Below are 57671 nucleotides of genomic sequence, written 5' to 3'. Positions count from 1 at the left end.
AGGTGCAACAGTTTGGATGGCGCAATATATTCCTTCATAATTTTGTGATTTAATTTACCTTTGTGCTATGGCAGAAACGCAGAAGAATAATCCTTTACACGGGATCACCCTTGAGAAAATTGTAACTGATTTGCAGGTTCACTACGGTTGGGAAAAACTTGGTGCCTTAATCAGGATTGATTGTTTCACCAATAACCAAAGTATTAAATCGAGCTTAAATTTCCTGCGAAGAATGCCCTGGGCACGTAAAAAAGTAGAAGATCTGTTTTTGGATACCTTTCATAAGTAGCAGTTACCGCTCAAATTCTTTTTCTAACCCTTGCCTTAAATCGAACAATAACCATTGTTTATTTTTCACCTCAGCTTGTTTAGTTTTGAGTAATTGAAGGAAATCTTTCACGCCAATTTCTTCATTTCCATTGCCATGAATCAGTACAATACTGCCTGCATTCGGCTGCTGCCCTTTGGCAAGCCAGGCATCGCTGCCAATAGGAATTAAGCCGTAAGCGATTATTTTATCCACAATACTTTTATCTGATACCAATCCTGGAAATCTAAAAAATACAGATGGGATTAAGCCATTTTTCAGCATCAGCTTTTCATTTTCTAAAACTTCCATATCCATGTTTGTTCCAGGGGCTAATAAAAAGTTTTCTGCTAATGGCAATGAATTTACCTCATGATTATAAGAATGGTTTACCCAGGTGATCGTTAACGCTTTCTTATCAATCAGGCTCTTTAGCCAGTTCAAATCATCCTGATGTTTTAGCATCCACTTTCCAGAAACGGAAACTGCTAAAGGAGTAGGCTGCTCTGTTTTATTAAATTCATCAAAAACAGACTGAAAAATAATCCGGTCTAAACTTTTATGCGACGGACATAAATCGATGGTTAGCGTGATGCCCTTTTCTCTGGGGATGGCATGATCAATACCGGCATTTTGTAACTGCAGATCTCTCGCTGCTGCTGTTTCCAAAGATTTAATATAAGGACTGTTTTTGAAAATGGCCAAAACATTCGGCCATTCTAAACTATTGATGGAGTAATGGCTGGCCAGATCGACTTTTGTATCTAACGTTGTTGGATCTACCAATAGGAAATACTTTTGCTTATCATTCGTAAAACTTCTAATCGCGATTAGTTTCAATATACCGTTAGATGCGCTGTAAAAGTTAGTTTTATAATGCCCGATGTTGTTAAATGGCTGCGCATAATTATTTGAATACAATAAGAGCAAAGCAAAGAAAACAAAGTGTGAAAATCTTGTTGCAGTCATCATTCCTTATTTGAAATCTTTCTAATTTAATTCAAAAATTTTATCTTTACCAATAGGCAATGAACAAAGAAAAGGTAAAATTATGGTTTAAGCGTGTAGGCCTGTTCGGGTTTTTATTCTTTTTAATAAAAGGATTAATCTGGCTTGTTGTCTTCTACTTTATCGGGAAGAATGTTACTTAAATGTGAATAACATATTTGCCAGAAAGTTCCATACAAATACGATTACAATAGCAAAAAATTTCGCTGCGTAGAAGTTAGTTCCATTTTTCCGCTGATGAAAAAGGTAGATGATGAAGGTATTTAAGCCCAATCCAATTAAGCTTACTATCAGAAACTTACCAAATTCTGTTCCCCAGTGCATATTGGTACTTTGAAAAGTCCAGGCACGGTTTATTAAATAGTTATTGGTTACCGCAAGGGAAAAGCCGATGGCGTTGGCAACATATTTATTAACCTTTATTTTTTCTTTAAACAGCCAGGTTGCTCCAAAATCTATTGCCATTCCGAGTAGGCCTGTTAATCCAAATTTTATGATGCGGAAAAATACGTCCATACTAATGCAATTTAACGAGATAGAAGTGTTCTAAAACCTGAGGGCGCGTTTTCGCATTTAAAAATTTACCGGTTAATTTAGTGGTGTGGAAGTATTCGAAAGATTTTAATACTTCAGCTTTGTATTCACTTTTTAACCTAGGAAGTTCAGCTTCTGGTACATAGATTATCAGATTTTGTTGATCTTTAATTCTATCTAAATCTTCATAATTATGTAGGTACTTCACTTCGCCTGGCGCATAAAAATCAAAAGAAAAAGCATCAATATAATTCAAAACAGCAGGTGTTGCAGCGGGATGATTTTTCTTAAGCCATTCACCTGCAATGCCTCCGGACTGGTATTTTAATATAGCCGGATAGAAGAATATAAAAAGGAAAAGCATTAAGCCTACCGATACAAATACACTTCTTGCAATAATGGTTTCGAGCCTGATTCCTTTGAATAAGATAAAAGAACCCCCTAAAACGACCGAGAGCATTCCAATTATGAGGTAAGGATAATCAAATCCGTAGACAATACTTAAGGCAGAAAGCAGTATAAAAACCAGGATAGCTAACGCGTTTTGCACCTTGAAGAAAATGTTAAGACTTTTACCTTCCAGCTTTTTCAAATAGAGTGCTGTAATAATCGAAAATTGTGGAAAGATGATTAGGATGTAATGTGGTAACTGAAATTTTGAAAGTGAAAATATCAAAAAAGTAACCGCGGCACTCGCCCAAATCATAATGCTTTCCGGTGCCAGGTCAATTCTGTTTTTTTTCTTAAAAAGATTGATCGCTGCGGTGTAAAATAAAATCGACCAGGGTAAAAAAGCCCAAAGCGTGGTGTGCAGGAAAAAAGAAAGATCACCTTTACCTTTAATTGGGCCATTATTAAAAAAGCGACCAAACTGGCTATCCCAAAAAAAGAATTTTAAACCCGAAACACCTGTTCTGTTGAATACAATTTTCTCAGGATGTAAATCAAATTGTGTGTAAAGCGAATAAAGTTCTGGCGTAATAAATACGAAGATTAATACGATTGCTATCCACCATTTAGGTTGCCATAATTGTTTATATTGTTTAGTGAATAACCAGTAGATGATGAAACCTGCGAATACCGGAATTAGTACAAAAATACCTTTAATTAAAATGGCGCAAGCTGCAAAAAATGATCCGGCAATAAGGTGCCAGAAAGAACCCTGGTGTGCTTTATAGTAATGATAAATGGAGGCAAGGGTGAAGGTGGTGATATAAATTTCTGCCCTGACATCAAAAGTTGAGGTAATGATGTGGAGCGCGCTTAAAAAAATAACAGAAGAGATTAAAGCAGTTTTCTCATCATAGATAGCGCTCGCAAGTTTGTAGAGGTACCAGGCACCCAGCAAGCCAAAAAGGAAAGATGGCAATTTATAGGCAAAAGCAGTAATCCCAAACATTTTAAAAGATGCTGCGGTAATCCAAAAAGTTAAATGTGGTTTGTCTAACCAGTCTGCACCCCGCCCGTAAAGGTTAAACCAATCCTGGAAGAGAATAATGTTTTTCGACATGGATGCATACAATGCGCCATCAGGTTCCATTACGCTCCCAAATAATGCAGGGATACTCGCCAGCGCAAGTAAAACGATCAGGAGTTTATATAGTGTTGTGTCCTTTAAATTCATCTTGATTCGAACAAATATGAGCAAAAAAAAGTCAAATTTCTTCAACGTTTCCGATTAACAAAGGCAAAGCCTTATCTTTGAGGCATGACAAAGTTATCGGTTAACATCAATAAAATTGCTACACTTCGCAACAGTCGCGGAGGTAATAATCCTGATTTAGTTAAGGTTGCATTAGATTGTGAACGCTTCGGTGCGCAGGGGATTACGGTTCATCCGCGGCCGGATGAGCGTCATATCAGGTACCAGGATGTGTACGACTTAAAGGCCGCAATTGCAACAGAATTTAATATCGAAGGCAATTGCCGTGAGGATAAATTTGTCGATCTGGTACTTGCGAACAAACCAGCTCAGGTTACTTTAGTACCAGATGCTGAAGGTCAGATCACGTCTAACCATGGTTGGGATACCATTAAAAACAGAGACTATTTAAAAGAGATGGTTGGTGTTTTTCAAAAAGAAGGCATCAGGGTTTCGGTTTTCGTAGATCCTGTTGTGGAGATGGTAGAAGGCGCTGTAGAAACGGGTACAGATAGAATTGAGTTATATACCGAAGCTTATGCGCATAATTATTATGCCGATCGTGAAAAGGCGATTGTTAATTATATTGCTGCAGCACATCATGCGAATAAATTAGGCTTAGGGATTAATGCGGGGCATGATTTAGATTTGCATAACCTTCATTACTTTGCCCAAAGTATCCCAGGCTTATTAGAAGTTTCCATCGGTCATGCCTTAATTAGCGATGCGCTTTATTTAGGGTTGGAAACCACCATTCAAAAATATTTACAGCAACTGGCTTAGAAACGTATCTCTTGATACTTGATTCTAAATACTTGATACAATCGAATGTTAAAAGGAATTCTCCTTGTCTTTTTTGGTGCCTGTAGTTTTGGCATCTTATCTACTTTTGTCAAGCTTGCCTATCACGAAGGTTATACTTTAGGTGATGTAACTGGTGCGCAGGCGTTTTTCGGCGCTGTTATTTTATGGGCACTATTTTTCTTCCAAAGTCGAACGTCAGCTTACAAGGCAAAAGAAATTAAAATTGTAACACCATGGTGGAAAATGGTGCTTGCCGGAACTTGTACTGGCTTTGTCAGCGTTTTTTACTATCAATGTGTAAAACTGGTTCCAAATTCTGTTGCGATTATTTTGCTGATGCAATTTATCTGGATGAGTATTTTACTTGAGTTTTTGATTTTTAAAAAGAGACCTTCAGGAATACAATTTGCGGCAATTTTATTGGTTTTAGGAGGAACAGTATTAGCCAGTGGAATGGTGGAAACCAGTATTTCAGCATTAAACCTCACTGGAATTGGTTTTGGCCTATTGGCGGCATTGTGTTATGCAGGCTTTTTGATGCTCAGTGGCCGAATTGGAACCGAATACCCGGCATTGAAAAAAAGTGCCCTGATGATTACGGGAGCCTGTATCTTAATTTTTATACTTTTCCCTCCTGCATTTCTGTTTAATGGCGCTTTAGGTGGGAGTTTATTAAAATGGGGTTTGATTATTGCTGTTTTCGGTACGGTAATACCTCCGCTGTTTTATGCTGAAGGTGTACCGAAAATCGGGACGGCCTTAAGCTCTATTTTGAGTGCTGCAGAACTACCGGTGGCAGTAATGATGGCAGGTTTTATATTGCAGGAACAGGTGTCTTTTTTAAGATGGGTAGGCGTTGCCATTATTCTGTCAGCAATGGTGTTGCCAAATTTGAAGTATTTGAAACGGACGAGGTAAGTTTTTAACCGCAAAGTTCGCGGAGTTTAAAACGCAAAGAACGGTAAGGTTGGGGTAAAAAGCTTGGTTCAAATTAACCACCAAGCACACAATGAAATCGCGCAGCACACACCTAGATTTGGGTAATATATAGATTTGGGCTCTTGGCTTCCTTTGCGATACACTTTGTGTCTTTGATGTTATGAACTTTGATATTTAACCACAAAGAATTGGAAGTTAAACGCAAAGGGCACAAAGTTGGGAGGCTAAAAATAATTATTAACTACCGTGGAAACATAAATGCATTCACAGACAAACTAGGCTTAGCTTAGACTTTACATTTATCCTTTGCTTCCTTTGCGAAATACTTTTGCGTCCTTTGCGGTTGCACCTTCCTTAATTTCTTCCTATACGAAACACTTTGCTTCCTTTGCGGTTAAACTAAAATTAAATACCTTTAAAAAAGCATAAAGCAATCAACATGAAAAAAATTACCATTTATATTTTGTCCGTTCTTATAATCGGCTTTGCCGGATGTAAAACCAAAGTCACCATTAATCAAGATGAAGCTGGCGAAGTTATTACGGATTATTTAAAAGCCAATCCGGAATATAAAACCATCCGATTCAAGTTTGGTGAAATTAAATTTAACAGTACAAGCGAAATGTTTGAGCTTGGGAAATATAAATCTTTAGCAAATAAAGGACTGGTTACCTTGAATTTAAAAGAGGCGAAAAAGAAATTTCTTTCTAAAGACAGTAGCTTTGTTTATCAAATTAATTTAACAGATAAAGCTAGTCCGTTGGTATTAAAACAAGATGCAGACCGGGCAACAGTTAAAGCTTTAACTTATGTTTTAGCCGACGAAAAACCAGTTAATTTTCAACAAGTAAATTCCAGTACGGCGAAGGTGACCGTTTCTCTGAAAATGATAACAACTGATTTTGGGCCTTTTGATAAAGAGGCCAGTAAAAACAGCAACTTCATTACAAAAACCTACAAATTGAAGCTGGACAAACAAGAAGGCTGGCGGGTACAGAAATAATATTGGCGTAACAGAAAGATTGACTGAATACGGTTAATCTTTCTTTTTTGAAAACCAGGTTTTAAACTGTTTAAATAGGTCAGTTTTTTTGGGTTTTGCCTTGCCATCATGAGTTAACGAATTGTCGTAATGATTTTGCAATTCAATAGCAAAGTTTTTCTCATCCTCATTGCCTGAATTTAACTCATCAATAAATCGAATGGCGTTATGGTTTAATGTGCTGTTAAACGAAACAGCAAAGTATTCGCTTCGCTGAACTGGCTTTTTATTCTGATTAATTTCCTTTGAACCGTTTTCTGAAAAATAATCGATGTGATGAATGACTGGGTTCAGTTTTTTCAGGCGTTTGGTACCTTTACGTTCATTTCGCCAGGGGTGTTCTTTCTTGTAAAGCTGCTTCAGCAGGAAATCTTTTTTCCAAAGGGTAACCTGGTGCGACATTAAAAAATCTGAAGCCTTGTTATCTATGGTGGCAATATTAAAACCCTCAATAACATTTTCAGTTGCAATTGTTTTGTAAACGGCTGAACTGTGAAGCTTAATTTGCTGGCAGTTATTCTCTATTGCAAAATCGAATAACTGATTAAAAAATGCTGCATTTACCGGTTTGCTTAACCACATATCCTCCTGAAAATAGAGTACATATTCTTCCTCCATACCATTTAATAAGGTAACCAACCGGTCTGCCCATTCACCTTTGCCCGATTTAATATTTTGAAAGCCATTCACTTTTGCATCTTTAACCTCTGTGGCAAAATAATAGCTGCATGGAATCTTAAAATTCCAGTTTTTAGAGAAAAAGTGGTCGAAGCCTCTATAAAGAAATTCATATCGGTCGCAGGCGTGAACTAATAAAGCAACGGTATTCTGGTTTTTCGGCATCAAGCGGTAATTGAAGTAATTTTCAAAGCTACTAAAATTGAATATGTTTAAGAACTGCGATTTCTCCGGTTATTAAAGTGCAAAAAAGAGGTTTGTTTACTCCCCTGGATATAGTAAAAATATAGTTAAACAAAATATTTCATAGGTTAACTTCCGGCTGATCGCGGTATAATTTTGAAAGTGATAAAAAATTAGCTTATCCTACTAAAAACCTAGATTTTATCTATTGTTTAGCTACGAAAATATGACGATTGGGAGTGCTTTTCATGCTTAAAATAGGTGCCTTTTTGTTACCTTTGCGGGAAATTTATTATTCATACCGCATGAGCTTAAATATCCATTACAAGGAAGATTTTCAAAATCGTCATATCGCACCCAATGAGGCAGATACAGCCGAAATGTTGGAAGTTGTTGGCGTAAATTCAATTGATGAGCTGATTGAACAAACAGTTCCGGCAACGATTCGGTTAAAACAACCGCTCAACTTGCCTGCAGCAAAGTCAGAAACTGAATATCTTGGTGCTTTAAAACAAACTTCATTGTTAAATAAAGTCTTCAAAAGCTTTATCGGTCAAGGTTATTATGATACCATTACGCCAGGGGTAATTTTGCGTAATGTGTTCGAAAATCCGGGATGGTATACGCAATACACGCCCTACCAGGCAGAGATTGCGCAGGGTCGTTTACAGGCATTATTGAACTTCCAAACCATGGTAATTGATTTAACCGGAATGGAAATTGCCAATGCATCACTTTTAGATGAAGGTACTGCAGCGGCTGAAGCCATGTTTATGCAGTACAGCACGCGTAAAAATCAGGCGGCTAAAAAGTTCTTCGTTTCCGAATTGCTTTTTGCACAAACCATTGATATTTTAAAAACGCGTGCCAATCCATATGGTATAGAATTGGTTATTGGCAGTCACCTGGATTTTACTGCTACGGAAGATTTCTTCGGTGCAATCGTTCAATATCCGGCAGGTAATGGTGAAGTTTTCGACTATAAAAATTTTGCTTCAGAATTACACAATCAAAATATTAAATTAACAGTTGCTGCTGATATTTTAAGTTTAACCTTATTAACGCCTCCGGGCGAATGGGGAGCTGATATTGTTGTAGGAACTACACAACGTTTTGGTATTCCGATGGGTTTTGGTGGCCCGCATGCAGCTTTTTTTGCAACTAAAGAAGAATACAAACGTTCAATCCCGGGCCGGATCATTGGTGTAACCATTGATAGCCATGGCGATTATGCTTTACGCATGGCTTTGCAAACCCGCGAGCAACACATCCGTAGAGATAAAGCAACGTCAAACATCTGTACCGCTCAGGCATTATTGGCTATTATGGCTGGTTTTTATGCAGCATATCATGGGCCAAAAGGATTAAAAGCCATTGCAGAACGTACACATGGTTTGGCAATCAGCTTAGCATCAACGTTGAAAGGTTTAGGCTTTGAGCAATTAAACTCAGCTTATTTCGATACGATTCGTTTCGACTTGGGCGATTTAAAAGGTGGTATCCAATCGGGTTGTATTGATAACGAAATCAATTTAAACTACGTTGGTAATGTAGCCACGATTTCTATCGACGAAACAACCACTTTTGCTGATGTAGCTTTAATTGCTAAAATCTTCGCGAAAGTTAAAGCAATTGCTGCTGATGAAGTTGAAGTGGTTGAAAACGTAGAAACGGTTATTCCATCAGCTTTACAACGTACTTCGGATTATTTAGCACACCCGATTTTTAATTCGCATCACTCAGAACATGAAATGTTGCGTTATATTAAATCATTAGAAGCAAAAGATTTATCGCTTTGCCACTCAATGATTGCTTTGGGAAGTTGCACCATGAAATTAAATGCAACAGCAGAAATGATTCCGGTAACCTGGTCTCACTTCGGTCGCGTTCACCCATTTGCACCAGCTGATCAGGTATTGGGGTATTACTCGGTTTTCAATGAACTGGATAAATGGTTGAGTGAAATTACTGGATTTGCAGCAATGAGTTTACAGCCAAATGCTGGTGCTCAGGGCGAATATGCTGGTTTAATGGTCATCCGTGCTTACCATCATGATAGAGGAGATTTCCACCGTAATGTGGCATTGATTCCTGCTTCTGCCCATGGTACAAACCCTGCTTCTGCGGCAATGGCCGATATGAAAATTGTGGTAGTTAAGTCTTTAGAAAATGGAAACATTGATGTGGAAGATTTAAAGGCAAAAGCAGAATTGCATAAAGACAATCTATCTTGTTTGATGGTTACTTACCCATCAACCCATGGTGTATTCGAAGAAAGCATTATCGAAATTTGTGAAACTGTTCACGCTAACGGCGGACAGGTTTATATGGATGGTGCGAACATGAATGCGCAGGTTGGGTTAACAAGCCCGGCAAATATTGGCGCCGATGTTTGTCACCTAAACTTACACAAAACCTTTTGTATTCCTCACGGTGGTGGTGGTCCTGGTATGGGCCCAATTGGTGTGGCGAAACATTTGGTTCCATATCTTCCTGGTCACGCAGTGGTTGATATTGATAAAGGAAAATCTATTTCTGCAGTTTCATCTGCGCCCTGGGGTTCAGCATCAATCTTAATTATTTCTCACGCTTATATTGCCATGATGGGGGCTGAGGGTTTAACCAACGCTACTAAATATGCAATCTTAAACGCGAATTATATGAAAGCTCGTTTAGAGCAACACTATCCGGTACTTTATTCAGGTGCTCAGGGTCGTTGCGCACACGAGATGATTTTAGATTGTCGTTCATTCAAGGCTTTTGGAATTGAAGTGGTAGACATTGCGAAACGTTTAATGGATTATGGTTTCCACGCACCAACAGTTTCATTCCCCGTTGCAGGTACCTTAATGGTTGAGCCTACAGAATCTGAACCTAAACATGAGTTAGATCGTTTCTGTGATGCGTTAATCGCGATTAAAAAAGAAATCAATCAGGTAGAAAATTTAACTTTCGATAAAGTTGATAACCCACTGAAAAATGCACCTCATACCGTTGCTGTAATTACAGCTAATGATTGGGAGCATGCCTACAGCCGTCAGACTGCTGCATTTCCGCTACCTTATGTGTTAGCGCGCAAGTTCTGGCCATCAGTTGGACGAGTGAATGATAGCCATGGCGACCGCTCTTTAATTTGTGCTTGTCCGCCGGTTGAAAGTTATTTAGAAGAAATAGTACCTTAATAAGGTAGAGGGTAGAAAGGTAGAAGGTGAAAGGTTTGCCTTTTCACCGCCTTACCTTAAGCCTTAGTTCGTGGGTTAGCAAACCAATAATCTGCAAGTTTTTGTGAATTCATTCATCAGGCTTGCAGATTTTTTGTTAGTCATCATATTAAGGTATGAATATTGGCATCATTTATATTCATTAGATGACTATCAATTAAGCTCATTTAAACTCCCCGAAATGCCATAAAATTCCTGAAGGATCATGAAGGAAACATTCGCTTCCCCAATCTTCTTTACGGACAGGACTCAGCCTCACGTTTTCATATTGGTCAGGCAGGTTCAATGCCAGTAATTCCATATAAAACTGGTTAATATCTTCAACTTCCATAAAAATCATGGTATTGTCTATCCAATCCTTAACATAAGCCTTTTGTAAATAAAAAGCCAGGTTACCCATAGTAAAAACTGACATTTGATCGCCTAAGGTAACTTCTTCAAAACCTAAATCCCGATAGAAATTTCTTGATGTTTCAAAATTTTTGGAGCCAATAAACGGACGGATTGATTTTACTTTTTGGTTCATAGTATTAATTTTTTAAATAAGTAAATTCGTTTATGACCAGTAGGAAAGTCATTTATTTCTCCAATCTGCTCATATCCATTTTTAAGGTAAAATCCTTCAGCTTGAAAATCGAATGTATCAAGTATAGAAATGGTTGCTCCTTTTTCAATGGCAAGATTTTCTACATGTTTTAAAAGTTTTGTGCCCATTCCAGTTTTGCGATAATCTTCTTTAACCCAAAGTACTTTTATTTCAAGTCCATTCCAACAACCAATCCCAGATAATATTCCTCCAATTTCAACATCATTATCATCTTTTACTATAAAATCTAGTGCTGTCCACGCATTGCTTAAAGCAGCAACTTAACTTAGGGTTGTATTCATTTATTCCATTAATTATCTTTTTTGCATCTTCTTGTTTACAATGTTCTATATTAAATTTATTAGTCATTTTAATTTTTTGGAAATGGTTATTCAAATATATTGAAATCTTTAATTGTTTGGCGTTTTGGTTTTTAGCAAACTGAGAATAGTAGCAACAGCTTTTGTTATTTAAACGGGATTGGAATGATATACTTTTTTGTTGCAATACTTCGAAAGGCTTAGCATGAAAATTGCAAAAAAAAGATTTAATGTAAAGCCCGACTAACCTAGATCTTGATTGCTGACATTGCTTTCCAAAATATCAATTTCTCATAAAAAAGTAAACTAATTAAACCTTTTGTATAATATCACAGTCCATAGAATGATTTTAAATAAATCCCTTATTTTTGAAAAAGTTAACATAGGTTAATTATAATGGATGATCCTTTATAATATCTTTGTATCACAATTAAAAAAAACCAAACATGAAATTAAAAATCTCTTCAATCTTTTTATTAGTGGCAGTTGTATCATTGTCAGCTTTCAAAAGCCCGGTTAAACCAGTAGCTTATACTGTTGATGCGGCAAAATCTACCATCACCTGGATTGGTAAAAAAGTAACAGGTTCTCACAACGGAACAATCGGCTTACAATCAGGTACTTTAAATGTTGATGGTAAAAAAGTAACTGGTGGAACATTCACTATCGATATGAACTCTATTAAAGATGCAGATGGTAGCGCGAAATTAGAAGGTCACTTAAAAGCAGATGATTTCTTCGGAACAGCTAAATTCCCAACTTCAACTTTCGTAATTACTAAAGTTGCAGGTTCTGGTGCTGCGTTAACGGTTACAGGTAACTTAACTATTAAAGGCATTACTAAACCAGTAACTTTTCCAGCTACTGTTGCCGTAAATGCTGATGGTACTGTTTCTGCATTAGCAGGAAAAATTACTGTAGACAGAACTAAATATGATATCCGTTACGGTTCAAAATCATTCTTCGATAGCATTGGCGACAAAGCGATTGATGATAACTTTGAAATCGGTGTTAAATTAGTAGCTAAAAAATAATTTCCCTTGTCTTGGAAAAATAAAAAGGTCTCGATGCAAATCGGGACCTTTATTGTTTAATTATTTTTTTACCACCATCCAGGGATCTAAGTTATATATAAGCCTAGGTTCTTTAAGGGTGTAAATATTTGTCTTGGTCTTTAAGCTTTGGGCTTTACCTTTAGCCTATAAGCTTAAAAATTATCTAATCTTAAAGCCGCCCTCAATTTCCTCAACAAAACCTGTAGCCTGGTCTTTACTGTGATAGAATAAACATTCCCAGTTTTCTGCAGCGGCTCTTTTTCCAAATTCTTTGCGGAGTTCCATCGCTTTGCGGCCATCGAAATCATATTTCGCAATAAAATTCTTGATCAGTTCTGCAGGCTCTGGTAAAACATCACCTCCAAAAAAGACTTTTTCATTTCCTTCTGTTAGTAGAAAAACCTGGTGATATGGACAATGTGCACCTGTCAGTTCATAGGTTATACTTTCATCTAAATTACCATCACCCTCCACAAATTTTAGCTGTGCATTGCGTTGAACAATATCAAAAATATCGGTGTGGTAAGAACTGGAAGTGCTGCTAAACGCAGTTTCCCACTCCCCACGATTCATTACATATTCTGCATCAGGGAAACTGAGTTCATATTTTCCATCAGCATGTTTATGAACCATTCCACCAGCGTGGTCGTAATGTAAATGCGACATTAAGACCTTTGTTACATCCGTAGGATCAAAACCCGCATTGCGGATGTTTTTATGTAAAATCAATTCTCCCTGGTCATCGCTGAAGCCCAAACCTGTATCAAAAAGGATTAGATCGTTTTTCAACTCAACCAAAAAAGGCTGAACATTGATAAAGAGAGATGCTGGTCTGTCTTTGAAATTATGGATAGCAGAATCGAAAGGAATAAATTTTTTCGTTGCATCAACCGAATAGGTTCCTTCGAATAGGGTGTGAACTTGCAAGGTAATGGAGATTTAAATTAAAAAAGTATATTTACTGTTCGGAAACAAATATAATGGAAAAAAGATGGGTGCCGACATCAATTTGTAATGATGACACGGTAAAGAAAATAGCGGAACAACTTAATATAGACAGATCATTAGCTCAAATTTTAGTACAAAGAAACATTTGCGACTTCGATCAGGCCAAATACTTTTTCAGACCAGAACTGGCTCATTTACACGATCCTTTTTTGATGAAAGACATGGATAAAGCTATTCATAGAATAGAAAAAGCATTATCTGAACATGAAAAAATTCTCATTTATGGCGATTATGATGTAGATGGAACAACTTCTGTAGCACTTGCCTACAGTTTTTTCTCGCAGCTAACCAAAAATATAGAATATTATATTCCCGATCGCTATCTGGAGGGTTATGGGATTTCTACGGCAGGGATTGATTATGCAAACGACAACGGGTTTTCACTTATTATTGCATTAGATTGTGGCATTAAATCTTTAGATAAAGTCGATTATGCGAACAGTTTTGGAATTGATTTTATCATTTGCGATCACCATTTACCTGGTGATGAAATTCCGAAAGCAGTTGCGGTTTTAGATCCAAAGCGATTGGATTGTGAATATCCTTTTAAGGAATTGGCAGGTTGCGGAATTGGCTTTAAGCTGGCGCAAGCCTATGCACAAAAACACGCCATGCCGAGCGAAACCTATCTCCAGTATCTGGACTTAGTAATGGTAAGTATCGCTGCCGATATTGTGCCTGTTGTTGGCGAGAACAGAATTTTGGCTTATTATGGTTTAAAAAAACTCAATACAAACCCTTGCGAGGGCTTAAGAGCATTAATGGAGGTTTCTGGAAAAACAGAGAACTACACCATTACAGATGTCGTATTTACGTTAGGCCCCAGGATTAATGCTGCGGGTAGAATAGACCATGCGAAACATGCAGTTGCCATGTTGCTTTGCCAGGTAGACAGCAATTCTTTAGAGCAAAGCGAATCGATCAATCTTAAAAATACAGAGCGTAAAACATACGATCAGGATATTACCCGCGAGGCTTTGGCTTTAATCGGCGATAGCGATATTCTGATTAACCGTAAAACTACTGTGGTTTTTAATGAAAACTGGCATAAAGGCGTAATCGGGATTGTAGCATCAAGGTTAACTGAGAAATATTATCGCCCAACAATTGTGCTGACCAAATCTAACGGACAGGTAGCGGGCTCATGCCGTTCTGTTGTTGGGTTCGATTTGTATGAGGCCTTAAGCGGATGTGCCCACCTTCTGGATCAATACGGAGGGCATAAATTTGCCGCTGGTTTAACCATGCAGGAACATAATGTGGAAGCTTTGGCTGATAAGTTTGAAGAAATTGTTTCGGCCTCCATTACCGAAGAATTGCTGACACCAATGATTAAGATTGATGCAGAGATTGAATTGGCGCAAATTGATGGTAAATTCTTTCGGGTTCTATCGCAAATGGGTCCTTTCGGACCTGAAAATTTGTCTCCGGTATTTTTGTCAAATAAGGTTTATTTAGACCGGGCACCAATGGCAGTTGGTGCAAATCATTTAAAAATTAATATAAAGCAACAAAATTCGCCTACTTTTGAATGCATCGCCTTTGGCTTGGGAGAATTTCAAAATCTTTTACAACCAAAGGTGCCATTTTCTGTTTGTTATACAATTGAAGAAAATGTGTGGCGGGAGAAACGCAGACTACAATTAAATATTAAAGGAATAAAAGTTAATTAATTAAATAGAATCGTCATGCTGAATTTGATTCAGCAACTTAATTTAGAAAGATCCTGAAATAAATTCAGGAGGACGAGCGATCGAAATATGATATTAAGAGCCGAAAATCTGGTTAAAAAATATAAACAGCGAACCGTTGTTAACGATGTATCCTTTAGCGTAAGCCAGGGTGAAATTGTAGGCTTGCTTGGCCCGAATGGCGCTGGTAAAACTACTTCATTTTACATGATTGTTGGTTTAATTAAGCCAAACGAGGGGCGTATTTTTTTAGAAGACGAAGACATTACGCAAGATGCGATGTACCGTAGGGCACAAAAGGGGATTGGTTACCTGGCACAGGAAGCATCGGTATTTAGGAAGCTTACCGTAGAAGATAATATTTTGGCTATTTTAGAAATGAGCAGCCTAACCAAAGAGGAACAAAAAGATAAGCTGGAAGAATTGATTAACGAATTCAGCTTACATAAAGTTCGTAAAAACCGCGGCGATTTATTATCTGGAGGGGAGCGGAGAAGGACTGAAATTGCCCGTGCACTAGCAGCAAACCCTAATTTTATTCTTTTAGATGAGCCGTTTGCAGGGGTGGATCCAATTGCAGTAGAAGAAATTCAAAGTATTGTAGCAAAACTAAAACATAAAAATATTGGTATTCTAATTACCGATCACAATGTTCAGGAAACCCTTTCCATTACAGATAGAGCATATCTGCTTTTCGAAGGAAAAATTCTCGAACAAGGTGTTCCGGAGGTGTTAGCAGAAAATGAAATGGTTCGGAAAGTTTATCTGGGTTCAAACTTTGTATTGAAGCGCAAAAAATTTGATATTTAATTACAGAGCATGGCGATTGTAAATTCGATTTTTACCTGGCTGATGAAAAAGCGGATTCATCAGATCGAGCTTTTTATGAAATATCCCCATGATGTGCAGCAGGAATGGTTTCATAATTTAATTGATAGTGCGGAAAATACCGAGTGGGGTAAAATGTATGATTATAAATCTATCCTTACGCCTCAGCAATACCAGGAACGCGTTCCTATTCAGAATTACGATACCCTTAAGCCTTACATAGAAAGAATGTTGGCCGGCGAACAAAACATCTTATGGCCGTCAGACATTAAATGGTTTGCCAAATCATCAGGAACCACAAGTGATAGAAGTAAATTTATTCCGGTTTCAAAAGAATCTTTAGAAGAATGCCATTTCAAAGGCGGCAAAGATATGCTCTCCATTTATTGCAATAACCGTCCGGATAACCAAATGTTTACCGGAAAAGGATTGGTCTTGGGCGGAAGCCATCAGGTAAATCAACTCAATGAAGATTGTTTTTATGGTGATTTATCAGCTGTGCTGATTAAGAATTTACCAATCTGGGCTGAATTTTACCGTACGCCCGATATGTCTATCGCTTTGATGGATAATTACGAAGTGAAAATGGATCGGATGGCAGAAGCCACCATTCAGGAAAATGTAACCAGCATTTCAGGAGTACCAACCTGGACTATTGTACTGGCTAAAAAAGTACTTGAAATTACAGGGAAAAGTAACTTATTAGAGGTTTGGCCAAATCTGGAAGTCTACATTCATGGTGCGGTGAATTTCGCCCCATACCGCGAACAATTTAAACAGCTCATCCCCTCATCTGAGATGTATTATCTGGAAACTTATAATGCATCCGAGGGCTTTTTTGGCATTCAGGACCAGGATAATTCTGAAGAAATGCTACTGATGCTGGATTATGGTATCTTCTATGAATTTATTCCAATGGAAAATATTGGAGAAGAAAATCCGGCAGCCTTGTTGCTGGGCGAGGTAGAACTGAATAAGAACTACGCCATTGTAATCTCTACAAACGGAGGTTTGTGGCGCTATATGATTGGCGATACCATCCAGTTTACTTCGCTTTCACCTTATCGGATAAAAATAACCGGCCGTACCAAACACTTTATTAATGCATTTGGCGAGGAAGTGATTATTGATAACGCAGAGCAGGCTTTGAAAAAGGCTTGTCAGAAGACTGGTGCAGAAATTAAAGATTATACTGCTGGTCCGATTTATTTTGCTGGCGAAAAAGCCGGTGGACATGAATGGATCATTGAGTTTGATAAACAACCACAGGACTTTGAACAGTTTGTGGATGTAATGGATCAAACCCTAAGGGAGATAAACTCAGATTACGACGCCAAGCGCTTTAAAGATATGGCCTTGTGCAGGCCCAAAGTACATAATGCGCCGGCAAATACATTTTACAATTGGTTAAAAGCGAAAGATAAATTAGGCGGACAACACAAAGTGCCGCGTTTGGCTAACGAACGAAAATATGTTGATGATATTTTGGAAATGATGAAAGTTTCTGTATAATATTTATTGATTATATTTGTATTTAGTTGAAATTAATGAAGTATGGAAGCTACCGGAAGATTGACAAATATCCAATCAGAACTATTGAAAGTATTTCAATATAATTTGCCGGATACTCAATTGAGAGATATTAAGGAAATGTTGGCAAAATATTTTGCTGAATCTGCATCTAATGAAATGGATAAACTGTGGGATGAACAGAATTTAGATGAACAAACTATTGAATCTTGGAAAAATGATCATCTAAGGCAAAAATAGTATCAATGAAAGTGATACCAGATATTAATGCACTGCTTGTTTCAATTCCGAGAAAATCTAATCAAATAGATTTTCCAAGAATACAGATTTTAACAATCGACGAATTTCTAGCGATAGTTAAATAATTAACCAGTTTTTAAAAGAAAATAAATTGAAAAGAACAATCAATTATTTCCAAATCGCCTGGCTATTATTCTTTACGTATTTTTTTCTCCTCATGCTGCAGATCACGCTTCGTTATCTTCCAGTTGGAAGCGAAGTGGCTTTCCTGCAGATTAAACAAACAGAAGTATTAAAAAACAGTGCTTACCTGCCCATTTTTTATATTCATGTGTACAGTGCAATATTCGTTCTGCTCGCCGGGTTTACGCAGTTTAATCCTAAAATTTTAACACAATACCCATCACTGCATCGAGCGGCTGGCTATCTGTATGCAGGTTTTGTATTGTTGTTCGCAGCACCATCCGGCATCTATATTGGGTGGTTTGCCAATGGTGGTTTAATCGCCAAAACTTCGTTCATTATATTAGGCATGCTATGGTTTTGGTTTACCATAAATGCTATCAAACTAATCATTGAAAGAAAGATTAAAGCGCATAAAAATATGATGTACCGAAGCTTTGCACTTGCAACTTCGGCCATAACATTAAGGCTTTGGAAAGTTATTTTAGTATATTTATTTCATCCAGCCCCTATGGATGTTTACCAGGTGATTGCATGGTTAGGCTGGATTCCCAATTTATTAATCGCCGAATGGCTGATCAGAAAAAAAATTATATAATGAAAAAAATCTTAATGCTCTCTATTATCGCTATCTCAATGATGGCCTGTAAAGACACTAAAAAGCCTGCAAAGGTGAGTCCGGCGAAGACTGCTATTCCCCAACAGGAAATTCACAAAGAACTTTATGGTTTTTGGGTTGGTAATTTTGGAACAACGGAGGAACTGGAATACCAGGATGATATGTCAGACGCAATAAAAAAGCTGAACATCAATATCAAAAAAATTACCAGAGATACGGTAATTGCCCAAAGCGTAGTTTCTGGAAATAGTCGCCCGCTGTTGGGTAAAATTTCTGAAGATGGTGGTACAATTACCTTTATTTTACAAGAGCCGGGGACAGATAAATACGACGGGAAATTTGAAATTACATTAGTAGGCGATACCCTGATTGGAAAATGGAACGCCTATAAAACCGCACTTGAATGGCCGGAAAAGAAATTTAAATTACTAAAAAGAGCATTTGTTTATAACGCAAACCTGATGTTGCCAAGTGAAATAGTATACATAGACTGGAGCGAACATAAAATGGTGAAAACCTTGGATACTTTGGAGGATGGTACAATAGATTCTCTGGATGCCAACACTTTTTACCGAAGTGCCTCTGAAAATATTTTTAAAGTAAATGCTTCCAATACCCTACTTAAAGAAGATGACCTAAAGAATTTGAAAAAACTTGATTTACAAATCATTAAAAATACCATTTTTGCAAGACATGGCTATGCCTTTAAAAAGCAGGTATTTAGAAATTTTTTCGACCCTGTGGAGTGGTATGTGCCTGTTAAAAATAATGTAGATAACGATTTAACTACCATTGAAAACAAAAATGTGAAGTTATTAGATCGCTTTACTAAATATGCCGAGGATAATTATGACACTTTTGGCCGTTAATTTGTGAGGCATTTAGCATGAAGTTGAACAGACAGAAAATATTGGATTTTTTCAGAAAATCTGAGAATAGGGCAACCGTAATACTGAACGATAAATCAAAAGCCAATAAAACCATTAAAGATGCTTTAGGTAAAGCAATTACCAATAAGGGAGCATTAGATGGCGTTTGGGCAAAGATGGTGCTGTTATTTGGGGTGGCAAAAGACTATGTGAACGGTGATTATACTGAAATTCCAAAGAAATCTATTGTAGCCATTTTGGGTGGGTTAATTTATTTTTTGTCGCCCATTGATATCGTTCCTGATTTTGTACCATTTCTAGGATTTATTGATGATATTTTTGTACTTAATCTGGTTTACAAACAAGTAATCAACGATTTGGAAAAATATAAGGAATGGAAAGATAGTCAGTTACAAATTATGAATATTGATGGTAGCACAGTCTAGTTTTTTTGATTGGCTGAACCATCACTTGTTTACCTGCCCTTTTAAGGCTCATTTTGGTATTGATTGCCCCGGATGTGGATTCCAGCGATCGGTCATTGCTTTATTAAAAGGAAATTTTTTGGAATCGCTGAAGTTATATCCGGCAACAATTCCATTTTTATTTGTTATCATTTTTATGCTGGTGCACCTTAGGTACGATTTTAAATTCGGTGCACAGATTATAAAAATTACTGTTGCAACTATTGCAGTAATTATCTTAATCAATTACATTTATAAAATATATACTCACCAACTTATCATCTAAATTATGTCAGAAGAACAGGAAAACCCTCAGGAAAACCAACCAATTAATTTAAATAAAAGTGAAACACCAGCAGGAAATACTGGAAACACTGGTTTTGCAACGCCACCTCCATTTCAACAAGCTCCACCGTTTGGGCAGTTTGGAGGTGGAATGGGACATCAAAATTTACCCAACGCCACGGCGGCATTGGTTTTAGGCATTATAGCAATTCCCGCCTGCTGTTTTTACGGCATATTTGGTTTAATTTTCGGAATTATCGCGTGGATTTTGGGTGCTGGGGATATGAAGAAATATGAGCTAAACCCTACTTTTTACACAGAATCTTCCTATAAAAATGCCAAAGCGGGGAAAATTTGTGGAATGATTGCAACTATTCTGAGCCTGGTATTTATCGTTTTGGTAATTCTGGTAATTATGGGCGCAATTACTCATCCGGCTGCTTACGACGAGTTTTTTAAAGGAATACATTAACAGGTTGCTAATTTTACCTAAAAAATATAAATCGGATGACACATGCCATCCGATTTTCTTATTTTTGTATTATTCAAATTGTAAATAAAAACTAACGATAATGTATCCAGAATATTTAGTAGAACCAATGCGTAAGGAATTAACTAACGTAGGTTTTGAAGAATTAAAAAGTGCAGAAGATGTAGATCAGGCTATCAAAGGCGAAGGAACTGTATTGGTTGTTGTAAACTCGGTATGTGGTTGCGCAGCGGCAAACGCTCGTCCGGCAGCAAGAGCAGCAGCCGTGCATGAAAAACACCCAAATAAATTGGTAACTGTTTTTGCAGGTATGGAGAAAGAAGCTGTAGATAAAGCAAGAAGCTATATGATGCCTTTCCCTCCATCATCACCAGCAATGGCTCTTTTCAAAGATGGCAAATTGGTTCACATGATCGAACGTCATCAAATTGAAGGCAGACCAGCGCAAATGATTGCTGATAACCTGATTGGTGCTTTCGAGCAATATTGCTAGTTTGGAAGAACGATAAAAGAACAAAGAGTAAGGATTAAAGACATGGCGTCTATAATCTTTGCTCTTTATTTTGGCCTAGATTTAGCGTTTTGTTCTTTGCTCCTTGCTCCTTCATCTTTGTTCCTTGCTCCTTCATCTTTGCTCCTTAAAAGTCTTTATTGAGCAATTTCTCCAGTTCTCCGAACGATACGTTCATCCGCACCCGGCCTTGTTTGGCATAAGATATTTCACCTGTTTCTTCCGAAATAATCACGGCAACAGCATCTGTAGTTTCAGAAACACCGATACCAGCACGATGTCTTAACCCAAACTGCGAAGGCAACTGGTCATTATCTGTTAAGGGTAAAATACAACTGGCACTTTTAATTTTATTCTCTGAAATCACTACGGCGCCATCATGCAACGGACTGTTTTTTTGAAAAATACTTTCCAGTAATCTTTTCGAGATCTTGGCATCTACCAGTTCACAACTGTTTGCAAAAAACTGCTCATCATAAAACTTAACAAAAACGATTAATGCACCTGTTCTGGTTTTTTTCATCGTTTTACAAGCATCTATAATTGGTTTTATCCTAGTCAGGTTATTGCGTTCAATCTCCTTTCTTCCAAAGAGATAGCCCCACCAGGCTTTGTTTTTTTGTAAAAATGCATTCTTCCCGATCATGAGTAGAAACCTTCTTATTTCCGGGTGGAAGATCACAATTAAGGCAATGATTCCAACACTCATAAATTTCTCTATGATGGTGGTAAGCAGTTCCATGTGCAGCCCTTTTACAACCCAATAAAACACAGTGATAATGAACATACCCACCAGCAGGTTCACAGCAAGGGTATTACGGATCAGGGTATAAACGTAATAGATCAACAGCGCAACCAGTACAATGTCTACCACATCTGTTACAGATATTTTAAGAAAATCGAAATCAAATCCTTTCATTTAAGGCAATTTATGAAAATAAGTTTAAAGTCTTTAACTGATCATCATCCAGGTGAGATAATTAACCGTTCAGCCTTTTCAATAATTCAATACATTCAACGGCTTCTTTTACATCGTGAACCCGCAAAATGCCAGCACCTTTTTGCAGGGCAACGGTATTTAAAACTGTTGTACCGTTTAACGCGTTATCTGCAGTAGTATTTAGTGCTTTATAAATCATTCCTTTACGAGAGAAACCAACAAGAATCGGGAGCTTAAATATCTTAAAAGCATCAAGCTGATTCAGTAATTTGTAATTATGTTCCATGGTTTTACCAAAGCCAAATCCAGGGTCAATAATAAGATCATGAACATGAAGTGCTTTCAACTCAGCTACTTTTTTTGCAAGATAATCGATCACTTCGAGCGTTACATTTTCATATGAAGGATTTTTATGCATGTTTTGCGGAGTTCCCTGCATATGCATCAACATATAGGGAACCTGCAAACTGGCAACGGTTTCAAACATACGTTCGTCCATATCTCCAGCCGAAATATCGTTAATGATATGGGCTCCGGCAAGTATGGCATCTTTTGCAACGCCTGCCCGGAAGGTATCAACCGAGATTACAGTTTCAGGAAATTCTTTCATAATGCTTTCTATCACCGGAATTAAGCGATCAGCTTCCTCATTTTCTGAAATATTACTAGCACCGGGCCGGGAAGAATAGCCGCCAATATCAATAAAAGCTGCGCCATCATTTAAATAAGCTTCGGTTTTAGTCAGGGCTTCATCTACAGATTTTGTTCTGCTTTTACTGTAAAAAGAATCGGGCGTAATGTTTAAGATAGCCATCACTTTTGGCGAACTTAAATCGAGAAGTCTTCCCTTGATATTTATACTTTGTTTGGGTTCAAAAAAGTTTTTTTCTGCCATGTTAAGCCCTTTCGGGATTTGAGTTTCACTATAAAAATGTATCTTTAGCTTTTGTTTTTTCACGACAAAAATACACTAAAACTTAATTAATATTGGCTTTGATACCAACAAATACCGCTGTAGAATTTGATGAAGTGATTGCAGTTTGCAGATCATTGTTTCTTAAAAAAACGAAAGATTATGGAACTGCATGGCGTATTTTAAGGCCAAGTTCAATCACCGATCAGATTTTTATTAAGGCGCAACGAATCCGCACATTGGAAGAGAAAAAGGTAAGTATGGTTGGTGAGGGAATTGTTTCAGAATACATTGGTATCATCAACTATTGCGCAATTGCAATGATCCAGTTGGAGTTGAACGAAACCGATCCACAAGAAATGCCATTTGAACAGGTTGCAAATTTGTTTGAAGAAAAAATAACGGAGACCAAAGATTTAATGTTCGCTAAAAACCATGATTATGGAGAGGCCTGGAGAGATATGCGGGTAAGTTCTTTAACTGATCTGATATTAATGAAAGTTTTTCGGGTGAAACAAATTGAGGATAATGACGGACAGACTTTAGCTTCTGAAGGAGTGAAAGCTAATTATCAGGACATGCTTAATTACGCCGTTTTCGCTTTGATTAAGTTAGGTATTAAGTAATTTAAGTCGATCTAAATAATCTCGCTTTGCTTAAAACCAATACATTTAAATAAATTAATACTGATGAGAAATATACTCTTAAGCTTTTCCCGATTTTTTGTAGGCGCATTATTTATCTTTTCAGGATTAATCAAGGCAAATGATCCGCTTGGATTTGGGTATAAGCTGCAAGAATATTTCGAAGTATTTCACCTGAATTTCCTGAGTCCGGCAGCAACGGGCATAGCCATTTTGCTCTGTACATTGGAAATTGTATTGGGTGCCCTGTTAATCTTAGGCTTTTGGAGTAAGAAAGTAGCCTGGGGTTTATTGCTGTTAATTATTTTCTTCACGTTATTAACATTTATTTCAGCTGCATTTAAAGTGGTAACCAGTTGTGGCTGCTTTGGCGACGCCATCCCGTTAACACCTTGGCAATCATTCAGTAAAGATTTGATTTTACTGGTGTTGATTTTGATTATCTTCCTCAATAAAAATGCAATTGAACCTTTATTTAAAAAGACATCCAGTCAGCGGAATATCGCGCTTGCGGTAATTTTAGTGTCGCTGGGATTTGGTTTGTACACTTACAATGTATTGCCAGTGATTGATTTTCTACCCTATAAAGTGGGCGCTCATATTCCATCGTTAATGGTGATTCCTCCCGGAGAAAAACCAGATGAGTTTGAGATCATGTATCACCTGAAGAACAAGAAAACGAAGGAAGAAAAGGATATGAGTGATAAGGATTACCTTAAAACTGAAATCTGGAAAGATAATAACTGGGAAATTATTGGCGAACCCGTTAAGCGTTTAGTTAAGAAAGGCTACGAACCAAAAATCAAAGACCTGGTCATTAGCGATGCATCAGGTACAGATTACACTAAGGAAATTATTGAGAACCCTTACTACAGCCTTGTTTTTGTGGCTTACGACTTAAAAAACACCAACGAAAGTGCCATTGGAAAGCTAAATGCCATTGCCATTAATGCTACTCAGCAGTTTAATATTCGTACCGTGCTGTTAACATCGAATGCGGCACAGGATGCAGAAGTTTTCGTGAAAAAGAATAACCTGTTTTCAGAAGTATTTTATGCTGACGCTGTTCCGCTAAAAAGTATGGTTCGGGCAAACCCAGGGGTTTTATTATTGAAAAACGGCGTTATCGTAAACAAATGGCACAACCATAATGTGCCAACTTTCGATCAGCTGAGCCGAAAATATTTTGACGTACAATGATTGGATACGCCCTGAAAAAACTGCTTTATGGCTTCCTCGTAATGGGGGGCGTTGTGCTGGTTGTTTTCTTGCTTTTCAATATCCTGCCTGGCGATCCGGCGAGGATGACAATGGGGCAGCGTGCCGATATACAATCTTTAGAAGCGGTTAGGAAAGAATTTGGACTGGATAAATCGAAACCTGTTCAGTTTCTGCTGTATATTAATGATCTTTCACCAGTTAGTGTGCTTGATAATGATAGCACCTCGAGGGCAAAATACCACTTTGTTAAATTAATTGGTTTTGATAAAAAAGCTTTGGCGTTAAAGTGGCCTTATTTACGAAGTTCCTATCAGACAAAGAGAGATGTTACGGCCATACTTTCAGAAACAGTTCCGAATACTTTTATTCTGGCACTAACAGCCATGATTTTTGCAACTGTGATTGGTGTTTTTCTTGGCGTACTTTCTGCAGTTTATAGAGACACCTGGATAGATAAATCTGCAAATGCCTTCGCTATTCTTGGTATTTCGGCACCTTCGTTTTTTGCCGGGATTATCATTGCCTGGATTTTTGGCTTTATGCTCAGCGATTATACCGGCTTAAAAATGAGTGGGAGTTTATATTCCTATGATCCTTTTAGCAGTGAAATTTTAACCTTAAGAAATTTATGGTTACCCATGATCACATTAGGCCTAAGGCCACTGGCGATTATTGTTCAACTCACCAGAAGTGCAATGCTGGATGTTCTGGCGCAAGATTATATCCGTACGGCTAAAGCAAAAGGCTTAAGCAGAAACGCCATCATCTATAAACATGCATTGAAAAACGCAATGAACCCGGTGATTACCGCAATTTCTGGTTGGTTTGCATCCTTACTTGCAGGTTCATTTTTTGTAGAATATATCTTCGGTTATAACGGCCTGGGCAGAACAACCGTTACTGCGCTCGAAATGTCTGATTTCCCTGTGGTAATGGGCGCTATATTATTTATTGCCTTCGTTTTTGTGGTGATTAATATATTGGTTGATATCCTATATGCCTATGTTGATCCGAGAGTAAAATTAAATTAATCCCTTAAAAAAGAAAATATACGATTGATATGAATACTGAAATTTCGCATTCCCCATTAGCAGATTTAAGTGTTGGAGTAATCTTCCTGATCGGTTATATGGGATGCGGGAAAAGTACTAAAGCAAAGCAATTGGCTCACCGTTTAGATTGTCCCGTTATCGATTTGGATTCAGAAATTGTAAATAAATCTGGAAAAACAATAGCAGAGTTTTTTACTGCATTTGGCGAAAGTGGTTTTCGTGATTATGAACGGGAGATGTTGAAAACCTTCCATTATCCGGAAAAGTGTGTCGTGGCTACTGGTGGCGGATTACCATGTTTTTTCGATAATATGGAGTGGATGAATGCCAATGGTACAACCGTTTACCTGCAGATGGAGCCTGCGCAACTGGTATCCAGGTTACAAAACAGGCAAAAGCGGCCTTTGATTAAGGACTTAGATGACGTACAGTTGCTAAACTTCATTAACGAAAAGCTGGATGAGCGGAATCCTTTTTACACCCAGGCCAAAGTGATTGTAAATGCCTTTGATCTGGATGTTGAAACACTTGAGAAAGCTATAGCTGAAGCAGTTTAAGATGGCAGATTATCATCAATAATTTTAGCCGAAAGAAGTGCCAGCGGAATTCCTCCTCCCGGATGTACGCTTCCTCCACAAAAATAAAGACCATCAATTTTTTTACTGAAGTTTGGATGCCTTAAGAAAGCCGCAAACCTGTTATTTGAACTGTTTCCGTAAAGTGACCCCTGGTAAGATCCGGTTTTACTTTCAATACTTCTCGGATCAAGAATTTGCTCACAGATAATCTCCTTCTCTATATTCCTGTTCAAAATCCGGCTAATTTTTTTAATAATATTAGCCCTGGCTTCTTTGATTAATAAGTCCCAGTTTTGACCGTTGTTGGCAGGGACATTAATCATCACAAACCAGTTTTCACTGTCATTTGGCGATTCTCCCCTGATGTGTTTAGCAGTAATATTGATGTATACCGTAGGATCATTGCAGATGGTTTTCTCTTTCCAAATCGCATTGAATTCACTTTTATAATCTTTAGCGAAAAGAATATTATGCAAGCCCAGGTCGCTATAATTTCCATCCATACCCCAATAAAAAATCAAGGCAGAACTGCTGCGTTCCTGACTTAATAGCTTCTTCGGGGCATCAATGCCCTTGAGTAAATTTTTATAAGTAAACCAGATATCGAGGTTAGACACAACAACTTCTGCTTTATAGATTTTATCGTAAATCTTTATGCCCTGTATTTTAGTTTTCGAGCTGTCAATAAAAAGAATTTCCTCTGCTTTCTGGTTATAGTGGAACTTAACCCCCAATTCTTCGGCCAATTTTACCAAAGCGGTAACGATGCCATATATGCCGTTTTTTGGTAGAAAAGCACCAAAATGGTATTCAAAATGCGGAATGACATTCAAGGTTGCAGGTGCCTGGTAAGGATCGGAGCCATTATAAGTGGCATAACGGTTGAATAGCTGAGCTATTCTTTCATCCTTAAAAAACTGCTCATTGGCCTTACTTTGCGATCGAAAAGGATCGATCTGTAAAAACCTGAAAATTGATTTTAGCGTATCCCAGTGTAAGTAACTTTTTAATTTATGCAATGTGCGTTCCAGAAACACCTGATGGGTAATCTCGTAAATGGTAGCACTTTTTTCTAAGAAACGATGTACTTCTTTAGCCTTAGAATTGGTTTTTTCCTCTATTTCCTGCGCAAAAAGTTCAATATTGGATTTTGCCGTTAACCTTAATCCATCTTCATAAAAATAGCGACAAACTTCTTTCAGTTTGATATAATCAAAATAATCTTTTGGATTTTTGCCTGCGAGGATGAAAAGTTCATCTATATATTGTGGCATCGTGAAGAGGCTGGGGCCGGTATCAAACCTGAAACCATTCATTTTGATTTCGCCTAATTTGCCGCCAGGTTTAGAATTTGCTTCAAAAACATCAACCTGATAACCTTTTACAGCCAATCGAATGGCGGAGGCAATTCCGGCAATTCCTGCTCCGATAACTATTGCTTTTGCCATTAATTTATTTTAATTCTGATAAATAAATTTGTGTTTGCTTTTCGATTTCGCCACTCGCAAATTTGATAGAAGAGCCAACTCTGGTTGTTTCCTGCTTTACTGGCAACCGGTTAACTGTCGCTAAAGCATCAATATACCATTTGCTCCAAACCTCAAGAATGTGTTTCTCATCGGCAACAGGTTTTCCTTCTGCAATTGCTTTTTTACTCAGTTCAAATTCAGTGTTTAAACGAATCAAGCCATCATTCTTCATCTGGGTAACCGTTGCACTGGCTGTGTTTTCATCTGCAGAGAGTAAACTATAAGCTGCGGTTAGTGCGCTGATACCTATATTTTTCATTTCTGTGGAAGATACCTTGTCGATTCGATCATTATCGGTATGATAAAACACATCGGTAAAATGCCACATCAATAAACCAGGGATTTTATTTTGCAAAAAAGGCGTGTGATCACTTCCACCTTCAAATGGATTAAAATTAACCGTCCAGTTCGCGAATTTTCCCTGTGCTTTACAAATATCGAAGATGAAATCATTAAAATAATGCGGAAAAAGATCTTTTTCTTTTACGTCACCAGCGCCCCATTCGGTATGTTTATCATTCCCCCTGGTCCAGATGGCAGAAGGATCTGGCATTTTTTCAATCAGAAACGAGCCGCCAGTCTTCCTGGTGTCTTCTCCAACCATATCCAGGCTCATTCCCCACATAATATTTTTCGCTCTTGCGGTATCTTCCGTGATGTATCTTTTGGTAGATACAATTTCATCACCCCATAAAAAAGTAAGGCTACGTTGAGGGGTAATTTTTTTCGCCTGATAAAGTTCAGCGGTTAACCTCGCCATTTCTGCCAGGGTGCCTACGCCACTAGCATTATCATTTGCGCCAGGTTCTTGTACGTGGGCACTAAAAACAAAACGTTCATCAGGATTTATACTGCCTTTTACATTGGCTACAATTGTTAATTCTTCTGATGGATAAATTTTGGTCTGGATATCTACTTTTAATTTCGTTTCGCCTTTTAAACATGCAGCTTTTAATTGTTCTTTGGCAGCATAAGATAGGAGTAAGGTCCAAACATCGCTGTTGGCTTTCATACTACCGAATTGAATAGAAGTCTGATTAATTTCCGGCTGCGTATATTTAGGCATGGAATAACCTAAAACACCGATAGCGCCGGCTTTAGCAGCCAGTGGCAGTAATCTTGAAGGGTTATTTTCAGAAAAAATGATTTTTCCCTTTAAATCTAATTTTTCAATTTCTGAAGGATTAATATTAGCAAGGTAAATCACATCTGCCGTTGCGCCACCTATAGGCGTAGAACCGCAATTAATGGGAATCATGTTGCGGTTGGTTTGATAAGAAATTAACGGTTTTGAGGTGCCAATAATATCAATGCGTGCATCAACAGGCTCCCAGGTATTATTCTTCATCGCACGTTTTTCAATGCGATACGTTAAAGGTGCTTCAAATTCATTCAATTTCTGTTCTACAAAACCCGCCTTTTTTAAAATATTTTCTACGTATCTGATACTCGCATTGAAGCCGGTATTTCCGGGAACCCGAAAATATTTTTCAACGAAAGCAGTAGTTTGGTAGGCATTTCTATCGTTGAAACCAGTCCGGGTTAATTTAAAATATTCATCAGCGGGAGTTTGCGCATGGGTGGTTATCCCTGCAAACAGTAAAAGAAAAGTGATTTTGGCTTTCATTGTGGTAAATAAAAACGAAAGATACTAAGAATATTGCTACCTGTTTTATAGTATTGGTGTAGCGGAGGCTGTTATTTATTAAAGGCAGAAAACCTTCAGGATAAAAATAGAGGGAGATATGGCGTATAGGCAGATGTATGAACGGCAATTAGGATGGACTAAATATAAAACTTCCCAATTAACCTAACTTACATGGATTTTCTGCTTATAAACTTAAAGGATTCTTAATATAAGCTTAACTTATACCGTTTTGGTTTTCGGTATAAAATTTGTACTATTGTAATAATAGAAGGGTTTTTTATCATGAGCAAAGAAATATTAGAATTTTCTGTATTAGTAGATGAAAAATTTGACCTAAAATTTAATTGGTTAGATGGCTTTTGGGGCGTTGTATTTAAGTTTTTTGGAAGATAATTTTTCATAACTAATTTTATATTTAAAAGGTGTTGCCACCTGATCAGATTTCTATTGCCTTTATTTTCCAATTCCCCTCTCCTTAATTATTCCTTTTACTTTATCGTTTATGCATGCAGCATTAGTCTGCAACCATTAGGCTTTCCACTTTAGTCTTTCAGCTTTTAGCCTTATATTTGCAGCATAATGAGTAGAAGAAAACCAGGTACGGTAACCATAATTCCAAACGTACATATAATTGATATTGCTGAAGAAGGAAAAGGCGTTGGCAAGGCCGATGAGTTAGTGATTTTTGTCGACAAAGCTGTTCCTGGCGATGTAGTTGATGTTCGGTTAACCAAAAAGAAAAAGAATTTCGCGGAAGCGATTATTGAGCAATTACATGAGAAATCTGTATTGCGTACAGATCCCTTTTGTCCTCATTTTGGAACTTGTGGTGGTTGCAAATGGCAGCATATGGGCTATGATTCTCAACTAAAATTTAAACAAAAGAATGTAGAGGCTGCGTTACAGCGGCTTGGTAAAATAGATACCTCAAATGCTGAACCTATTTTAGGATCGGTTAAAAACAGGTATTATCGCAATAAATTAGAGTTCACCTTCTCAAATAAACGTTGGTTAGACAGAACAGATATCGACCGTGACGAGGAGTTTGATATGAATGCTTTAGGCTTTCATGTTCCGTTACGATTTGATAAAATTCTGGATATTGAACATTGTTATTTGCAGGATGAGCCATCGAATTCGATAAGAAATGCGGTTCGGAAATATGCTTTGGATCATCAGTTATCATTTTATGATTTGCGAAACCACGAAGGTGTATTGCGCAACCTGATCATTCGTACGTCGTCTACTGGAGAGGTAATGATTGCCGTTGTTTTTGCTTACCCTGATGAAGAGCAGATTAGTGGCTTGATGAATTTCCTGAAAACAGAATTCCGTCAAATTACTTCATTATTGTACATCGTTAATCAAAAGAAAAACGATACGATCTTTGATCAGGATGTTCATCTGTTTTCCGGAAGGGATCATATTTTTGAAGAAATGGACGGGATCCGCTTCAAGATTGGCGTAAAATCTTTTTATCAAACGAATTCTGAACAGGCTTTTGAATTGTATAAAATTACCAGAGATTTTGCAGGATTTAAAGGAGACGAATTGGTTTATGATCTCTATACCGGTGCCGGTACCATTGCCAATTTTGTTGCTAAAAATGTAAAACAGGTAGTAGGAGTAGAATATGTGCCAACCGCAATTGAAGATGCAAAGTTTAATTCTGCATTAAATGGAATTGACAATACGCTTTTTTATGCTGGTGATATGAAAGATATTCTTACTGCTGATTTTATTACCGAACATGGAAAGCCAGATGTGGTTATTACAGATCCGCCACGGGCAGGTATGCATGCTGATGTAATACAACGTTTGCTGGAAATGGAATCAGAAAAAATTGTATATGTAAGCTGTAATGCTGCAACACAAGCTAGAGATTTAGAACTATTGAATGAGAAATATGAAGTTGTTCGCATTAAACCTGTAGATATGTTTCCACACACGCAACACGTGGAAAATGTAGTTTTATTAAAGTTAAAAGGATAAAATTAAAATTTTGAATGGTAGAATATCGATTGGTAGAATTACTAATTCGATCATTTACTCAATTAAAATTCAATATTATATATGGATAGAGAAGAGTTATTAAACGCCACACCAGAGGATAGCGGATCACCACAGAAAAAGCAGGAAAGTCCACTGGTAAGTTTGGAGAAAGATTTAGCGTTTTATGCTGATGCGATCAAAGAAGTAGGTATTGAAATTATGGTGGAAGGCATTTCTGCTCACCCCATTTTCATTGCCCACCAACACCAGGTTAGCATTGGTGAAATGATTTTAAATAAGGAAGAATTAAATACAGATTGGTCTATCCAGGCTTCTACACTGGAAGAGTTTGTTGAAAAAGGAATCATCACCAAAGAAAAAAAAGAACCGTTTTTGAAGGTTTATAAAAGACCTGAAGATTATATGTGTGTTTTTGTAGTTGTACCTGAAGGTGCGAATTTCATTTACTATCCTTATCATAAATCGAAAAAATAAATCAGAATTATTGGTTATTCCTGATTATGCGCCGTTGGGAATGATTTTTCAGATTAAAATTATTTATAAAAGAATAAGCCGCTTTGCATCCACAAAGCGGCGAATTTATCATTAACTAAACTAAAGTTCTTAATTGGCGTGATGCACATCTCCGCTTTTTGAGCTTGATGTTTTATTTAACGCTGCATTTCCTTTGTAGGTAACGTCGCCACCGCCACTTGCAGAAGCTTCCAATCCTTTATTTACGTAGATATCTACATCAGACCCGCCTGAAGCCTGCACTTTTGCATAATCTGTAATGAATTGAAAGGCATCAATATCGCTCCCTCCGCTAGATTGGATAGTCATATTCGCTGCTTTACCTTTCAAAGTGATATCGCTGCCACCACTAGACTGAATGGTTAAATCGTTACTGATCACAGTTAAATTGATATCTGAACCACCCGAGGCCCTGATTGCCAGCTTATCTGTTTTTAGCTGGTTTTGCGAAACCACATCTGATCCTCCGGATGCGGCAATTTCATTTAATGTTTTATAGTTAACATAAGCCTTTATTACACGGTTTTTAAACATGCTGCTCCATTTAATACCATCTCTAAACTTGATTATGATCTCATTTCCATTTTGTTCTACAAGTATATCCTTCAGCGTTTCGCCATCAGATTTAACAACTACACCTTCGCTATTGCCTTGAGTGAGGTACATATCTATTCCGCTGCTGATACCAATACTATTAAAGTTTTTTACCGGAAAGCTTTTGCTATCCTGAGCCTTTGCGGTGTAAGCAGAACAGGCAATAAATAAGATAGCAGATATTTTGATCAGGTTTTTCATAATTTTGTTTTTGGTTATTGATTAGACGCAGGTAGAATGGAAACGTTGCAAGCAATAGAAATTATTTTTCAAATAGTTTGAATTTCACCCTTAAAATCGTTCTTTTTGTATTCAATCCTTTTATACAATGACATCGCAAATCCTCATACTTAATAAGAAACAGATTCAGCAGAAGATAGATCGAATCGCGTATCAAATCCTGGAAGATAACCTGAACGAGAAAGAGGTGGTGCTGGCAGGTATTTGGGACCGGGGCTATAAATTAGCGGTTCGTTTAGAAAAGGTTTTGAAAAAAATTTCTGGTTTTAAGCTTACACTTTTACGTATTGATCTTCAGAAAGAAAGTAGCAAACTGATTGCTACCACAGATTTAGACGAAAGCTACTGGAAAAACAAAGTCGTTATCATTGTTGATGATGTTTTGAATAGTGGCAAAACGCTGGCGTACGGTCTGGGTGTATTCCTGAATACACCGCATAAAAAAATTCGTACGGTAGTGCTGGTAGATAGAAGTCATAAAATTTTTCCAATTGCTACTGATTTTGTTGGTTTGGAACTCGCTACCGTTTTAAAGGAGCATGTGGATGTGATTATGGATGTGGAGGGGGAAGAAGATCGGGTTTATCTAAGCTAAATATTTTTACCACTCCGTAATTTTTATTTGCGCCTTGAGTTTATATGAACCTCACATTTATATAGATCAGTGCGGGAAGGTTTTAGTTTTTATTTAAGGAGAAATTAACTCCAATTTGAGGTTAAAATCGGTTGTTTTCGTCTTTCGGTTGAGCTAAATTTGCAATTCACCTCATTTTTTTGCAATTTTCCAACATGTACCATCCTCGAAAAAACAATTTAATTTATCGCTTTTTCTCCTGGTACATTGAGTATATCATTAAAAAAGATTTTGCAAGTCTTAAATATAATAATATCGACATCAAGGCGAATGCATCAATTTTAATTTTGGCCAATCATTTTAGCTGGTGGGATGGCTTTTTCATTTTCTACATCAATAAGAAGTTTTTTAAAAAGCAGTTCCATGTTTTAGTAAATGCTGAAAATTATGGTAAAGTTGGTTTTTTAAAGTATCTCGGAGCATTTGCCGCAGCACACACCGGGAAAGATGTTTTGGGAATGCTGAATTATGCAGGCCAATTACTGGATGATAAAAATAATTTAGTGCTCATTTTCCCTCAGGGTAAATTACATTCCAATCATTTGAAAAATATCACTTTTGAAAAAGGAGTTATGCAAATCATCAAATCCAGTCAGAAGAGATTGAATATCATATTTGCGGCAACATTTGTGGATTATTTTTCCACTCGGAAACCAACAGCGCATACCTACCTTCAGAACTGGGAAAGCGAAGAGTACATGAGTCTGCAGTTGTTAAAAAGCGCCTATAATAAACATTACGATCAGTCAGTTGTTAAACAAACACAAATTACTGAATGACCATTTTTATTTATGCCGTTTTAATTTTCCTGGTGATCCGTTTTTCGGTCACGGTTTTCAACTTTCTTTCCAATCCGAAGTTGCCCAGGGTGATCAAACATTACGATGATTTTGTATCCATCTTAATCCCTGCCCGTAATGAGGAAGAAAACATCATTCAATTGCTCGAATCGATAAAAAGCCAGGATTATAAAAACTTTGAAGTTATTGTATTGGATGATAACAGCAGTGATCAAACCTATGACAGGGTAGCTGCTTTTTCAAATCAAAATCCTCAGTTTCGTGTAGCACGTGGAAATGAACTCCCAAAAGGCTGGCTTGGTAAAAATTACGCCTGCTATCAATTGGCGGCGCTGGCAAAAGGAAAATATCTACTTTTTGTAGATGCAGACGAAACCATTAAAAGAGGTTTTATCAATAGCCTGATTAGCCGGATGGAGCTTGGTAACCTGGCATTGCTCAGTATTTTTACTAATCAGGTAATGAAATCGGCAGGCGAGTGGCTTACTATTCCGTTAATGCACTTCATATTATTAAATCTGTTGCCATTAAGATTGGTTAAATTTTCTGACAATCCTGCGTTTTCTGCAGCAAGCGGACAGTGCATGTTTTTTAAGGCCAATAATTATAAGGAAAATCAGTGGCATGAACGGGTAAAGAACAAGGTGGTAGAAGATGTGGAGATTATGAAAGCCGTAAAACTTCAAAAATTTAATGGGGAGGCTTTATTAGGCAATGGATTGATTTACTGCCGGATGTATAAAAACCTGGATGAAAGTTTACATGGCTTTAGTAAAAATTTACTTGCAGGTTTTGGTAATAACGTGATTATCTTACTACTTTACCAGCTTTTGGTTACCATAGGGCCGTTAATTTTATTGTTAAACTTTAATATCTCTTTGCTTGTATTACCATTAACATTAATTTTTTTAAGCAGAATAATGATTTCCTATTTATCAGGTCAGAATGTTTTAGTCAATTTGATTCTTCATCCTTTCCAGATGTTTTTCTTCTTAATAATCTCATTTTTATCCATTATACAACACATATTTAAAACAGGCACATGGAAGGGCAGATCGATCAAGGCGATTTAAAAATAAAAAAGATTGCAGTCGTGGTAATTGTCATTTTCCATGTGGTTGGCTTAGCCGGTTTTTTAATTCCAACGCTGCAGTCCTACTTCATGAAGATGGTGCCGTTTCACCTGCTTTTAATGTTTGCCATCATTGTTTATACCTATGTGGGTAATGTTAAACGACTTCTATTGTTTGTTTGTGGCGTTTTCTTGTGCGGCTGGCTGGTAGAAGTTCTTGGCGTACATACGGGTAAAATTTTCGGGCGTTATTACTATGGAGATACTTTAGGTTATAAAATTGCTGCAGTACCTTTATTGATGGGGATTAACTGGGTCATTCTGATTTTCAGCATCGGCCAGATGGTGAAGGGTTTTAAGATAAGGAACAGTATTTTAGCCTCCCTGGTCGGAGCATTAATGCTCATTACTTTTGATTTTTTTATGGAGCCGGTTGCCATGAAATTTGATTACTGGCAATGGGATTGGCACGAAATTCCGCTTCAAAACTACATGGCCTGGTTTATCGTATCTATTATATTATTGAAGTTTTATTATGCCTTAGACCTTAAACAGCAAAAATATATTGGAACAGCCATGTTTACCTCTCAACTGGTGTTTTTTGTTGTCTTGTACATGACAACCGGAACAAATATTTTTACGTAATTTTGTACGGTAATTTAGCTGTAAATTAAATTAATGAACAATTTAAACTTAGAAGTCAATATAGATAAATCATCGGGGTTTTGTTTTGGTGTGGTTTACGCTATCGAAATGGCCGAGGATATTTTAGATAATGAAGGTTATTTATATTGTCTGGGTGATATTGTTCACAATGATGAAGAGGTGGAGCGCTTAACAAAACGCGGATTAAAGATTATCGATCATGAGGTTTTACAAAACTTAAGAAACGAAAAGGTTTTAATCAGGGCGCATGGCGAGGCACCATCAACTTATCAGCTGGCTTTAGAAAATAACCTTACGCTGATCGATGCCTCTTGTCCGGTAGTGTTAAAATTGCAAAACAGAATCAAGAACTCTCACGATGATGATGAGCAGATTTTGATTTTTGGTAAACATGGTCACGCTGAAGTGATTGGTTTACAGGGTCAAACAGATGGAAAAGCAATTGTTTTTCAAGATTTAGCAGAGCTGGATCATGTTGAATTACCTTCGAAATTTACCCTTTATAGTCAAACCACAAAAAGTACCGATAAATTTTATCACATCAAAGATGAATTGCTGAGTCGCGGCTATGAGGTGAAAGCGAATGATACCATTTGCAGGCAAGTATCCAACCGATATCAGGAACTGGAAAATTTTGTAAGTCATTATAACAAGATCATTTTCGTTTCAGGCAAGAAATCATCTAACGGAAAAGTACTTTATGATGTATGTAAGAAATTTAACAATCAATCATACTTCATTTCAAACCTCGAAGAGTTGGATTTAAGCTGGTTTGCAGAAAACGACAAAGTTGGCATCTGCGGGGCTACCTCTACTCCAATGTGGCTAATGGAAAAAGTGAAAAATGCTTTAGAACAATTTTAACGCTTTATTTTCCTAACTTTCTTTAGCGTTAACTGTTTATTTATATTGTAAACATTTAATATTGTTCATTTGAAAACAAATCAGGCGTATTTAGGGGTTCTAGTTGCAGTAGCGGTAATTGCTATATGGTTTACGTCCCTTTTTTTCCTGTTGCGCTGGAATTTCGCCTGGAGTAATCCGCTGGTTTACCTGATGATTTTCGTTCAAATGCACCTATATACGGGTTTGTTTATTACCGCGCATGATGCCATGCACGGTACAATCTCTCCAAATAAAACGATTAATAATTTTATTGGTTACCTTTCTGTATTCCTCTACGCCGGCTTTTTCTATAATCAATTATATTCCAAACACCATAAGCACCATAGTCATGTGCATACTGAAGAAGACCCTGACTTTGCACCTCATGGTTTCTGGAAATGGTATTTAAGGTTCATGCTGAATTATGTAACCGTTATTCAGCTTGTAATTATGGCCCTCGCTTTTAACATTTTGCAAATCTGGATCGACCAGAAAAACCTTTTACTGTTTTGGGTCTTGCCATCGTTGTTGAGCACTTTCCAATTGTTTTATTTTGGAACATACCTGCCACACAAAGGAGAACACGATAATGAATATCACTCTTCAACACTGCAAAAAAATCATTTGATTGCTTTTTTTACCTGCTATTTTTTTGGATATCACTTAGAGCACCATCAAAAGCCAGGCACACCATGGTGGCAATTATATAAAACAAAAGGATAAATAATTCTATTTCGATCTCCATGCCTTTACTGGGAAATCCTTATCTATCCGCTGTTCAAGACTTACAGCGATAGGCAAATACTACTTTTTCTTGACTAAAAAATGCCAGCATCACATTTTAACGATAGGTAAAAGATAATAAAAACGCGATATTTGCGCAACGAAACATATTTTTATCAATGAGCAAAAAGGGAATTTTACTTGTAAATTTAGGAACACCTGATAGTCCGGAAACGGCTGACGTTAGAAAATATCTTGATCAGTTTTTGATGGACGAGCGGGTAATTGATATTCCTAAGTTGAACAGAACACTATTGGTTAAAGGAATCATTGTTCCTTTCCGGAGTCCTAAAACAGCTAAATTGTATAAAGAAATCTGGAACGAAAATGGGTCTCCACTACTATATTATAGCCGTTTACAAGCTAAAATGTTGCAGGAGAGATTGGGTAATGATTACCATGTAGAACTGGCGATGCGCTACCAGAGTCCCTCTATTGCAACCGCATTATCCAATCTAAAGGCAGGTTTGGTAGAGAGTATTCAGGTTATTCCAATGTTTCCACAATATGCTTCTGCCAGTTCGGGTTCGGTAATGCAGCTGGTAATGGAGCTTGTAAGTAAATGGCAAACCGTACCGCCAATCTCATTTGTTAATTCCTTTCATGATAATGAATTGATGATAAAGGTGTTTGCAGAAAATGCAAGAAAACATAAGGTAGAAGATTTTGATCATGTGCTTTTTAGCTTTCACGGATTACCTGAACGCCAGCTTTTAAAATGCGATCATACGGGAAGCTATTGTTTAAAAACTGCAGATTGTTGTCAGACTTTAAATGATACCAATAAATTTTGTTACTCTGCTCAGGGGCATGATACTGCCCGCTTAATTGCAAAAGAATTAGGTCTAACAAGAGATCAATACACCGTTTGCTTCCAATCGCGACTGGGAAAAGAACCATGGGTACAGCCTTACACTACTGATGTGTTAAAGAAATTAGCAGCAGAAGGTAAAAAACGTTTGTTGGTTTTTAGTCCTGCTTTTGTGGCCGATTGCCTGGAAACACTTTATGAAATTACGGTAGAATACCATGAAGAATTTAAAGCCCTAGGTGGCGAACATGTGCAGTTGGTAGAAAGTTTAAACGACAGCCCGGTATTTATTGAGGCGTTGGCTGATATGATAAAATAAAATAGATGGCAGGTTTTATAATTTTAATGGGAGTTTCCGGAAGTGGTAAAACGGTTATCGGTAGAGCGCTTGCTCCGGCCATCCATGCTGAATTTATCGATGGCGACAACCTACACGCTCAAAGAAACGTAGATAAAATGGCTGCGGGTATTCCACTTACTGATGCAGATCGGCAAGATTGGTTAGCGCTGATTGCTAAGGTTGGACATCGGCACGTAACGGAGGGAACAAGTTGCATTATAGCCTGTTCTGCACTCAAAAAAGCCTATAGAGATTTATTGAGAAAAGAAAATGAAACTATTCGTTTTGTGTACCTACAAGGGAGTTTTGAGTTAATTTATGACCGGATTTCTAAAAGATCTCATCAATATATGCCATCAAGTTTGCTAGAAAGTCAATTTGAAACCTTAGAAGAGCCGCAAAGTGATGAGCCAGATGTTTTCGTGGTTTCGATAGATCAGGAAATCTCTGAAATTGTTGAGGAAATAGCAAAGGCTAAGCTTATTTCGTAATCATCGAAATGATCTGATCTGTAGCACCTTTTTTATCTTCTACATATTTTTTCGCTGCGTTTGCCGTGGCATTATTCATCTTTAATTGCTCAAAAGCTTCAATAAGTTCAGCATCTGTAGTAATTGTCTTCGCTGCACCGATAGCAATCAAATCTTTTGCTTCCTGAAATTTATCGTATTTAGGACCAAAAATCACCGGTAAACCAAATGCCGCAGCTTCTAACGTGTTGTGAATTCCAGCACCAAAACCACCACCAATGTAAGCTACCTTTCCATATTGATATAAAGACGAAAGCATACCAATGTTATCGATAATAAGGGTTTGGTGTTTAGCATTTAGCGTTTGATTAGCAGAACTGAAAACCGAAAACCGTAAACTGCCAGCCGGAAACTCTTTCTCTATACTTTCGATGTGACTATCGTGAATTTCATGTGGTGCTATAATGAACTTCCAATCCGGATATTTTTCCGGCAAAGCCGAGAGTAATTTTTCATCTTCAGGCCAGGTACTGCCACAAATTAGCGCAGGGCAATGGCCTATAAATTTTTCAATCAAATCTAACTTTCCAGGGGTTTGGGCATTTTCGAAAACCCGGTCAAAACGGGTATCGCCATTGATGATTACCTGATTTATTCCAATGGATTTTAATAACCTTTCACTTTCCTGATTTTGAACAAAGAAGTAAGTAACGGATGATAAGATTTTACGATAAAAGCCACCATACCATTTAAAAAAAGCTTGTCCGGGTCTGAAAATACCTGAAATTACATATAAAGGAATGGAACGGTTATGAAGCACTTTGAAATAATAATGCCAAAATTCATATTTAGTAAATATGGCCATTTCCGGATTTATGGCATCGATAAAGCGCTTTGCATTGCTTTTCGAATCTATGGGGAGGTAAAATACATCAGCTAAGGCATAATTCTTTCTGATTTCATATCCGGATGGTGAAAAGAAAGTAACTACAATTCTCTTCGTCGGATATTTCTCCTTTAATTTTTCCAAAACAGGTCTGCCTTGCTCAAACTCTCCTAAAGATGCAAAATGAAACCAGATGTGTTTTTGCGTAGCATCTATCCGCGCTGCGATTTGTTCATAAACATCTTTACGGCCATTAATGAAAAGTTTAGCCTTGGCATTAAAGAGGGAAAAGATCCTTATTATTAGAACGTAAATCTGAATTCCGGCTGTGTAAAGCAAAAGCATAAGTGTAATTTCATATCTTCGTGGCAAGATAAAACGAATATATTTAAAAAGCTTAAGAATATATGAAAATAGCCGTTATTGGTACCGGATACGTAGGTTTAGTTACCGGAACTTGTTTAGCAGAAACCGGAAACGACGTCATCTGTGTCGACATAAATGAAACAAAGGTAAAGAAAATGCAAAACGGCGAGGTGCCGATTTATGAGCCTGGATTGGACCTGCTTTTTCATAGAAATATTGCACAAGGCCGGTTAACTTTTACCACCAATCTTGCTGATGCAGTGAAAGATGCCCAAATCATTTTCATGGCATTACCTACGCCTCCAGGAGGAGATGGGGCTGCTGACTTGTCGTACATTCTAGGTGCGGCAAAAGATATTTCTAAGCTGATTACAGAATATAAAGTGATTGTAAATAAGTCTACAGTGCCAGTTGGTACAGCAGATAAGGTAAAAGCCGTTTTTCAGGAACATACTTCCATTGAAGTAGATGTGGTTTCCAATCCGGAATTTTTGAGAGAAGGTGTTGCAGTTGATGATTTTATGAAGCCGGATCGGGTGGTATTAGGTACAAAAAGCGAAAGGGCTAAAAAACTAATGGCTGAGCTTTATGGTCCGTATGTTCGCCAGGGCAACCCCATTTTATTTATGGATGAGCGTTCTTCTGAACTAACAAAATATGCCGCAAACTCTTTTCTTGCTACAAAAATTACCTTCATGAATGAGGTGGCAAACCTTTGTGAACTGGTAGGGGCTGATGTAGATGCCGTAAGAAAAGGAATTGGATCGGATGAGCGGATTGGTAAACGTTTTCTTTTCCCTGGAGTCGGCTACGGAGGATCTTGTTTTCCTAAGGATGTTCAGGCCTTGGTTAAATCTTCTGATGATTACGAATATGATTTTCAGATTCTGAAATCTGTAATGGAAGTTAACGAACGACAAAAAACTATCTTGGTAGATAAGGTGCTTAAATATTATAAAAATGATATTAAAGGAAAGCATTTTGCACTTTGGGGGCTAGCCTTTAAGCCAGAAACTGATGATATTCGCGAAGCTCCGGCTTTATATATTATCAATGCTTTAATTGAAAATGGTGCTACCGTTACCGTATTTGATCCCGAAGCGATGGAAAACGTAGCAGGCATTATTGGAGACAAGGTGAAATATGCCAAAAACCAATATGAGGCCCTGGTAGATGCAGATGCATTGCTGATTGCAACAGAATGGTCGGTATTTCGTAATCCGGATTTTGAAAAAATAGATAAGGTTTTGAAAAATAAAGTGATTTTTGACGGTCGAAATTTATACGATTTGCAAAAAATGATCGATCTTGGCTATTATTATAACAGTATTGGCAGAAAATTATTAACCCCGTAGCTGCAAAGGATAAACGCGAAGCAACTAACGGAAAGATAATATTAAAATAAATATGAGCGAAAGACAGGAAAAATCTCCTTTGGGGGATTCAGGGTTTCGAAAAAGAATTTTGATTACAGGTGCAGCCGGATTTTTAGGTTCCCACCTTTGTGATCGTTTTGTTAAAGAAGATTATCATGTTATCGGAATGGATAATCTGATTACCGGAGATATGGCAAACATCGAACACCTCTTCAAGTTAGAGAACTTCGAGTTTTACAATCATGATGTTTCTAAATTCGTGCACATCCCCGGTAAACTGGATTATATTCTTCATTTTGCTTCTCCGGCTAGTCCTATCGACTACCTTAAAATTCCAATTCAAACTTTAAAAGTAGGTTCATTAGGTACGCACAATCTTTTAGGTCTGGCCAGAAATAAAGGCGCGAGGATGTTAATTGCATCTACATCAGAAGTTTATGGAGATCCAAGTGTAAATCCTCAGCCAGAAGAATACTGGGGTAATGTAAATCCTGTTGGTCCGCGTGGTGTTTACGATGAGGCGAAACGTTTCCAGGAAGCCATTACCATGGCATACCATACCTTCCACGGTGTAGAAACCAGAATCATTAGAATTTTTAACACTTACGGACCAAGAATGCGACTTAATGACGGTCGCGTTTTACCTGCTTTTATCGGGCAGGCTTTAAGGGGTGAAGATTTAACGGTATTTGGAGATGGAAGTCAAACACGTTCGTTTTGCTATGTAGATGATTTAATTGAAGGGATTTTCCGTTTACTCATGAGTGATTATGCTCAGCCTGTAAATGTTGGTAATCCCGATGAGATTACCATTAAGCAGTTTTGCGAAGAAATCATCAAACTTACCGGTACCTCACAGAAAATAGTATATAGAGAACTTCCTCAGGATGATCCAAAACAAAGACGTCCGGATATTACAAAGGCCCGGGAAATTTTAGGATGGGAGCCAAAAGTAGGGCGTGCTGAAGGTTTGAGAATTACTTATGAGTATTTCAAATCTTTGCCGGCAGAGGCCTTAGAAAAGATAGAGCATAAAGATTTTACCACATTTAACCGTTAAGATGTCAAAAATATTAGTTACCGGTGGAACGGGATATATAGGTTCGCATACCGTTGTAGAGTTGCATAATGCAGGTTACGAGGTTGTCATTGTTGATAACTTGTCTAATTCGAATATTAAAATTTTAACTCAGCTGCATGCCATTACCGGGAAGTGGTTTGATTTTAATGAAATTGACCTTCGGGATGAAAATGCAGTTAAAGAATTTGCTGCAGCCCAGACAGATGTTACCGGGATTATCCATTTTGCGGCATCAAAAGCTGTCGGCGAATCTGTTCAGCAGCCCTTAAAATATTATAAAAATAATTTTTATGGCTTAATTAACCTGTTGACCTCATTTAACAGAAAGATTGACTTTGTGTTTTCCTCTTCCTGTACGGTTTATGGGCAACCCGATAGCTTACCGGTTACAGAGGCTGCCCCTGTTAAAAAGGCAGAATCTCCATATGGAAATACCAAGCAGGTTGCAGAAGAGATTTTAGCTGAAACTGCAGCAGTAACGCCAGAGCTGAATGTAATCGCTTTACGTTATTTTAATCCGGTAGGTGCACATGAAACGGCGTTAATCGGTGAGTTGCCAAATGGTGTTCCAGCGAATCTGGTTCCTTTTATTACGCAATCTGCTATTGGGAAACGCGGGCCAATTACAGTTTACGGCAATGATTATGATACTCCGGATGGTTCTGCTATTCGTGATTATATTCATGTGGTAGACCTGGCAAAAGCACATGTAGCCGCAATAAAAAAGCTAGAGCAGAAAGAAACTTCTTCAAATTATGATGTTTTTAATATCGGAACCGGAAAAGGATCTTCAGTTTTAGAAATCATTTCAGCCTTTGAAAGTGTTAACGGAGAGAAACTTGATTATAACCTTGGTCCAAGGAGAGCCGGAGATATCGTTCAAATTTACGGTGATGTAACAAAGTCTAATGAGGAATTAGGCTGGAAAGCATCTTTGGATATCAATGAGATGATGAGATCTGCCTGGGAATGGGAAAAATACATCAAGGCTAACCCGTTTTAGATGAAACTATCGGAGCACAAAGATTTAAAAAATGCAATAACAGACTTGCCCGTAAAGGAAAAAGACAGGTTATTATTGCGTTTAGTTGCAAAAGACAAAGTGCTTACCGAACACCTTCATTATAAATTACTGGAAGATAACATTGACCTGGAGAATAGGAAAGAGCAAATCAAAGCCGATGTAGAAGCACAAATAGCCGATTTAAAAAAGCTAAATGCGAAGGAAGGCTTAGTTAAAGTACGAAAAATGATTACTTCTGTAAATCATTTTTACAAGGTGACTAAAGATCCGGTTGGGGAGGTTGAACTGAAGATCTTTATTTTAAATATGGTGCCTTTTGATTTCAGAAAGTCTACATTGGGCTACCGGGATTATATGATTTTATTTTCTACATTTTACTTAAAAACGGTAGCTGTAACCATTAATAAGTACAAGAAATTGCATGAGGATTTACAATTTGATTTAAGTGAAGACTTAAATAATTTGCTCCATAAAATCTATTCTTCTAAATTAGCTTCATCGGCTGAGGCGTCAAATCTTCCAAAAGAAATAAATTAAGAACTATTGTGATGTTCGGATTATTTAAAAAAAAGAGAATAGTACCCGAATTTAATTTCTCCAATATTGGGGTAGATATGCATTCGCATATTATTCCAGGAATAGATGATGGAGCCCAGACGTTAAACGATTCTATTCAATTGGCTAAACGTTTTAAAGCGCTTGGATTTAAAAAGCTGATTGCTACACCTCATATCATGGCGGATTATTTCAGGAATACGCCTGATACTATTAATCGCGGACTTGATATTTTAAGGAAAGGGCTCAGCGATATCCAGCTTGATCTGGAAGTAGATGCTGCCGCTGAATACTACCTGGATGAAACACTGGAAAAGAAAGTAAGACAAAAGGAAGTTTTAACATTTGGAAAAGAATATTTGCTTTTTGAGCTTTCCTACATCAATGCGCCACCAAATCTTTTAGATTTTATTAAGATTATTCAGGATGCCGGATTTCAGCCTGTATTGGCACACCCGGAGCGCTATCCGTATTTTTATAATTCCATCGAAAGTTTACATCAAATTAGCGAAATGGGTTGCTTGCTTCAAATGAATTCTATTGCCTTAACCGGTTATTACGGATCTGGTGCAAAAAATGCGGCAGAAGAAATGATTGAATTCCACCTTGTGGATTTCATAGGCAGCGATATGCATCATCTCAAACATGCCGCTGCCCTCGAAGAAAGTTTGTATACGCCGCTGATGCAGCAATTGTTGAGTCAGCACCAATTAAACAATGTTTTTATTTAAGATATTGTTCTGTTCTTAAGTCAGTCGAAACTAAAATAACCGAGGCTTACTCGTATCTTAATGCCTCCACAGGGTCTAGTCTTGATGCTTTTTTGGCAGGATAATAACCCGAAAGAATTCCTACGCCAACGCAGAGCACAAATCCGCCTAAAATAAATGCCCAGGGGATGAGGAATGCTCCACCCATGGCCAGGGATATGATATTACCTAAAACAATTCCCAGGAAAATTCCTAATGCGCCACCCATTAAACAGATGACAACAGCCTCAATAAGAAATTGTCTGCGAATCACTTTAGGATTGGCGCCAATGGCCTTTCTAATTCCAATTTCTCTTGTTCGTTCGGTTACAGAAACCAGCATGATATTCATCAAACCTATTGATGCGCCAATTAAGGTGATGATTCCAATCGCTATTCCGCCTACAGCAACAAAAGCCAGGTTTTCAAATAAGGTCTGTGCAATGGCATCACTCTTCGTAATTTCAAAATTATTAGGTTCCTTAACCTTAACTTTTCGGATATTTCTAAATAAAGCTGATGATTCTCCAATTACATTTTCCTGATCATTATTGTCAGATACCATAACAGTAATCGTGTACGATGGATTGGCATTTGCATTAATCTGCTTCGCTTTTAATAAGGGAACATAAACCGCCCTGTCTCCGCTAAAACCCATGCTCGAACCTTTTTTCTCTAAAACCCCAACAATTTTAAAACGGTTATTACCTACGTTAATTAACTTATCCATAGGGTCGGTATCTTTGAAAAGCCGGGTTACCACTTCGCCACCTACAATGCAAACGTTATTTCCCATCTTTACTTCAGAAGCGCCAAAATTTCTTCCTTCAGAAAGATTTAAACCCTGAGATGCAAGACCATTTTCATCAATGCCTTGTACATTAATGTTAGGGTTGGTTTTTAAATTACCATATTTTATGGTAGAACCTCCACTGGCAACTACACTCACCGCAACAGTTGCAGGTGCATTTAAGCTGTCTTTAAACTTAATTGCATCCTCATAACGGATGGATTTAAAGGGTTTCGGTCTCTTCCCGTTTCCAATCCTGATACCTGTGCCACGGTTTCTAATCGTAAAAGAATTGGCTCCCATGCTGCTAAAAGCATCTGTCATACTTTTTTTCACCGCATCAAGAGTTGTCAGAATTCCAACGAGTGCCATTAGGCCGATAGCAATTATTAAGGCAGTAAGCATGGTGCGCAAACGGTTACCCTTAATGGATTCTAATGCCAGTCTGATGTTTTCTCTGTAGTTCATTTGCTGCGTGTAAAGTATTTAGTATGGGGATCAAGATAATTAATCTTAAACGCTATACCTATTCCTTAACTTCTAGGTGTAGAAATAAAAAAAGTCCCGATGTTTAGACAAGGGGACTATACTTTATGTTACAATAATATTTTTTTTATGCAGAGAAGCTTGTTCCGCAACCGCAGGTACTGGTTGCATTAGGGTTTACAAAAGTAAAACCACGTGAATTTAATCCATCCTGCCAGTCGATCATCATGCCCATTAAGTACATTTGATGCGCTTTATTCATAAAAACTTTAATCCCATCGATAAAAAATTCCTGGTCGCCATCTTTCTTTTGATCGAAACCTAAAATATAATTCATTCCTGCGCAACCACCGCCTTCAACGCCAACGCGTAAGCCATAATTCTCGCCAATCTCCTGCTGATCTTTTAATTTATATAGTTCTTTAGATGCTCCCTCAGAGAAAGTAACCGGTGCAAATGTGGTATCAACTGTTGTGCTCATATCTATTTAAATTTTATCTGTTACAAATATAAATAATAATGCACATTTTTGCTTTCAACGGTTAGGGAAAATTACCGTATTTAAACAATACCTATGAACATCCAACAGATCTTAACTGACGTAGTTATCTTATTTGCAGGCATTTTTATGGCCTTAATGGGCGTATATTACATTTTAAAGAACGATATACAGCGGTTTTTTAATTTAAAAGAAATTGAGTTAAACAAAGAAAGCAGGGCGCACCTGTTGCCTTTACGTTTACAGGCGCATGAACGATTAATCATTTTTACAGACCGGATCAATCCTGCTAATCTATTGGTGCGTTTACATCAGCAGGGAATTGGGATTTCAACTCTTCAGGCAGGTATATTGAATGAAGTAAAATCAGAATATCAACATAACATTACGCAACAATTATATGTTGATAGTATTACCTGGAATGTTGTTCGTAAATTAAAGGATGATACAATTGCAATGATTAATAATGCTGTTGGTGGTTTGCCTGCAGATGCGAATGGGATAGAATTAAGCAAAGCAATTTTAACACACATGGCTGGTATTGATGAAAATCCTTACGATTTAACCATCGAGTTGGTCAAAAAGGATATTCAAAGATTATTTTAATCTTTTGGTAATTTTATTGCCAGTTGATCTTTTAACATCAACTGTAACCCGCTGGCAAATGAGGAATTTGGCTGGTAACTAATGATCAATTAACCAAATATGGGCGATAAAAAACATACCACTACTTCTGGGATAGAAATTAAAGAACTTTATACTTCGGCAAAGCCACTGGAAGAAAAACCAGGTGAATTTCCTTTCACACGGGGCATTCAAAAAGATATGTATCGTGGCCGTTTGTGGACCATGCGGCAGTATGCTGGGTTTTCTACAGCCGAAGAATCAAATAAACGCTACCATTATTTATTGGCTCAGGGCACTACCGGCTTATCGGTAGCTTTTGATTTACCTACGCAAATCGGTTATGATTCCGATCATGAAATGGCCGATGGAGAAGTGGGAAAAGTTGGGGTTGCAATAGATTCGTTAAAGGATATAGAAATACTTTTTGATGGAATACAGCTGAAAGATATCACGACTTCAATGACCATAAATGCAACTGCATCTATTTTACTGGCAATGTATATCGCGCTGGCCAAAAAACAGGGAGCAGATTTAAAGCAAATTTCAGGAACCATTCAGAACGATATCCTAAAGGAATACGCCGCAAGGGGAACATATATTTATCCGCCTAAGCAGTCTATGCGATTAATCACTGATATTTTTGAGTTTTGTTGTCAGGAAGTTCCAAAGTGGAATACCATCTCCATTTCCGGTTACCATATTCGTGAAGCTGGTTCTAGTGCCGTACAGGAGTTAGCTTTTACCCTGGCAAATGGTAAAACCTATCTTAAAGCGGCGATAGAAAAGGGGCTTGAGATTAATATTTTCGCAAAACGACTTTCATTTTTCTTTAATTGCCATAACAATTTTTTTGAAGAGATTGCCAAATTCAGGGCAGCCCGAAGAATGTGGGCAAAAATTACAAAAGAACTTGGCGCTTCAGATGCAAAAGCACAAATGCTTCGCTTTCATACGCAAACCGGAGGTTCTACACTAACAGCCCAACAGCCCCTTAATAACGTAATACGCGTAACAAACCAGGCTATGGCTGCCGTTTTAGGCGGTACGCAATCCCTGCATACCAATGGTTACGATGAGGCACTGTCTTTACCAACTGAGGCTGCGGCAAAAATAGCCTTGCGTACACAACAAATCATTGGGTTTGAAAGTGGAGTCACAGATACGGTAGATCCCTTAGCGGGTTCGTTTTTTATAGAAAACCTCACAGACGAAGTAGAAGCTGCGGCCTGGTTGTATATCGATAAAATAGATGCAATGGGCGGATCAGTAAAGGCCATTGAAAGTGATTATATGCAAAATGAGATTGCAAGCTCAGCTTATCAATATCAAAAAGAAATAGAGACCGGAGAACAGGTTTCCGTTGGTGTAAATAAGTTTACCCAGCAGGAGGAAGGGATAACCGAAGTCTTTAATATTGATGATTCCATTCGGAAACTTCAGACAGATAAATTAACTGATCTGAAAAGTACCCGGGATAACATTGCTATTCAAAAGGCGTTAAGTTTGTTGGAAGTTGGTGCAAACGGAACTGAAAATTTAATGCCATTAATCATAGATGCAGTAGAAAAATATGCAACTCTTGGAGAAATTTCTGATGTATTGCGCAAAACCTTTGGAGAATACAGGTAGCAGAAATTGCTTATTTACAGGTGCAAATCAATATTTAGAAAAAGAAATTTTAAGCTTAAACTGTGTTTGAAAGATGAATAGAAAAAGAACTTTTATACCAATGCTTGATAATCAGGAGTTTGAGTTTTATGAAAGATAAAAACTACAAAATATAACAAATCTGATTTGAAGGTGGCTTGGAATTTGCTCCCACAATGCTGATTGAATCAATGATGGAATGTTAGCTTCTTTTATATTAAAATGTTGATAAACGATGTTAGTAAATAGTTATCAACATAAAAAATTGAGGTTAACTAGGTTAGGGTATTACCTGTCAGTAGGTTACGATTTATTTGAAGTTTTTGTTTAAAATGTTGATAATTTTCTCAATATTCGTAATCCCGAAACGGACCATCCAGTATAGTCCAAATGGCCCTGGAAATCAATAAATTATAGAAATCGCAATGGAAAAAACTTGTACAGAAGTGTGGAAGAACTGTCTTCAAATTATTAAGGATAACATCCCGACCCAAAGTTTCAAAACCTGGTTCGAGCCTATCACAGCCCTTAAATTAGAAGGTAAGGTTTTAACCATACAGGTGCCAAGTTTGTTCTTTTACGAATGGCTTGAAGAACACTACGTAGGCTTGCTACGTAAGACAGTAAAAAAACAACTTGGTGAGGACGGCAGGTTGGAATATAATATCGTTGTGGATAAATCATCTAATAGCGGTAATCCTTATACCACAAACATGCCCTCAAACGGAAATGGAGCAGAGGCTAAAGTACAGTCAATGCCAATTCCGGTTTCAATCAATAAGGACATTAAAAATCCTTTCATTATTCCTGGATTAAAAAAGCTAAATGTTGATCCACAATTAAACGCAAATTACACTTTTGAAAACTACATAGAGGGAGATTGCAACCGTTTAGCCCGCTCTGCAGGTTATGCTGTAGCTGCTAAACCAGGTGGTACATCATTTAACCCGTTAATGATTTATGGCGGTGTAGGTTTAGGTAAAACTCACCTTGCACAGGCAATTGGTAATGAGATTAAACGCAGCATGCCAGATAAACTGGTTATCTATGTAAGCTGTGAGAAATTCTGTCAGCAATTTGTAGACTCACTAAAAAATAATACAATTAACGATTTCGTTAATTTCTACCAGGCAATGGATGTGATCATTATGGATGATGTGCATAACTTTGCTGGTAAAGAGAAAACTCAGGATATCTTCTTCCATATTTTTAACCATTTACACCAGTCAGGCAAACAGGTTATTTTAACATCTGATAAAGCGCCTAAAGATTTAGCTGGTTTAGAAGAGCGTTTGTTAAGTCGGTTTAAATGGGGTTTATCTGCAGATTTGCAAATCCCTGATTTAGAAACGCGTATTGCTATCTTAAGAAAGAAGATGTATGCAGATGGTATTGAGTTACCGGGTGAAGTAGTAGAGTACGTGGCACACAATATCGATAACAATGTTCGGGAGTTGGAAGGAGCCATGGTTTCATTGCTTGCTCAGGCTACTTTAAATAAGAAAGAGATCGATTTAGCGTTAGCTAAACAGATGTTGAAGAACTTTATTAAAAATACAACGAAAGAAATTTCGATGGAATACATTCAAAAATTGGTTTGTGAGTATTTTGAGGTACCGGTAGATATGGTAAAATCTCAAACCCGTAAACGCGAAATTGTACAAGCCCGTCAAATTTCAATGTATTTGTCTAAAAGCCATACCAAATCATCATTAAAAACAATTGGTGCTTTCTTTGGTGGCCGCGATCATAGTACTGTAATTTATGCTTGCCAAACGGTAGAAGATTTAATCGATACAGATAAAAAATTCAAAGCTTACGTACACGATATTCAGAAGAAATTGAAAATGAGTTAGATTATACTTAAATCTAATGCTAATCGAAATATAGATTACAAAAAAAAGTCCTGATTTTCATCAGGACTTTTTACTTTATAATAATTTATAATTGCTTACAAACCCATTTTTTCCAATTCTGCCAGGCCATAGTGTAATGCAGACACGTGAATGCATTGGGCAATTTGGTTTTCTTTTAATAACTGTTTCACTTCATCAATTGAATATTCTTCAACATTTAAGATTTCATGTTCATCTAAATGTTGCTCATGGGTTTTAACTCCGCCAGTTAATACATAAGTGAAGGTTTTATTATTTGAGGTAGCGGGATTTGGATAAAGCTCCGCTACAAGTTTGCAGGTTTTAAAAGTATAACCAGTTTCCTCCAGCAACTCTCTTTTCACACCAGCCTCCGGGCCTTCATCACCATCTATTACACCACCCGGAACCTCCAGGGATATGATATCTGCCGCATGACGATATTGGCGTACCATAATAACTTTTCCCTCTTCTGTTAAGGCAACAGCGGCAGCCCAGTTTGGATATTCTAAAACGAAATAATCATCTTTAACTATTCCACCCGGAAGCTCTACCTCATCTACCCTTAAGGTAGCCCACTTCTCTCTCACTAAATATTTAGAGGCAATTTTCTGCCACTTTTCTATAATCATGTGTTCTTATATTGAAATAATAATCGCTATCACTACAGCTAGATATATTGTTATATAGTTTTCTGGCGATGTAAATTTACCAAATGTACAATCTTATGCTTATCTGCTAAAAATTGATAAACTAAATTTAGTTTTGGCGCAATAACTTTATTTCTTTCCGAACTGGTACCTAGCTCGTAATAAAGAAACTCGCTTAAGGAATCTAGTTTCTCTGGAGAGAGATTGCCTTTTTCCAGCCAGTTCTTGAAAATGGAAAAGTCATCGCTTTCTAAAATCTCTACAGGAAGCAAGAAATTCCTTTCCATAGTTTCATCAAAAATTATTTGAGCATCTTCCAGTTTCCCTTCGAGTTTTAATCCCATAATGCGGGCAAGTACTTCTGCTAATTTCTGAATTTCAGCTGTAATCAAATCCTTTCTATACATTCTCTTATGATGTTATATTTTAATAATGTCGATCTACGTTTAGTACTGTTTAAGTCTGGATAACTAAAACCAGCTACAATAATGGTAAACGACTTACGGACCAGTAACGAAAAACGATAGACGAAAAACGCCAAACGACCAACTTCTTCTCCTACCAGCTTCCGCTAGATCCGCCACCGCCGAAACTTCCTCCGCCAAAACCGCCAAATCCACCGCCGCCAGAAGAACCACCGCCTCCCCAGCCACTATTTCCTCCACGGCCACCGCTGCTTCCGAAAAGCATCCCCCAGAATAATGCATTAGATGCTCCGCGACCACCAATTACACTATTTCCACCACCGCCACCGCCTTTGCGCATGATAATAATAATCACCAAAACAATAAATATTACGATGAAAACACTCCCAATCCCACCTTTTTTTGAAGAAGATGCTTTCGGACCGTCGTTCTTATATTCACCTTTGGTGTATTTAATGATTGATGTTGTACCGGCATCCAGTCCGGCGTAATAGTTTCCGGCTTTAAAATTTGGCTTAATATCATTGTCTATAATTCTTTTAGCATAAATATCCGGGAGCGCCCCCTCAACGCCGTAACCGGTTTGTATAGAAATTTTTCGATCGCCAACAGCCACGACGATCATAATGCCATTGTTTTTGCCTTGTTGACCTACACCCCATTTTCGGCCTAATTCTACAGCGTATTCATTAATGTCATAATCGCCGACAGATTTTAGAATAGCAATTGCGATTTGTGTGGAAGATGAATCATTGAAGGTGACAAGCTTTGTTTCTAATGCCTGTTTTTGATCGGCTGACAAAACATTAGCGTAATCGTTAACGAGCGTAGTGGGTTTAGCTGGGAAATCTTGTGCAAAACCAAAAGTAAACAAGCAACTGAGGAGCGAAAAAAGGAATAATTTTTTCATTGTTTATTTAGTTTCGGGTTTATCCATAAATACTATGTTATTCGGCAATTCATTAATGTCGCCTTTTTGTGGAGGGAAAAACAAGGCTAGCTTTTCGCCAGCCAGCGCCACACCAGCAATAATTCCATCTGCTAAGTTACCTTTGGCAAAATGAGCGGTCATTGCAATTTTGGTCGTTTCCCAAAAATCAGTTGGTACCACTCTGTTTATCCCGGAATCGCCAATGATGGCAAATTTATGGTCTGCATGAGCAAGATAAATCAATACCCCATTTCTTAGCGATGTTTTATCCATGTTTAGTTTGGAGAAATAATCCGTTGCTTTTTCGTAAGGATCACCTTCACAATGTTTATCAATAGCAATCCTCAGCTCACCAGAAGTTGCTTTTTCTGCATCTGAAATGGCCTGAGCTATTTTATCTTGTTCAATATCTGAAAATAACGACATGATTTTGTTTTAATTGAAGTAAAAAGGGTAGTGTATGTTTATCATTAGATTAAACACACACTACCCTTAAATATTATTATTTAGAAATTAGAATTCTACTTTAGGAGCATCTTTTGCAGTGGCATCAGCCTCGAAATATCCTTTTGGTTTAAAACCAAACATACCAGATGTCAGGTTAGTTGGAAATGATCTGATTTTCCCGTTATAGGCCTGAACAGCATCATTAAAATCTTTACGGGCAACCGTGATTCTATTTTCCGTACTTTCCAATTGAGCGGATAAATCACTGAATTGTTGAGTAGCCCTTAATTCTGGATAAGCCTCTGTAATGGATAATAATTTACCCAATGCCTGGCTTAGCTGACCTTGTGCCGCCTGATATTTCTGAATATTTTCCGGCGTTAAATCATCCGCATTAACAGTCATTTGTGTAGCTTTTGCACGAGCTTCAACTACGGCAGTTAGCGTTCCCTGCTCAAATTTAGCTGCACCTTTAACTGTGCTTACCAGATTTGGAATTAAATCTGCTCTTCTTTGATATTGGGTTTGTACCGTTCCCCATTTTGATTTTACATTCTCATCAAGTTTAACCATGCTGTTATATCCGCATGAGCTCAAAGAAGTAACTGCAATTACAGCAGCTAAAATTCCGAATACTAATCTTTTCATTTTTATGGTTTTTGTCTTAAGTTGTCAAACTGATAATTTTCAATTTATAATCAGATCACAAAATCTGTTCCTTTGTTACAATTTAGGCTAAAAACTGACAACTTGTATGCGAATTATGTCGCATTTACATTGTTTAGCTATTCTTTTATACTTTTAGGCAGGTTAAGTTCGATTATTGCGAAGGATGAAAAGGCAGAAGTAGAAGGCGATATATGCAAGGAAATGGCCTAATTTTGATAAAAGTGATGACCATTTGAGTACATTTTTTAATCAAACTAAATTTATTCTTTTAAATACTAGGTAAGGTAAACGATAGATAGCTAACTTAAGCTGTTGTTCGAATATTAGATTTTCTATTTACCTTTGTGCTAATTCAGGATAAAAACCTGACTAATTTATGCAAAAAGATATCGAAATTACGTTGCTCCCAAATCAGGTAGAGCATTCTGATATAATTAAAACCAAACTTGCCGCAGTTTTAAAACTAGATGAAAGCCGTATAAAAGCTTATGATGTTTTGAAACGTTCTATTGATGCAAGATCCCGAAACGTAATTTTTCGCTTACAGGTTAGGGTTTTTGTAGATGAAATTCCGGTTCCGGAAATCAATACGGTCAATTATCCAAATGTAAGTGATGCAAAGCCCGTAATTATTATTGGCGCCGGACCGGCAGGATTGTTCGCCGCTTTACAATGTATCGAAAACGGTTTAAAGCCAGTTATTATTGAACGCGGGAAAGATGTAAAGCAGCGCCGGAGAGATTTAGCAGCCATTAATAAGCAGGGCATTGTAAATACAGAGTCTAACTATTGTTATGGAGAAGGTGGAGCTGGAACATACTCTGACGGGAAATTATATACCCGATCCAATAAAAGAGGTGATATTAATAAAGTGCTTCAGGCATTTGTAGATCACGGCGCAGAAAAAGATATTTTGATTGATGCCCGCCCGCATATTGGTACAAATAAATTACCGCATATAATTACCGCCATTAAAGAAACCATTCTGAATGCAGGTGGAGAGGTGATGTTCGATAGCCAGATGACTGATATTCTAATTGAATTTGGAAAAGTAAAAGGTATAGAAATTAATTTTGAAGAAAAATTATTAGCAGACGACATTATCCTGGCCACCGGTCATTCTGCCAGAGATGTATATGAATTGCTAAACAGGAAAAATATATTGATCGAGGCGAAGCCATTTGCTTTGGGCGTAAGGATTGAACATCCGCAAGAAATTATTGATTCTGCTCAATACCATTGTGATACACGGTCTGAATTTCTTCCTCCCGCTTATTATAGCTTGGTAGAGCAGGTTGGTGCACGTGGAGTGTTTTCATTTTGCATGTGTCCGGGGGGCATTATTGCACCATGTGCAACAGGCGATAATGAAATTGTAGTTAATGGTTGGTCGCCATCTAAACGAAATAATCCGTTTGCCAATTCAGGTACTGTTGTTCAGGTAACTTTAAACGATGTTTTGGGCTATGATCCATTGAGGATGTTGAATTTTCAGTCTGAAGTAGAAAAACTCGCTTTTGAAGCTGGCGGAGGAAATTTAGTTGCTCCCGCACAGCGGATGATAGACTTCGTTCATAACAAACTTTCTATAGATCTTCCAAAAAACTCCTATTTACCAGGTACAAAAAGTGTGATGCTGGATAATATCTTACCGGGTTTTGTTTCAGAAAGCTTAAGGGCTGCATTACCCGTATTCGGAAAAAAGATAAAGGGTTATTATACAAATGAAGCAATTTTGGTGGGGGTGGAGAGTAGAACATCTTCACCGGTTCGTATCCCGAGGGATAAAGAAAGCTATCAACATCCTCAGGTAAAAGGATTATATCCATGCGCGGAAGGTGCTGGTTATGCTGGTGGAATTATTTCTGCTGCAATTGATGGGATTAATTGTGCCAATGCCATCTCGAATAAATCATAAAAACTTTATTTTCTCAGACGTGTTATTTATTTATGCTTAATATCACAAACGAAATTAAAAAAGCCTTTAACGGCGATGCTTGGCATGGAAACCATGTAATGCAGACTTTAAATAACGTTAATGCGGATAAAGCTTTCGTACGTTTTATTCCAAATGCACATACAATTGCGGAGATTGCACTTCACTTAACGGCCTGGACTGAAGAAGTTACTTCACGTTTAATAGGGGCGCCTGCCGCAGAACCTGTAAAAGGGGATTGGCCCAACCCAGAAAGTCAAACAACACAATTCTGGGAAAAAATAATTTTTGATTTTAAAATAGCGAATGAAGAATTGATTCGTACGTGCGAAGCAATGGAAGGTAGCCAATGGGATGATGTAGTTGTAGACGAGCGTAATCCTGCACTGGGTACCGGCGTGACTAATTCGGAATTGGTGAGCGGATTAGTGCAGCATCATGCTTATCACGCAGGCCAGATTGCCTTATTATCTAAATTTTAATAGATTAGTTTAAAAATTTTTTTTATGAAAAAGACATTAATTATAGGTGCATCTCCAGATCCTTCCAGATATTCATATAAAGCAGCACATATGTTAACACGTTTCAATCATGATATTGTTAATGTTGGCATTAAAAAAGGTGATGTTGCTGGTGTTGAAATTGAGAAACCCAATCAGATTCATAATGATATTGATACTATCACCTTATATATAGGTCCTGCTTTGCAACCACAATACCATGATTATATCTTGGCAACAAAGCCAAAAAGGGTTATTTTTAATCCAGGAACCGAAAACGACGAATTAGAGAAACTCCTGGATCAACACAATATTGAACCCGTAGAAGCGTGCACCCTGGTGCTGCTAAGTACTGGACAGTATTAGTTAATTAATTTAAGATTTGATCTAGCGCTGAATGGATGGGCCTTTTTCTATATTCATGTCCTTTCCCTTTTCAGGGGATGGTGCCATTTAGGCGAGTAAGGGTCTTTTTGCCATCATGCTACGGGTCTTTATATTTAGCAGTGAACGCTTGCACTTAAATGCATACCCGCTACTAGCCTTCTAACCCCTTCCTAACCTTATAACCGTTCGATCAAACCCCTCAAAACACCCTTCTTTCCAAAATGTTTTACCTTTTTTAAATTTTTACCCGATGATTTCCAGCTGCTTACGGTTTTGGCTTCATTTTATCGGGGTATCGATTTGTGATGGTGGTAATTTTTGCTACCTTTGCATCCCGCTTCGGAGGAAACGGATGGGCTGAAAAGCAGGTTAATGATGTTGTG

General features: G+C 37.6%; 63 protein-coding genes (1 of these 63 running past the window's edge). 43 read left to right on the top strand and 20 right to left on the bottom strand.

Translation table 11 applies throughout. The annotated features are described in order from the left end of the window. Together GJU39_RS02575 and GJU39_RS02570 are read left to right on the top strand one after the other, a co-directional pair. Positions 1-40: the end of a class I SAM-dependent DNA methyltransferase gene (locus GJU39_RS02575; protein ID WP_154279129.1), read on the top strand. Its footprint begins 578 nt before the window's first position; the window shows 40 of its 618 coding nt (coding positions 579-618); its start codon lies off the left edge, out of view; the stop codon is at positions 38-40. A 27-nt stretch (positions 41-67) separates the two neighbouring features. Further along, entirely contained in the window at positions 68-289 is a 222-nt protein-coding gene (locus tag GJU39_RS02570; RefSeq protein WP_154279128.1) for a VF530 family protein, read from the top strand. Positions 290-292: 3 nt separating this feature from the next. Here GJU39_RS02570 and GJU39_RS02565 read toward each other — a convergent pair whose 3' ends face one another. The 3 genes from GJU39_RS02565 to GJU39_RS02555 form a co-directional block, all read right to left on the bottom strand. Further along, positions 293-1279, bottom strand: coding sequence for a polysaccharide deacetylase family protein (locus GJU39_RS02565; protein WP_154279127.1), 987 nt, complete (start codon positions 1277-1279; stop codon positions 293-295). A gap of 171 nt (positions 1280-1450) precedes the next feature. After that, entirely contained in the window at positions 1451-1831 is a 381-nt protein-coding gene (locus GJU39_RS02560) for a GtrA family protein (RefSeq protein ID WP_154279126.1), read from the bottom strand. A gap of 1 nt (position 1832) precedes the next feature. Continuing rightward, on the bottom strand, positions 1833-3473 hold the full coding sequence (locus tag GJU39_RS02555) for an ArnT family glycosyltransferase (RefSeq protein WP_154279125.1): 1641 nt from the start codon (positions 3471-3473) through the stop codon (positions 1833-1835). Positions 3474-3557: 84 nt separating this feature from the next. Between GJU39_RS02555 and GJU39_RS02550 the strand changes: the two genes are divergently transcribed. The 3 genes from GJU39_RS02550 to GJU39_RS02540 all read left to right on the top strand — a co-directional run bounded on the left by GJU39_RS02550 (position 3558) and on the right by GJU39_RS02540 (position 6237). Beyond that, positions 3558-4274: a pyridoxine 5'-phosphate synthase gene (locus GJU39_RS02550; RefSeq protein WP_154279124.1), complete on the top strand. Its 717-nt coding sequence runs from the start codon at positions 3558-3560 to the stop codon at positions 4272-4274. A 45-nt stretch (positions 4275-4319) separates the two neighbouring features. Then, entirely contained in the window at positions 4320-5213 is an 894-nt protein-coding gene (locus tag GJU39_RS02545; protein WP_154279123.1) for an EamA family transporter, read from the top strand. Positions 5214-5673: 460 nt separating this feature from the next. Next, complete coding sequence (locus GJU39_RS02540; protein ID WP_154279122.1) at positions 5674-6237, top strand: hypothetical protein; 564 nt, start codon at positions 5674-5676, stop codon at positions 6235-6237. Between the two features lie 33 nt (positions 6238-6270). On the opposite strand, the gene GJU39_RS02535 is transcribed toward GJU39_RS02540, so the two are convergent. After that, positions 6271-7119, bottom strand: a complete 849-nt coding sequence (locus tag GJU39_RS02535; RefSeq protein WP_154279121.1) for a hypothetical protein — start codon at positions 7117-7119, stop codon at positions 6271-6273. Positions 7120-7442: 323 nt separating this feature from the next. Here GJU39_RS02535 and gcvP point away from each other — a divergent pair, with 323 nt between their 5' ends. Next, complete coding sequence (gene gcvP, locus GJU39_RS02530; RefSeq protein ID WP_154279120.1) at positions 7443-10319, top strand: aminomethyl-transferring glycine dehydrogenase; 2877 nt, start codon at positions 7443-7445, stop codon at positions 10317-10319. A 202-nt stretch (positions 10320-10521) separates the two neighbouring features. On the opposite strand, the gene GJU39_RS02525 is transcribed toward gcvP, so the two are convergent. After that, on the bottom strand, positions 10522-10884 hold the full coding sequence (locus tag GJU39_RS02525; RefSeq protein ID WP_154279119.1) for a VOC family protein: 363 nt from the start codon (positions 10882-10884) through the stop codon (positions 10522-10524). Further along, a complete protein-coding gene (locus GJU39_RS02520) occupies positions 10881-11186 on the bottom strand; it encodes a GNAT family N-acetyltransferase (RefSeq protein WP_342448170.1) in 306 nt (101 codons plus the stop codon). Before GJU39_RS02520 ends, GJU39_RS02525 begins: the two co-directional genes overlap by 4 nt. A 524-nt stretch (positions 11187-11710) precedes the next feature. Between GJU39_RS02520 and GJU39_RS02515 the strand changes: the two genes are divergently transcribed. Beyond that, complete coding sequence (locus GJU39_RS02515; RefSeq protein WP_154279118.1) at positions 11711-12298, top strand: YceI family protein; 588 nt, start codon at positions 11711-11713, stop codon at positions 12296-12298. Between the two features lie 180 nt (positions 12299-12478). Here the strand turns inward: GJU39_RS02515 and GJU39_RS02510 are convergent, their stop codons facing one another. Beyond that, on the bottom strand, positions 12479-13246 hold the full coding sequence (locus tag GJU39_RS02510) for an MBL fold metallo-hydrolase (protein ID WP_154279117.1): 768 nt from the start codon (positions 13244-13246) through the stop codon (positions 12479-12481). Between the two features lie 53 nt (positions 13247-13299). Between GJU39_RS02510 and recJ the strand changes: the two genes are divergently transcribed. From recJ to GJU39_RS02460, 10 genes are all read left to right on the top strand, one after another. Then, positions 13300-15000, top strand: coding sequence for a single-stranded-DNA-specific exonuclease RecJ (gene recJ / locus GJU39_RS02505; protein ID WP_154279116.1), 1701 nt, complete (start codon positions 13300-13302; stop codon positions 14998-15000). Between the two features lie 87 nt (positions 15001-15087). Further along, positions 15088-15828, top strand: a complete 741-nt coding sequence (gene lptB / locus GJU39_RS02500) for an LPS export ABC transporter ATP-binding protein (RefSeq protein ID WP_154279115.1) — start codon at positions 15088-15090, stop codon at positions 15826-15828. Between the two features lie 9 nt (positions 15829-15837). Then, entirely contained in the window at positions 15838-17358 is a 1521-nt protein-coding gene (locus GJU39_RS02495) for a GH3 auxin-responsive promoter family protein (protein WP_154279114.1), read from the top strand. A gap of 42 nt (positions 17359-17400) precedes the next feature. Further along, the gene (locus GJU39_RS02490; RefSeq protein ID WP_154279113.1) at positions 17401-17616 is read left to right on the top strand and encodes a hypothetical protein; all 216 of its coding nucleotides are present in this window, start codon (positions 17401-17403) and stop codon (positions 17614-17616) included. Positions 17617-17767: 151 nt separating this feature from the next. Further along, on the top strand, positions 17768-18397 hold the full coding sequence (locus tag GJU39_RS02485) for a DUF2306 domain-containing protein (protein WP_245227653.1): 630 nt from the start codon (positions 17768-17770) through the stop codon (positions 18395-18397). Continuing rightward, on the top strand, positions 18397-19287 hold the full coding sequence (locus GJU39_RS02480) for a YARHG domain-containing protein (protein ID WP_154279112.1): 891 nt from the start codon (positions 18397-18399) through the stop codon (positions 19285-19287). The genes GJU39_RS02485 and GJU39_RS02480 overlap by 1 nt, the downstream gene beginning before the upstream one ends. Positions 19288-19304: 17 nt before the next feature. Next, positions 19305-19733: a YkvA family protein gene (locus GJU39_RS02475; protein ID WP_154279111.1), complete on the top strand. Its 429-nt coding sequence runs from the start codon at positions 19305-19307 to the stop codon at positions 19731-19733. Further along, positions 19717-20037, top strand: coding sequence for a DUF2752 domain-containing protein (locus GJU39_RS02470; protein WP_154279110.1), 321 nt, complete (start codon positions 19717-19719; stop codon positions 20035-20037). Before GJU39_RS02475 ends, GJU39_RS02470 begins: the two co-directional genes overlap by 17 nt. Before the next feature lie 3 nt (positions 20038-20040). Then, positions 20041-20508: a CCC motif membrane protein gene (locus tag GJU39_RS02465; protein WP_209437579.1), complete on the top strand. Its 468-nt coding sequence runs from the start codon at positions 20041-20043 to the stop codon at positions 20506-20508. Between the two features lie 100 nt (positions 20509-20608). Continuing rightward, the gene (locus GJU39_RS02460) at positions 20609-21019 is read left to right on the top strand and encodes a BrxA/BrxB family bacilliredoxin (protein ID WP_154279109.1); all 411 of its coding nucleotides are present in this window, start codon (positions 20609-20611) and stop codon (positions 21017-21019) included. Positions 21020-21164: 145 nt separating this feature from the next. On the opposite strand, the gene cdaA is transcribed toward GJU39_RS02460, so the two are convergent. Further along, the gene (cdaA, locus tag GJU39_RS02455) at positions 21165-21956 is read right to left on the bottom strand and encodes a diadenylate cyclase CdaA (RefSeq protein ID WP_154279108.1); all 792 of its coding nucleotides are present in this window, start codon (positions 21954-21956) and stop codon (positions 21165-21167) included. A 61-nt stretch (positions 21957-22017) separates the two neighbouring features. Further along, on the bottom strand, positions 22018-22872 hold the full coding sequence (folP, locus tag GJU39_RS02450) for a dihydropteroate synthase (RefSeq protein ID WP_154279107.1): 855 nt from the start codon (positions 22870-22872) through the stop codon (positions 22018-22020). A gap of 101 nt (positions 22873-22973) precedes the next feature. On the opposite strand from folP, the gene GJU39_RS02445 reads away from it, so the two are divergent. The 4 genes from GJU39_RS02445 to GJU39_RS02430 all read left to right on the top strand — a co-directional run bounded on the left by GJU39_RS02445 (position 22974) and on the right by GJU39_RS02430 (position 26364). Continuing rightward, positions 22974-23516, top strand: a complete 543-nt coding sequence (locus GJU39_RS02445; RefSeq protein WP_342448169.1) for a DUF1599 domain-containing protein — start codon at positions 22974-22976, stop codon at positions 23514-23516. A gap of 63 nt (positions 23517-23579) precedes the next feature. Next, complete coding sequence (locus GJU39_RS02440) at positions 23580-24734, top strand: BT_3928 family protein (RefSeq protein ID WP_154279105.1); 1155 nt, start codon at positions 23580-23582, stop codon at positions 24732-24734. Continuing rightward, positions 24731-25786 (top strand): ABC transporter permease, encoded by a 1056-nt coding sequence (locus GJU39_RS02435; protein ID WP_154279104.1) that lies wholly within the window; start codon positions 24731-24733, stop codon positions 25784-25786. Before GJU39_RS02440 ends, GJU39_RS02435 begins: the two co-directional genes overlap by 4 nt. A gap of 29 nt (positions 25787-25815) precedes the next feature. After that, on the top strand, positions 25816-26364 hold the full coding sequence (locus tag GJU39_RS02430) for a shikimate kinase (RefSeq protein ID WP_154279103.1): 549 nt from the start codon (positions 25816-25818) through the stop codon (positions 26362-26364). On the opposite strand, the gene crtD is transcribed toward GJU39_RS02430, so the two are convergent. After that, entirely contained in the window at positions 26361-27833 is a 1473-nt protein-coding gene (gene crtD, locus GJU39_RS02425) for a 1-hydroxycarotenoid 3,4-desaturase CrtD (RefSeq protein ID WP_154279102.1), read from the bottom strand. The genes GJU39_RS02430 and crtD overlap by 4 nt on opposite strands. A gap of 4 nt (positions 27834-27837) precedes the next feature. Further along, entirely contained in the window at positions 27838-29541 is a 1704-nt protein-coding gene (locus tag GJU39_RS02420) for a M28 family peptidase (RefSeq protein WP_154279101.1), read from the bottom strand. A 303-nt stretch (positions 29542-29844) separates the two neighbouring features. On the opposite strand from GJU39_RS02420, the gene GJU39_RS02415 reads away from it, so the two are divergent. From GJU39_RS02415 to GJU39_RS02405, 3 genes are all read left to right on the top strand, one after another. After that, positions 29845-29955, top strand: a complete 111-nt coding sequence (locus GJU39_RS02415; protein WP_154279100.1) for a phenylalanyl-tRNA synthetase subunit alpha — start codon at positions 29845-29847, stop codon at positions 29953-29955. 186 nt (positions 29956-30141) lie between these two features. Continuing rightward, the gene (gene rlmD / locus GJU39_RS02410) at positions 30142-31554 is read left to right on the top strand and encodes a 23S rRNA (uracil(1939)-C(5))-methyltransferase RlmD (RefSeq protein WP_154279099.1); all 1413 of its coding nucleotides are present in this window, start codon (positions 30142-30144) and stop codon (positions 31552-31554) included. Between the two features lie 81 nt (positions 31555-31635). Next, on the top strand, positions 31636-32049 hold the full coding sequence (locus GJU39_RS02405) for a hypothetical protein (protein ID WP_154279098.1): 414 nt from the start codon (positions 31636-31638) through the stop codon (positions 32047-32049). 129 nt (positions 32050-32178) lie between these two features. On the opposite strand, the gene GJU39_RS02400 is transcribed toward GJU39_RS02405, so the two are convergent. Next, the gene (locus GJU39_RS02400; protein ID WP_154279097.1) at positions 32179-32883 is read right to left on the bottom strand and encodes a head GIN domain-containing protein; all 705 of its coding nucleotides are present in this window, start codon (positions 32881-32883) and stop codon (positions 32179-32181) included. A gap of 127 nt (positions 32884-33010) precedes the next feature. Between GJU39_RS02400 and GJU39_RS02395 the strand changes: the two genes are divergently transcribed. The 8 genes from GJU39_RS02395 to GJU39_RS02360 all read left to right on the top strand — a co-directional run bounded on the left by GJU39_RS02395 (position 33011) and on the right by GJU39_RS02360 (position 39404). Continuing rightward, on the top strand, positions 33011-33517 hold the full coding sequence (locus tag GJU39_RS02395; protein WP_154279096.1) for a phosphoribosyltransferase family protein: 507 nt from the start codon (positions 33011-33013) through the stop codon (positions 33515-33517). Between the two features lie 194 nt (positions 33518-33711). Then, entirely contained in the window at positions 33712-34335 is a 624-nt protein-coding gene (locus GJU39_RS02390) for a 1-acyl-sn-glycerol-3-phosphate acyltransferase (protein ID WP_154279095.1), read from the top strand. Beyond that, complete coding sequence (locus GJU39_RS02385) at positions 34332-35429, top strand: glycosyltransferase (protein ID WP_154279094.1); 1098 nt, start codon at positions 34332-34334, stop codon at positions 35427-35429. The genes GJU39_RS02390 and GJU39_RS02385 overlap by 4 nt, the downstream gene beginning before the upstream one ends. After that, the gene (locus GJU39_RS02380) at positions 35399-36073 is read left to right on the top strand and encodes a carotenoid biosynthesis protein (RefSeq protein WP_154279093.1); all 675 of its coding nucleotides are present in this window, start codon (positions 35399-35401) and stop codon (positions 36071-36073) included. Before GJU39_RS02385 ends, GJU39_RS02380 begins: the two co-directional genes overlap by 31 nt. Positions 36074-36106: 33 nt before the next feature. Continuing rightward, positions 36107-36958, top strand: a complete 852-nt coding sequence (locus GJU39_RS02375) for a 4-hydroxy-3-methylbut-2-enyl diphosphate reductase (protein WP_154279092.1) — start codon at positions 36107-36109, stop codon at positions 36956-36958. Between the two features lie 69 nt (positions 36959-37027). Beyond that, on the top strand, positions 37028-37702 hold the full coding sequence (locus GJU39_RS02370) for a fatty acid desaturase (RefSeq protein ID WP_154279091.1): 675 nt from the start codon (positions 37028-37030) through the stop codon (positions 37700-37702). Between the two features lie 179 nt (positions 37703-37881). After that, positions 37882-38892 (top strand): ferrochelatase, encoded by a 1011-nt coding sequence (gene hemH / locus GJU39_RS02365; RefSeq protein ID WP_154279090.1) that lies wholly within the window; start codon positions 37882-37884, stop codon positions 38890-38892. 5 nt (positions 38893-38897) lie between these two features. Further along, complete coding sequence (locus GJU39_RS02360; protein ID WP_154279089.1) at positions 38898-39404, top strand: gluconokinase; 507 nt, start codon at positions 38898-38900, stop codon at positions 39402-39404. On the opposite strand, the gene GJU39_RS02355 is transcribed toward GJU39_RS02360, so the two are convergent. After that, a complete protein-coding gene (locus tag GJU39_RS02355) occupies positions 39394-40614 on the bottom strand; it encodes a 3-deoxy-D-manno-octulosonic acid transferase (protein WP_154279088.1) in 1221 nt (406 codons plus the stop codon). The two genes, GJU39_RS02360 and GJU39_RS02355, sit on opposite strands and share 11 nt — an antisense overlap. A 62-nt stretch (positions 40615-40676) precedes the next feature. Here GJU39_RS02355 and GJU39_RS02350 point away from each other — a divergent pair, with 62 nt between their 5' ends. Genes GJU39_RS02350 through GJU39_RS02330 form a run of 5 tightly spaced genes read left to right on the top strand, consistent with a single transcriptional unit; the run spans position 40677 to position 45402 of the window. Beyond that, a complete protein-coding gene (locus GJU39_RS02350; protein WP_154279087.1) occupies positions 40677-41990 on the top strand; it encodes a UDP-glucose dehydrogenase family protein in 1314 nt (437 codons plus the stop codon). A 52-nt stretch (positions 41991-42042) separates the two neighbouring features. Further along, the gene (locus tag GJU39_RS02345) at positions 42043-43071 is read left to right on the top strand and encodes a UDP-glucuronic acid decarboxylase family protein (RefSeq protein ID WP_154279086.1); all 1029 of its coding nucleotides are present in this window, start codon (positions 42043-42045) and stop codon (positions 43069-43071) included. A gap of 1 nt (position 43072) precedes the next feature. Continuing rightward, entirely contained in the window at positions 43073-44095 is a 1023-nt protein-coding gene (galE, locus tag GJU39_RS02340; protein ID WP_154279085.1) for a UDP-glucose 4-epimerase GalE, read from the top strand. Then, positions 44096-44653: a hypothetical protein gene (locus GJU39_RS02335; protein ID WP_154279084.1), complete on the top strand. Its 558-nt coding sequence runs from the start codon at positions 44096-44098 to the stop codon at positions 44651-44653. It begins immediately after the preceding gene. A gap of 11 nt (positions 44654-44664) precedes the next feature. Next, complete coding sequence (locus GJU39_RS02330) at positions 44665-45402, top strand: tyrosine-protein phosphatase (RefSeq protein ID WP_154279083.1); 738 nt, start codon at positions 44665-44667, stop codon at positions 45400-45402. 46 nt (positions 45403-45448) lie between these two features. On the opposite strand, the gene GJU39_RS02325 is transcribed toward GJU39_RS02330, so the two are convergent. Both GJU39_RS02325 and GJU39_RS02320 read right to left on the bottom strand, forming a co-directional pair. After that, positions 45449-46678: an ABC transporter permease gene (locus GJU39_RS02325; RefSeq protein ID WP_154279082.1), complete on the bottom strand. Its 1230-nt coding sequence runs from the start codon at positions 46676-46678 to the stop codon at positions 45449-45451. Between the two features lie 145 nt (positions 46679-46823). Next, a complete protein-coding gene (locus GJU39_RS02320; RefSeq protein ID WP_154279081.1) occupies positions 46824-47177 on the bottom strand; it encodes a HesB/IscA family protein in 354 nt (117 codons plus the stop codon). Between the two features lie 93 nt (positions 47178-47270). Here GJU39_RS02320 and GJU39_RS02315 point away from each other — a divergent pair, with 93 nt between their 5' ends. The 3 genes from GJU39_RS02315 (at position 47271) to dnaA (ending at position 51325) form a co-directional block, all read left to right on the top strand. Next, on the top strand, positions 47271-47801 hold the full coding sequence (locus GJU39_RS02315) for a DUF7935 family protein (protein ID WP_154279080.1): 531 nt from the start codon (positions 47271-47273) through the stop codon (positions 47799-47801). Positions 47802-47900: 99 nt separating this feature from the next. Then, positions 47901-49451, top strand: a complete 1551-nt coding sequence (locus GJU39_RS02310) for an acyl-CoA mutase large subunit family protein (protein ID WP_154279079.1) — start codon at positions 47901-47903, stop codon at positions 49449-49451. Between the two features lie 443 nt (positions 49452-49894). Further along, positions 49895-51325, top strand: a complete 1431-nt coding sequence (gene dnaA, locus GJU39_RS02305; RefSeq protein WP_154279078.1) for a chromosomal replication initiator protein DnaA — start codon at positions 49895-49897, stop codon at positions 51323-51325. Positions 51326-51420: 95 nt separating this feature from the next. Here dnaA and GJU39_RS02300 read toward each other — a convergent pair whose 3' ends face one another. From GJU39_RS02300 to GJU39_RS02280, 5 genes are all read right to left on the bottom strand, one after another. Next, the gene (locus GJU39_RS02300) at positions 51421-51975 is read right to left on the bottom strand and encodes an NUDIX hydrolase (protein WP_154279077.1); all 555 of its coding nucleotides are present in this window, start codon (positions 51973-51975) and stop codon (positions 51421-51423) included. 50 nt (positions 51976-52025) lie between these two features. Further along, positions 52026-52400, bottom strand: a complete 375-nt coding sequence (locus GJU39_RS02295; RefSeq protein WP_154279076.1) for a hypothetical protein — start codon at positions 52398-52400, stop codon at positions 52026-52028. 151 nt (positions 52401-52551) lie between these two features. Beyond that, a complete protein-coding gene (locus GJU39_RS02290) occupies positions 52552-53328 on the bottom strand; it encodes a TPM domain-containing protein (RefSeq protein WP_154279075.1) in 777 nt (258 codons plus the stop codon). Positions 53329-53331: 3 nt separating this feature from the next. Beyond that, positions 53332-53775, bottom strand: a complete 444-nt coding sequence (locus GJU39_RS02285; protein ID WP_154279074.1) for a TPM domain-containing protein — start codon at positions 53773-53775, stop codon at positions 53332-53334. Between the two features lie 87 nt (positions 53776-53862). Beyond that, positions 53863-54444: a LemA family protein gene (locus GJU39_RS02280; protein WP_154279073.1), complete on the bottom strand. Its 582-nt coding sequence runs from the start codon at positions 54442-54444 to the stop codon at positions 53863-53865. Between the two features lie 397 nt (positions 54445-54841). On the opposite strand from GJU39_RS02280, the gene GJU39_RS02275 reads away from it, so the two are divergent. The 3 genes from GJU39_RS02275 to GJU39_RS02265 are packed head-to-tail and all read left to right on the top strand — an operon-like array spanning position 54842 to position 57267. Then, the gene (locus GJU39_RS02275) at positions 54842-56383 is read left to right on the top strand and encodes an NAD(P)/FAD-dependent oxidoreductase (RefSeq protein WP_154279072.1); all 1542 of its coding nucleotides are present in this window, start codon (positions 54842-54844) and stop codon (positions 56381-56383) included. Between the two features lie 32 nt (positions 56384-56415). Then, positions 56416-56883, top strand: a complete 468-nt coding sequence (locus GJU39_RS02270; protein WP_154279071.1) for a DinB family protein — start codon at positions 56416-56418, stop codon at positions 56881-56883. A gap of 24 nt (positions 56884-56907) precedes the next feature. After that, positions 56908-57267: a CoA-binding protein gene (locus GJU39_RS02265; protein WP_154279070.1), complete on the top strand. Its 360-nt coding sequence runs from the start codon at positions 56908-56910 to the stop codon at positions 57265-57267. Positions 57268-57671: the final 404 nt, after the last annotated feature.

Origin of the sequence: Pedobacter petrophilus (assembly GCF_009674725.1) — a bacterium.
Taxonomy (GTDB): domain Bacteria; phylum Bacteroidota; class Bacteroidia; order Sphingobacteriales; family Sphingobacteriaceae; genus Pedobacter; species Pedobacter petrophilus.
Note: the sequence above shows the minus strand (reverse complement) of the source record. Positions and strands in the feature narration are given on the sequence as shown.

Bases quoted from the DNA above. Each gene is read 5' to 3' on its own strand.
- GJU39_RS02355 (WP_154279088.1), bottom strand. From the start codon at position 40,614: ATGCTTTTGCTTTACACAGCCGGAATTCAGATTTACGTTCTAATAATA.
- GJU39_RS02360 (WP_154279089.1), top strand. From the start codon at position 38,898: ATGGCAGGTTTTATAATTTTAATGGGAGTTTCCGGAAGTGGTAAAACG.
- GJU39_RS02320 (WP_154279081.1), bottom strand. From the start codon at position 47,177: ATGAGCACAACAGTTGATACCACATTTGCACCGGTTACTTTCTCTGAG.
- GJU39_RS02265 (WP_154279070.1), top strand. From the start codon at position 56,908: ATGAAAAAGACATTAATTATAGGTGCATCTCCAGATCCTTCCAGATAT.
- GJU39_RS02290 (WP_154279075.1), bottom strand. From the start codon at position 53,328: ATGAAAAAATTATTCCTTTTTTCGCTCCTCAGTTGCTTGTTTACTTTT.
- GJU39_RS02345 (WP_154279086.1), top strand. From the start codon at position 42,043: ATGAGCGAAAGACAGGAAAAATCTCCTTTGGGGGATTCAGGGTTTCGA.
- GJU39_RS02415 (WP_154279100.1), top strand. From the start codon at position 29,845: ATGAGCAAAGAAATATTAGAATTTTCTGTATTAGTAGATGAAAAATTT.
- GJU39_RS02465 (WP_209437579.1), top strand. From the start codon at position 20,041: ATGTCAGAAGAACAGGAAAACCCTCAGGAAAACCAACCAATTAATTTA.
- GJU39_RS02385 (WP_154279094.1), top strand. From the start codon at position 34,332: ATGACCATTTTTATTTATGCCGTTTTAATTTTCCTGGTGATCCGTTTT.
- GJU39_RS02525 (WP_154279119.1), bottom strand. From the start codon at position 10,884: ATGAACCAAAAAGTAAAATCAATCCGTCCGTTTATTGGCTCCAAAAAT.
- GJU39_RS02475 (WP_154279111.1), top strand. From the start codon at position 19,305: ATGAAGTTGAACAGACAGAAAATATTGGATTTTTTCAGAAAATCTGAG.
- GJU39_RS02535 (WP_154279121.1), bottom strand. From the start codon at position 7,119: ATGCCGAAAAACCAGAATACCGTTGCTTTATTAGTTCACGCCTGCGAC.
- GJU39_RS02550 (WP_154279124.1), top strand. From the start codon at position 3,558: ATGACAAAGTTATCGGTTAACATCAATAAAATTGCTACACTTCGCAAC.
- GJU39_RS02540 (WP_154279122.1), top strand. From the start codon at position 5,674: ATGAAAAAAATTACCATTTATATTTTGTCCGTTCTTATAATCGGCTTT.
- GJU39_RS02565 (WP_154279127.1), bottom strand. From the start codon at position 1,279: ATGATGACTGCAACAAGATTTTCACACTTTGTTTTCTTTGCTTTGCTC.
- GJU39_RS02515 (WP_154279118.1), top strand. From the start codon at position 11,711: ATGAAATTAAAAATCTCTTCAATCTTTTTATTAGTGGCAGTTGTATCA.
- GJU39_RS02330 (WP_154279083.1), top strand. From the start codon at position 44,665: ATGTTCGGATTATTTAAAAAAAAGAGAATAGTACCCGAATTTAATTTC.
- GJU39_RS02315 (WP_154279080.1), top strand. From the start codon at position 47,271: ATGAACATCCAACAGATCTTAACTGACGTAGTTATCTTATTTGCAGGC.
- galE (WP_154279085.1), top strand. From the start codon at position 43,073: ATGTCAAAAATATTAGTTACCGGTGGAACGGGATATATAGGTTCGCAT.
- folP (WP_154279107.1), bottom strand. From the start codon at position 22,872: ATGGCAGAAAAAAACTTTTTTGAACCCAAACAAAGTATAAATATCAAG.
- GJU39_RS02395 (WP_154279096.1), top strand. From the start codon at position 33,011: ATGACATCGCAAATCCTCATACTTAATAAGAAACAGATTCAGCAGAAG.
- GJU39_RS02405 (WP_154279098.1), top strand. From the start codon at position 31,636: ATGGATAGAGAAGAGTTATTAAACGCCACACCAGAGGATAGCGGATCA.
- cdaA (WP_154279108.1), bottom strand. From the start codon at position 21,956: ATGAAAGGATTTGATTTCGATTTTCTTAAAATATCTGTAACAGATGTG.
- GJU39_RS02555 (WP_154279125.1), bottom strand. From the start codon at position 3,473: ATGAATTTAAAGGACACAACACTATATAAACTCCTGATCGTTTTACTT.
- GJU39_RS02285 (WP_154279074.1), bottom strand. From the start codon at position 53,775: ATGTCGTTATTTTCAGATATTGAACAAGATAAAATAGCTCAGGCCATT.
- GJU39_RS02300 (WP_154279077.1), bottom strand. From the start codon at position 51,975: ATGATTATAGAAAAGTGGCAGAAAATTGCCTCTAAATATTTAGTGAGA.
- GJU39_RS02545 (WP_154279123.1), top strand. From the start codon at position 4,320: ATGTTAAAAGGAATTCTCCTTGTCTTTTTTGGTGCCTGTAGTTTTGGC.
- GJU39_RS02560 (WP_154279126.1), bottom strand. From the start codon at position 1,831: ATGGACGTATTTTTCCGCATCATAAAATTTGGATTAACAGGCCTACTC.
- gcvP (WP_154279120.1), top strand. From the start codon at position 7,443: ATGAGCTTAAATATCCATTACAAGGAAGATTTTCAAAATCGTCATATC.
- GJU39_RS02380 (WP_154279093.1), top strand. From the start codon at position 35,399: ATGGAAGGGCAGATCGATCAAGGCGATTTAAAAATAAAAAAGATTGCA.
- GJU39_RS02295 (WP_154279076.1), bottom strand. From the start codon at position 52,400: ATGTATAGAAAGGATTTGATTACAGCTGAAATTCAGAAATTAGCAGAA.
- GJU39_RS02375 (WP_154279092.1), top strand. From the start codon at position 36,107: ATGAACAATTTAAACTTAGAAGTCAATATAGATAAATCATCGGGGTTT.
- GJU39_RS02400 (WP_154279097.1), bottom strand. From the start codon at position 32,883: ATGAAAAACCTGATCAAAATATCTGCTATCTTATTTATTGCCTGTTCT.
- GJU39_RS02440 (WP_154279105.1), top strand. From the start codon at position 23,580: ATGAGAAATATACTCTTAAGCTTTTCCCGATTTTTTGTAGGCGCATTA.
- GJU39_RS02570 (WP_154279128.1), top strand. From the start codon at position 68: ATGGCAGAAACGCAGAAGAATAATCCTTTACACGGGATCACCCTTGAG.
- GJU39_RS02430 (WP_154279103.1), top strand. From the start codon at position 25,816: ATGAATACTGAAATTTCGCATTCCCCATTAGCAGATTTAAGTGTTGGA.
- GJU39_RS02460 (WP_154279109.1), top strand. From the start codon at position 20,609: ATGTATCCAGAATATTTAGTAGAACCAATGCGTAAGGAATTAACTAAC.
- GJU39_RS02310 (WP_154279079.1), top strand. From the start codon at position 47,901: ATGGGCGATAAAAAACATACCACTACTTCTGGGATAGAAATTAAAGAA.
- recJ (WP_154279116.1), top strand. From the start codon at position 13,300: ATGGAAAAAAGATGGGTGCCGACATCAATTTGTAATGATGACACGGTA.
- GJU39_RS02275 (WP_154279072.1), top strand. From the start codon at position 54,842: ATGCAAAAAGATATCGAAATTACGTTGCTCCCAAATCAGGTAGAGCAT.
- GJU39_RS02335 (WP_154279084.1), top strand. From the start codon at position 44,096: ATGAAACTATCGGAGCACAAAGATTTAAAAAATGCAATAACAGACTTG.
- GJU39_RS02470 (WP_154279110.1), top strand. From the start codon at position 19,717: ATGGTAGCACAGTCTAGTTTTTTTGATTGGCTGAACCATCACTTGTTT.
- GJU39_RS02270 (WP_154279071.1), top strand. From the start codon at position 56,416: ATGCTTAATATCACAAACGAAATTAAAAAAGCCTTTAACGGCGATGCT.
- GJU39_RS02490 (WP_154279113.1), top strand. From the start codon at position 17,401: ATGGAAGCTACCGGAAGATTGACAAATATCCAATCAGAACTATTGAAA.
- GJU39_RS02325 (WP_154279082.1), bottom strand. From the start codon at position 46,678: ATGAACTACAGAGAAAACATCAGACTGGCATTAGAATCCATTAAGGGT.
- GJU39_RS02495 (WP_154279114.1), top strand. From the start codon at position 15,838: ATGGCGATTGTAAATTCGATTTTTACCTGGCTGATGAAAAAGCGGATT.
- GJU39_RS02435 (WP_154279104.1), top strand. From the start codon at position 24,731: ATGATTGGATACGCCCTGAAAAAACTGCTTTATGGCTTCCTCGTAATG.
- GJU39_RS02350 (WP_154279087.1), top strand. From the start codon at position 40,677: ATGAAAATAGCCGTTATTGGTACCGGATACGTAGGTTTAGTTACCGGA.
- GJU39_RS02280 (WP_154279073.1), bottom strand. From the start codon at position 54,444: ATGAAAAGATTAGTATTCGGAATTTTAGCTGCTGTAATTGCAGTTACT.
- rlmD (WP_154279099.1), top strand. From the start codon at position 30,142: ATGAGTAGAAGAAAACCAGGTACGGTAACCATAATTCCAAACGTACAT.
- GJU39_RS02390 (WP_154279095.1), top strand. From the start codon at position 33,712: ATGTACCATCCTCGAAAAAACAATTTAATTTATCGCTTTTTCTCCTGG.
- GJU39_RS02480 (WP_154279112.1), top strand. From the start codon at position 18,397: ATGAAAAAAATCTTAATGCTCTCTATTATCGCTATCTCAATGATGGCC.
- dnaA (WP_154279078.1), top strand. From the start codon at position 49,895: ATGGAAAAAACTTGTACAGAAGTGTGGAAGAACTGTCTTCAAATTATT.
- crtD (WP_154279102.1), bottom strand. From the start codon at position 27,833: ATGGCAAAAGCAATAGTTATCGGAGCAGGAATTGCCGGAATTGCCTCC.
- lptB (WP_154279115.1), top strand. From the start codon at position 15,088: ATGATATTAAGAGCCGAAAATCTGGTTAAAAAATATAAACAGCGAACC.
- GJU39_RS02420 (WP_154279101.1), bottom strand. From the start codon at position 29,541: ATGAAAGCCAAAATCACTTTTCTTTTACTGTTTGCAGGGATAACCACC.
- hemH (WP_154279090.1), top strand. From the start codon at position 37,882: ATGAGCAAAAAGGGAATTTTACTTGTAAATTTAGGAACACCTGATAGT.